The sequence below is a fragment of the Microbacterium sp. NPDC089186 genome, assembly GCF_040685115.1.
GTDB lineage: Bacteria > Actinomycetota > Actinomycetes > Actinomycetales > Microbacteriaceae > Microbacterium > Microbacterium galbum.
On record NZ_JBFBHJ010000002.1, the window covers coordinates 283344 to 341014 of the forward strand.

Below are 57671 nucleotides of genomic sequence, written 5' to 3' on the forward strand. Positions count from 1 at the left end.
CGGGGACGGATGCCACGAACCCGGTCAGCTTCAGGACGCCGGTGAGGTCGTCGACACCGCCGACGAGGGCTGCCGCGGCCGCGATGGCATTGAGCGCGCACTGTCGGGCGTATCCCTTGGCATCCATCGGGGTCACCAGACCCTCGGATTCGCCGACCTTGCCGGTCGCCGGCAGCGCGCCCTGCACCATGGGCAGCTGACCCGAGGTGTAGACGAGGTCGCCGTGGCGCTTCGCGGGGATGTACGACGCCACCGGCGGGACGACCGAAGGGACCTCGACGCCCAGAGCGGCCAACCGCTCGCTGACGCTCACTGCTGCCCCTCGAACTGACGCGCTGCCGCCTCGGCGGCACCCAGACCGGCGTTGGCGCTTCCGCCGCCGACGGGGCGCTTGAAGTAGGCGACGAGACCGCCCTCGGGGCCGGTCACCACCTGCACGAGCTCCCAGCCCTGCTTGCCCCAGTTGTTCAGGATCGCGGCGGTGTTGTGGATCAGCAGCGGCGTGGTGAGGTATTCCCACGTGGTCATGTGACGGCTCCCCGGCGGTCGCCGCGCGCGTGGATCTCGCGCGCGGAATCGGATACGTGCGCGCGCGAGCGCACGCCTTCGAGGCATCGCCCAGCAACGTCGCTTAGCATCAACCCTATGCCCGAGAACAAACGAACGGCTAGCGGTGCCCTCGGCGGCATCGTCGGCCTCGTCGGCCTGAGCGCGGTCGCCGGACTCCTCGTCACCGCCGCCGTGACGCCGGCCATCGCCGTCTCCGGCGCGGCCGCGTCGAGCGCGATCACGATCTTCGACAAGATGCCGAGCTACCTGCAGCCCGACGAGCTCATGCAGCCGACGACGCTGATGGCCGGCGACCAGGTGCTGGCGAAGTTCTTCGACCAGAACCGCTCCCCCGTCACCTTCGACCAGGTCAACCCCGTCATGTACGACGCGATCCTGTCATCGGAAGACCCCCGCTACTACCAGCACGGCGGTGTCGACCTCATCGGAACGACGCGTGCCCTGCTCAGCAACGCCTCGGGCGGCGAGACCCAGGGCGGATCCTCGATCAGCCAGCAGTACGTGAAGAACGTGCTGGTCCAGCGCTGCGAGCGCGACGCGAAGGCCGTCGAGGCGACCGACACCACGCCCGCCATGACGCGCGACGAGGCCCTGCAGAAGTGCGCTCTCGAGGCGATCCAGTCCGACGGCGCCGCGGGCTACCAGCGCAAGCTCCAGGAGATGCGCTACGCCGTGCAGCTCGAGAAGGAGTACACGAAGGACCAGATCCTTCTGGGCTACCTCAACATCGCCAACTTCGGCGGTGTCACCTACGGCATCGACGCCGCGGCCAAGCGCTACTTCAAGGTCCCGGCCTCGCAGCTGAACGTCGGGCAGGCCGCGGTGCTCGCGGGCATGGTGCAGAACCCCAACCGGTTCCGTATCGACATCCCCGAGGGCTCGATCAACGACGGCACGACCGCGTGGAACAAGGCGCCCGACGGGTCGATCGACGACGTCGACCAGGGCACCATCCAGGCGCTGTACACGCTCCGCGACAACGGCGAGATCACGCAGGAGCAGCTCGTCAACGCCGCCGACGGCTACAGCGAGACGAAGGGCCGTCAGCTCTACGTGCTCAGCCGCATGGAGGCGGACGGCAAGATCACGCACGAGCAGTACGTGCAGTTCGCGATCGAGCCGATCACCCCGCAGATCACCTCGACCGACCAGGGCTGCGTCGTCTCCGCTGCGCCCTACTTCTGCCAGTACGTCGTCGCGACGATCCTCAACGACCCCGCCTTCGGAACCGAGACCGACGATCGCGTGCGGGCTCTCCGTCAGGACGGTCTGACCATCCAGACCACCCTCGACTGGCGTGTTCAGGATGCCGCGCAGCAGGCGATGAACGACAACGCGCCCGCCATGTACGCCAACATGGACTTCGGTTCGACGGCGGTCAGCCTCGAGGCCGGCACCGGCCGCGTCCTCGCGATCGCGCAGAACACGAAGTTCACCCAGGACCCGGCCCAGGCCGAAGCCGACCCGTCGTACAACTCGATCGTGTTCGCCGGCGACAGCACCTACGGCGGCTCCGACGGCTTCAACGCCGGATCGACGTTCAAGTTGTTCACCCTGGTCGATTGGGTCGAGAAGGGGCGCTCGCTCAACGAGAACCTCAACGGTCGTCTGGGCCCCGTGCCGAACATGACGAACTCGTGCACCGGCGACTGGATCAACTTCAACAAGAAGGACATCATCCAGAACTTCGGGAACAGTCAGGGATACGTGGGTACACCGCTTCGCTTCACGCGGGACTCGCTCAACACCGGATACCTCGCGATGGCCTCCGAGCTCGACCTCTGCGACATCGCCAAGACGGCGAAGAAGCTCGGCGTCACGCGCGGCAACGGCACCGACATCGACATGGCGGTCGCGAACAACGTCATCGGCAACGACCCGGTGTCGCCTCTCGCGATGGCGGGTGCCTACGCCACGGTCGCCAACGGCGGCACGCACTGCCAGCCCAAGGTGATCGACAAGGTCACCGACAGCGACGGCGCCGAGCGGAAGGCCCCTGTGCGCGAGTGCTCGCCCGCCCTCACTTCCGACGTCGCCGCCTCGGTCGGCTACGCCCTGCAGGGTGTCATGGCCAGTGGCGGTACGGGCTCCTCGGCGAACCCGTACGACGGCACCCCCGTGCTCGGCAAGACGGGTACGCACGAGGGCTGGAACACCTGGATGATCGAGTCGTCGACCAAGGTCACCACGGCGGTCTGGGTCGGCAACTGGCGCGGTATCGAGACGCTGTTCGGAAAGTACTGGAACGGACAGCAGCTCTCCGACATGCGCTACTCGATCGCCCGGGCGACCCAGAGCGCGGCCGACGAGTTCTACGGCGGCGACCGCTTCCCCGACCCGCCCTCGAACGCCCTGCGCACGCAGCAGCGCGATCTGCCGAACGTCGTGGGTCAGTCCATCGACAGCGCTCGCTCGACGCTCGAGAACGCGGGCTTCCGCGTCTCGGTCGGCGACCCGGTGGACGCCGATTTCGGTAACGACCGTGTCGCGGCGCAGAACCCCGGCGGCGGATCCGCCCCGGCCGGTTCCGTGATCACGCTCAGCCCCGGCAACGGCCAGGGCGGAACCGTGCCCGACGTGGCCGGCCAACCGGTGAGTTCCGCCCGCGCGGCGATGCTCTCGGCGGGCTACGGCACCGTCTCCATCGGTTCGTGCTCGAAGGACGAGAAGGCGCCCGCAGAGGGACAGGTCGTCTCGACCAACCCCGCCGGCGGCTCCTCCGCGAACAAGAGCACCAACATCGCCCTCACGATCGTCGCCAAGGACTGCCCCTCGTGACCGGTCCGGTGATGAAGGCCGCCCTCGCGCCCCTCGGGGTCGCGGGGGCGGCCGCCGTCGGGGCAGCCGTGTGGGGAATGGGTGTCGAGCGGTACCTCTTCACGGTGCGCTACCACGCCCTGCGCGTGCTCCCCAAGGGTGCGGAGCCGCTCCGCATCCTGCACGTGTCCGACGCGCACATGGCGCCGTGGCAGCATCGCAAGCAGGAGTGGATGGCACGACTCGCGGAGCTCTCGCCCGATCTCGTCGTCAACACCGGCGACAACCTCGGACACCGCGACGGTCTGACCGGTATCCGCGCGGCCCTCGCCCCTCTCCGCGGTGTCGCGGGCCTTGTCGTGCACGGCTCGAACGACTTCCAGGAGCCCGCTCCTCGCAATCCGCTCCGTTACTTCCTGGGCCCCTCGGGCAACCTCCCCGCCCACAAGCACCTCGACGTCGACGCCCTCGATCAGTTCTTCACCGACGATCTCGGCTGGAGCATTCTGGATGACACCGCGGTGTCGGTCGAGGTGAAGGGCCTGCGGGTCACCGCCTTCGGCGTGAACGATGCCCACCGGAAGTGGGACAAGCCCGAGCTCATCCCGCCGGTGCTGGCAGCGCTTCCCGCCGCCGACCTCACGCTGGGGGTCATGCACGCTCCCTATCGCCGAACCCTGGACACCTTCGTCGAGTTCGGCGCCGACGTGCTGTTGGCCGGGCACACGCACGGCGGTCAGGTGAGGATCCCCTTCAGCAGCAAGGCCCTCGTCTCCAACTGCGATCTCCCCCTCGATCAGGCGCGCGGTCTGAGCGAGTGGACCGCGGCGGGGCGTACCGTCCCGCTCAACGTCAGCGCCGGCCTCGGGCACTCGATCTACGCCCCGGTGCGCTTCGCCTGCCGCCCGGAGGCGAGCCTGCTCACGCTGCTGCCGCGCTGACCTTTCCTCCCCACCCGGAGAAGGGATCGATCCGTCCACGGATCGGTCCCTTTCTCGTGCGCACGGGCGGGCGATTCCCAGACGATCGAACTCCTCGATCGAAGGGAATCCCTCATGAACCATCCGCCTCCGTCGTTTCGTCGTCTGCCGGCCGCACTCGCCCTCCTCGCGGTCCTCCTCGGCAGCCTCGCCGTCGCACCCGCCGCTCAGGCCGCCGAGCGCGGCACGGGCTTCGGCACCTGGGCGCCGCTCTCACGCACCGGCTGGCACGGATCCATGCGCGTCGGAGATGTGCACACGTACTGCATCCATCCGGGCCTGCCCGTGGCCACCGACGCGACGACCGATCACGGCACATCGAGCGACGTCAACGGTCTCTCGCCGCAGCAGCTCGCGTCGATCAACCATCTCGTGACCACCTATGGCCAGACCGACGACCCCGTGCAGGCCGCGAGCGTCGGCTGGGCCGTGAAGGCGATCGTCGACCGGCAGACCACTCTTCACTCGTGGGGGTACGAGGGAGACGACCTGCCCGGCGCCATCGACTGGATCATGCGCCGCGCCAGCCCCGAGAACAGCGGTGCGATCCAGGAGCGGACGATGCGGTACCTCGCCGAGGCCGAGGCCGTGCCCGTTCCCCGCGTCGGTGGCACCCTCGCGCTCGGGACCGACGAGGCGGACCCGACCCGTGGTTCCCTCATCGTCGACGTCGATCCAGCCGCGACGGGCACGGTGCGGCTCGAGAACGCGGTCTTCGCCGACACGGGAACCTCCGTTCACGAGAACGTCCACGGCGGTGAGGTCCACCCGATCATCGCCCCCGCCTCGTCCTCCGACGATGGGCGTCCCTACACCGTTCACGCGACGGGTTCCTTCACGGTCCCGGCGGCAGCCGTCCGCTTCTACTCCACCCCCGGTCAGCAGGAATCCGCGGGACCGGCAGATCCCGAGCGGTTCGACCTCTCGGCGGAGGATGCCACGCCGCGACCGGTGCAGTTCTCGCCACGCCTCGAGACGACCGCGCAGGTCGCGGAAGGGCGGTTCGTCGACGAGGTCACGGTGTCGTCCCCCGAGGGGGTCTGGCCTCGGCGCGGCGACGGGTCGTTCGTGCCGATCGCCGCGACGGCCGATATCTATCGCACCGGCGCCTGGCCCGCCGAAGCCGCTGAGGTTCCCGCCCATCTCACCCCCGTCTCGCACCTCAGCCTGACGACCGACCCCGCGCTGGGCGCCGGCACCTACACGGTGCGAAGCGCCGAGCTGCCCGGCCCCGGCGTGTACACCGCCGTTTGGAGGATCGATCGGGAGGCGCAGGATGCCGCCGTCTCGCCGCACCTCCTTCGGGGCTATGTCTGGGTGGAGCGTTTCGCCTCCCCCACCCAGACGGAGCAGGTCGCACCGCCCGCGCCGCCCACGGCGTCAACCGCTCCGACTCCCCCGCCCGCCGAGACCCCGCCGCTCCCCCCGTCGGCCCCGGCCCCGCTCGCCTCCCTCGCCGCCACGGGGACGCCCGCGACGGCGCTCCCCGGCGCGATAGGGGTCATGACGACGGCAGGGGGACTCGCGGCCGTCGCCTGGGCGTTCGCGCGCCGGCGTCGCACCCTGCGCCCCTGACGACAGCGGGCGGCGGTCCGCCGGGGGCGAGCCGCCGCCCGCTGTCGTCGCTCGCCGATCGCGGCGGGCGAGCGACCGGCCCGCAGAGAGCGGCGCGCCCGAAGGTCCGCGTGGTTCGGAGCATGGCCCGCGGCAGGGTAGACTTTTCAAGTTGCAACGGGGTGTGGCGCAGCTTGGTAGCGCGCGTCGTTCGGGACGACGAGGCCGCAGGTTCAAATCCTGTCACCCCGACCATCGCATCATTGAGAAGGGCTCCCGCCCAGCGGGGGCCCTTCTTCTTTCCCCGAGGAGGAGTCTGCGGGGTACCGGTGCTGCGAATCCGTCGCAGCTGGACCCTGGTCCCGTACGGAGAGGCGCGTTCACCCGCCGCCGGAGCCCCGACGCCGCCTGAGCGCAAACACCGCCGGAGCCTCCACGCCACCCGGCCGAGACGCGCCACCCGGCCGACACGCGCCATCCTCTCGATAGGCGCCGCGCTGCCGAAATGCGCGTGCCGACATTCAGCGCAGTGTTCAGATGCGGCGCAGTGTCCCCATGCGGAATTGTTCCGCAATGCAGCGCAGTCTCCATATGCAGCGCTGTACCGAAATGCAGCGCAGTCCCCACATGCAGCGCTGTACCGCAATGCAGCGCAGTCTCCACATGCAGCGCTGTTCCGAAATGCAGCGCTGTTCCGACGCGCGGCGCACTACCGACATGCGACGCACGACCCGAAGCTCCGCTCGCACGAAAAAAGCGCCCCCGGACCTTCCGAAACGGGAAGGCGCCGGGGGCGCTCACTCAGGGATGCTTAGCGCACGGAGCGACGCACCTTGCGGTAGCCGAGGGCACCGAAGCCACCCAGCATGAGGGCGAAAGCGCCCCACGCGAGGGGAGCGACGTCACCCATACCGGTGTTGGCGAGGCCGCCACCGTTGCCGCCGCCGGGGTTGCCACCGGGAGCAGGGGTGCCGCTGGGCGAGGGAGCCGGAGCGGGAGCGGCGGTGACCGAGAAGCTCACCGAAGCGGAGCTCGACACACCGTCGACCGTCTGCGTGGCGACCACGGCGTAGTCACCGGCGGCCAGAGCGTCCTTCAGCACGACCGACCACTTGCCGTCCTTGACGACCGTCTCGCCGACCTTCGCGTCGTTGATGGTCACCGTGATGTCGGCGCCCGTCAGACCCGTGCCCGAGATGGCGGTGGGAACCGCGGCGCCGCTGTACGACTCGCCGTCCTGGATGCCGGTGATCACCGGAGCCGACGGGGCGACGGTGAACTCCACCGTGGCTGCTGCCGACGTCTGGCCGTCACGCGCCTGGGTGGCGGTGACCGAGTACTGGCCGATGCCCAGGTCGGTCTCGACCGACCAGGAGCCGTCCTCGGCGACCTTGGCGGAGCCCTTGACGTCGCCGGTGAGGGTCACCGTGGCGCCGGCGAGGCCGGTGCCCGAGATCGCCGTGAGCTCGTTCTCGACCGTGGAGCCGTTGGCCGGCGTCGTGATGACCGGAGCCTCGGCCTTGACCTCGACGGAGGCGTCGACCGTGGTCGAGGTGTTGTACCCGCTGACCGAGGTGAGCGAGAAGGAGTAGGTACCGAGCTTGTCGGGAGCGGGGAAGCTCCAGTTGCCCGAACCGTCGACCGTGACCTCGAAGGAGTCACCGGAGGACGGCTTGACCTTCAGCGTGGTGCCCACCTGAGCGGTACCCGAAATGACGCCGCCGACGCCCACCGAGCCGCCGTCGGCGGGGGTGGTGAGGGCGGGAGCGTCGATCTTGAGGGCGACGGTGTAGCCGTCGGTCTGCGCGAGGCCGGCCTGGAGGTCGGCGGCCCACAGGAGGTCGCCATCCTGGCTGCCGCCGGACACGACACCCACCGCGGTGCCTCCCTGGAACACGGCTCCGCCCGAGTCGCCCTCCTGGACGATGCGGGAGTCGCTCTCGATCGCGAAGCCGTAGACCCAACGGAAGGTCTCGTCGGGCTTCGTGATCTTGGACCACCCCTGCACAGCGGTCACCGTTCCCGTGGTGAATCCAGTGGTGCGGCCGGACTTCGAGGCAGGCTGGCCGACCTGAGCCGAACCCACGGCCTTGACGTCGGTCGTTGACTTCGAGAGGTCATCGCTGGATGCCGTGGTCCAGTCGGTGATCTCGGGGTGCAGCTTGAGGGAGTCGTTGGTGATGTCGATCGTCGCGATGTCGACCGACGTCACGTCGCCCTCGGAACCTTCAGTGCTGCCGGGGCCACCGAACTGGGTGAAAGCGAGCGTCCCGAGCTCGTCCGTCACCTCCGCGGTGGAGTTGTCCCCCGCCCCACCGCCGGCGGGGTCGCCCGAGGGGAGCGTCAGGAAGCTGGACGAGAAGAGACCGTCCTCGTTGCAGTGACCGGCCGTGATGACAGCGGGCTTGCCCTGCGGGCTCCAACCCGTGAAACCGATCGAGCACAGACCACCGGGGCCCGGGTTCGCGGGATCGGTCGAGAAGTAGCCGGCGCCGGCGACGACGTCGTTCTCGGCGAGCGCCTTGATGGGGCTGTCGATGACCTTGACCTCGACGTTGGACTTCGACTGGACGAACGTCCTCGCCTCGCCCTGCAGAGCGGCCTCGTCAGCGGTCGCGTAGACGACGACATTGCCGTTCCCGTCCTTCGCGACGGCCTGGACCTGCTCGTCGCTGCTCAGCAGCTGCTTGGCCGTGGCGTCGAATTCGGGGCCCGACGTGGGCGCGACCGACTGGTCGTCACCGGCGAAGGCGACCGCGGGGGCCAGCAAGCCGGACGCGGTGAGCGCGAGAGCGGCGGACGCACCGGCCCACCCCATACGCTTCATGTTTCGTGTCATCGTCTCATCTCGTGTCGTTAGTGGAAAAACGCACCATGAGGAGGACAGGAACCAGTGACAGGGCCCCCACCCATCTCTCAGCGTCGCCGCTTACCTTACGACAACCTGAGCGTTGGATAAGAATGTTTTTCGCATTCCGTCAGAGATGAGGAGATTCTCATGATCCGCAGGTGGAAGGCCGTTTCGGCAATTGCATTCATCGGCATTGGAATGATCGCTCGGGGCGGGAGATCCGACCACCCGTTCACCGGCGACCGGTGGGTCGGCGGTGGCACCGAGCACCTCACTCTTCGTGACGGCGAGGTGCGCGGAAGCGACGGATGCAACGGCATCCTGGGCAGCTACACCGAGGACGGTGCACGACTGTCCTTCTCGCTCGGCATCGCGACGCTCAAGGCGTGCCTGGGTGTCGACACCTGGCTGCGCGGCATCCGATCGGCGGAGATCACGGGCGACACGATGATCGTCTTCAACCGGCACGGCGAGAAGATCGGCACCCTCGCGCGCGAGGAGTGACCGCCCTCCTCACCCGACGACACCCCGCGGGCAGCGCGCAGCACCCCCGGTAGAATCGGTCTCTCCCGCGCGGTATCTCGAGGATGCCGATCGACATCCGTCCGCGTGCCGCGCGCGACCATCACCTTCCCTAGGAGCCCCGTGTCCGACACCTCGCCCCGCCTCGTCGCCTTCGACCTCGATGACACCCTCGCCCCGTCGAAGTCGGCCATCGATCCGCGGATCGGCGAACTCCTGCTCGCCCTCGCCGCGCGCGTCGAGGTGGCGATCATCTCCGGCGGACAGCTGCAGCAGTTCCGCACGCAGGTCGTCGAGCGCCTGCCCGAGGCGGATCCGCAGCTGCTGGCCCGGTTCCACCTCATGCCCACCTGCGGCACGCAGTACTACCGCCTGACGCCCGACGGCATTGAGACCGTCTACGCCCATTCGCTGACCGACGACGAGAAGCAGCGCGCCCTCTCGGCCGTGCGCGAGGAGGCCGAACGCCTCGGGCTCTGGGAGGCCGAGCCGTGGGGCGACATCCTCGAAGACCGCGGTTCGCAGATCACGTTCTCCGCCCTCGGCCAGTCGGCCCCGCTCGAGGCGAAGATGGCGTGGGATCCGACGGGCGAGAAGAAGAACAGCCTGCGCGAGGCGGTGGCCGCGCGCATCCCCGACCTCGAGGTGCGCTCGGGTGGCTCGACCTCGGTGGACATCACCCACCGCGGCATCGACAAGGCCTACGGCATGGGCAAGCTCGCCGACACCACGGGCATCCCGCTCGACGACATGCTCTTCGTCGGCGACCGGCTCGACCCCGACGGCAATGACTACCCGGTGCTCGCGATGGGCGTCGACTGCCACGCAGTGCATGGCTGGGAGGACACCGCCGGCTTCCTCGAGCAGCTCATCCCCACCCTCCCGGAGAAGGACCAGTCCTGACCTGCCGAGTTCGTCCACATCCGGACGGGCGCGGCCGAACGAGAGGCGCGCGAGCCGAGAGCCGAGGGCGCTCGCACGACAGGAGCATGGACGCGCCCCCGAGCCCCCGCTCGCCTCAGAGGATCTTCCCGATCGGTTCGCGCTTTTCGGCCTGGAACCGGTCTTCGGTCCGGCCGTAGGCCCAGTACCCCGAGAGCGACACCTGCTCGCGTCGGAGCCCCCATCGGGTGAAGACGATGTCGCGAAGGGCCTTCATCGCCTCGCGTTCCCCGTGCGCGAAGACCTGGCCGCGCCCATCGAGTGGATGCCATGCCCCCACCGTCTCGGCCAGCACCGGCGTCGAACCGGCCGGGGCCTCGCCCCGGTGCACCCAGGTCACGGCCACGCCGGCGGGAACCGTGAGGGGCACATGCTCGTCGGCGCTCTGCACCTCGAGGAACGCCGCGCCGACGGCATCCGGGGCGAGGGATTCCAGCGCGGCCGCGATCGCCGGCAGTGCCGACTCATCGCCGGCGAAGAGGTGCCAGTCGGCCGACGGGTCGGGCGCGTATCCGCCCCCGGGTGACGAGACCACGAGGCGGTCGCCGGGCTGAGCGTGCGCCGCCCAGGGACCCGCGAGTCCCTCCTCACCGTGGACGACGAAGTCGATGCTCAGCTCGTCACCGTCGACCGCGCGCACGGTGTAGGTGCGCGTCACCGGCAGGTCGTCCGCGGGAAGGGTTTCCCGGAGCACCGCCAGGTCGTAGGGCGGCTCGAGGCCCAGCTCCGGCTTCGCGAACGTGATCTTCACGTATGCGTCGGTGTGGGGACTGTCGCGGAACGCCGTCAGGTCGGTTCCCCGAGCGCGCACGCGCACCAGGTGAGGGCTGAGCCGCTGCGTGGCGACGACGTGGAGCACGTGCTGCGGGCGCGGCGGGCGCGCGGGGCGATCGGTCACGAGGTTCCTCTCACGGGGTGGCCGACGCCCGCACGGCTGCGCGCACGGCGTTACCGACCGCGTCGTCGGCGGTGTCGGAGGGGCTCAGGGCCTGTGCCACCTCGGTGTAGTAATCGGTGATGTGTGCGCGCACGCGCTCTCGCGCGCTGTCGGCATCTCCGCGGGACACGGCGTCGACGATGTGCCGATGCTCCGCTCGGAGCCGGTCGGAGGTCGCCGTCCACGAGTCCAGGCGAGCGGCTCCCGCCTGCGTATAGGCCTCGATCGAGCTGCGGAGCCCTGCCATCATCGCCGACACGACGGCGTTGCCGGACGCCTCCGCCAGTGCTTGGTGGAAGCGCGCGTCCAGGGCGAGGAACTCGACGGGGTCGAGGGACTCGGCATCCATCGCCTCGAGGATGCCGGCGATCTCGGTCAAGTCGGCGTCGGAGCGCGCGAGCCGCTCGGCGACGTCGCACTCGAGCACGACGCGGGTGCGCACCACGTCGCTCAGGGGGAAGCCGTTCGCCGCCACCTGCAGGCGCAGGAAGGCCGCCAGGCCCCCGCGAGGGGTCGTGACGATCATCGCCCCGGCAGAGGGACCCGAGCCGGTCGCGGTGCGCACGACACCGAGCACCTCGAGCACCCGTACGGCTTCGCGCACGCTCGAGCGGCCGACGCCCAGCTGAGCGGCCAGTTCGCGCTCGGGCGTCAGACGGTCGCCCGGGCCGAGTCGGCCGTCGCGGAGGTCGCCCTCGATCCGCTCGAGCACGACCTGCCAGGCGCGCGGTGCACTGTCCGGCATGAGGCTCCCCCTTCGCCCGGCGCGACGATGTGGCCGGACCACATCACCCTACGCGCGCGGGATCACTCCGGGGCGGACGTCGCGTATCCGGCGGGGTTCGTCGTCTGCCAGTTCCAGTAGTCGCGGCAGGCGTCGTCGATCGTGAACCGCGTGCGCCACTTCAGCACCTCGGCGGCCTTCGCCGGGTCGCAGTAGGTCGCCGCGACATCGCCCGGGCGGCGCGCGAGGAACTTCTTGGGCAGCTCGCGGCCGACGGCCTTCTCGAACGAGGCGACGAGCTCGAGGACGCTCACCGGACGCCCCGTGCCGAGATTGAACACCTGATGCCCGGGCTGCGCCTGCTCGAGAGCGGCGACGTGCCCCTCAGCGAGGTCGACGACGTGGATGTAGTCGCGCAGGCCGGTTCCGTCGGGAGTGTCGTAGTCGTCGCCGAAGACGCCGATCTCGTCCAGGGTGCCGATCGCGACACGCGAGACGAAGGGCATGAGGTTGTTCGGGATGCCGGCCGGGTCTTCGCCGATGAGACCCGACGCGTGGGCACCCACGGGGTTGAAGTACCGCAGGACCGTGACGTTGAGCTCGGGGTTCACCCGGGCCACGTCCGCCAGCACGACCTCGTTCATGCGCTTCGACTTGCTGTAGGCGTTCGACAGGTCGATGCTCGTCGTCGACTCCTCCGTGAACGGCAGGTCGGCCGGGTCGGAGTAGACCGTGCCCGTGCTCGAGAAGACGAACGATCGGATGCCGCGGGCGATGCCGACCTTCAGCAGCGCGAACGTGGTGTCGAGGTTGTTGGAGTAGTAGGCCAGCGGCTTCTGGGTGCTCTCCCCCACGGCCTTGAACGCCGCGAGATGGATGATCGCGTCGATCGGGCCGTGTTCGTCGAAGACGGCGGTGACGACGGACTCGTCGGCGGCGTCGCCGACGACCAGGGGCGCAGGCTTGCCGGTGATGCGCTCGACCCGCTCCGCGGCGACGGCGTGCGTGCCGGACAGGTCGTCGAGGAGGACGACGTCGTGGCCGGCCTCGAGGAGGGCGACGGCCGTGTGGGTTCCGATGTAACCGGCACCGCCGGCGAGGAGGACGCGCATGCCTCCAGGCTATCGGTCGACGCCGACACCGCCGTCCGCGCCCGCGGCAAGCAGGGCTGCGCAGAGCGCCGAGACGGCACCGCGCGGACAACTCGGCGACGTCCCGCGACCGAGGTGTCAGCCTGATGCCGTCTCGCGGTCCGGATGCCGCGGAGGCGCCTCAGCGGCCGTCGAGCCGCCCGCCGGACTCCCGCAGGTAGCAGGCCGCGCACATCGACTCGTAGGTGACCTCTCCGGCGATCTGGCCCTCGTCGATCGCGACCTGGTCGCCGTCGAAGACGAAGCGGCCGCCGACGAGGCGGGCATTGAAGATCGCTTTGCGCCCGCAGCGGCAGATCGTCTTGAGCTCCTCCAGGCTGTGCGCGATCTCCATCAGGCGCGCGGATCCGGGGAACGCCTCGGTGCGGAAGTCGGTGCGGATGCCGTACGCCAGCACGGGGATGCCGTCGAGCACGGCGATGCGCAAGAGGTCGTCGACCTGGCCAGCGGTGAAGAACTGCGCCTCGTCGACCAGCAGACAGGCGACCGGGGCGTGGCCCGCCGTCGCATGGAACGTCGTACGCAGATCGTCGTCGGAACCGACGAGGAAGTCGACCGGTCGGGTGACGCCCAGGCGGCTGTCGATCTGGTCGGCGCCCTTGGTGTCGATCTCGGGCTTGGCCAGCAGCACGCGCTGGCCGCGCTCCTCGTAGTTGTACGCCGCCTGCAGCAGCGCGGTGGACTTCCCGGAGTTCATCGCGCCGTAGCGGAAGTACAGCTTCGCCACGCGGGACTCAGGGGTTGATCGCGAGGGCGCGAGCCGTGGCATCCAACTCTTTGCGAGCGGCCTCGGGGTGCGTGTTGAGCGACTCGCCGTAGCTGGGGATGAGGTCGCGCAGGCGCGGCTCCCACTGCGGCATGCGCTCGGGGAAGCAGGTCTTGATCAAGCCCAGCATGATCGACACGGCCGTCGACGCGCCCGGAGAGGCACCGAGGAGACCGGCGATCGAGTGGTCGGCCGACGTGACGACCTCGGTGCCGAATTGCAGCACCCCGCCCTTCTGCTTGTCGCGCTTCATGACCTGGGCGCGCTGACCGGCGTCGAGCAGCTCCCAGTCCTCGTCCTTGGCCGTCGGCATGAAGTCGCGGAGGCTGTCGACCTTCTTCGAGTGCGTCTTCAGCAGCTCGCTCACGAGGTACTTGATGAGACCCGGATTGTCGACGGCGACCTTGAGCATCGGACCGATGTTGTGCGGGCGCACCTGCGTGACGATGTCGAGCATCGACCCGTTCTTGAGGAACTTCGGGCTGAAAGTGGCGAACGGGCCGAACAGCAGCGACGACTCGCCGTCGATGACGCGGGTGTCGAGGTGCGGCACCGACATGGGCGGGGCGCCGACCGAAGCCTGCGAGTAGACCTTCGCGCGGTGCTTCGAGACGATGTCGGGGTTGGAGGTCTTCAGCCACTGTCCGCCGATCGGGAAGACGCCGTAGCCCTTGATCTCGGGGATGCCGGAGCGCTGCAGAAGCTTCAGCGCCCACCCGCCCGCGCCGACGAACACGAACTTCGCGTTGATCGAGCCTGGGGTTCCGCCGATCACGTGGCGGTACGAGACCTCCCAGGAGCCGTCCTTCTGCTTCTTCAGCTTCTTGACGTCGTGGTTGGTGACGACCTCGACGCCCTTCTCGCGGAGGTTCGCGAAGAGCTGTCGCGTGAGGGAGCCGAAGTCGACGTCGGTGCCGGCGGGCACGCGCGTCGCCGCGAACGGCTCGCCCTTGCGGCGCTTCTGCATGAGCAGCGGCGCCCACTGGTTGATGACGCGGGAGTCCTCGCTGTACTCGATGCCGGCGAACAGCGGCTGCTGCTTGAGGACCTCGTAGCGCTTGCGGAGGAAGGCGACGTCCTTCTCACCGCGGACGAAGGTCATGTGCGGGGTGGCGTTGATGAACGTCGACGGCTCGTCGAGCACGCCCTCGGCCACGAGCGAGGCCCACAGCTGACGGCTCTGCTGGAACTGCTCGTTGATCGCCACCGCCTTGGCGGGGTCGATCGAGCCGTCCTTGCCCTCGGGGGTGTAGTTCAGCTCGCAGAGCGCCGCGTGACCGGTGCCGGCGTTGTTCCACGCGTTGGAGCTCTCCTGCGCGACGTCGCTGAGTCGCTCCAGCACCGCGATCTTCAGATCGGGCTGGAGGTCCTTCAGCAGCGTGCCGAGGGTGGCGGACATGATGCCGCCACCGATGAGGAGAACATCGACGTTTTCAGTCACCCGTCGATTCTAGGTGCGGGCCGTGAGGTGTCTCGACATCGAGAGATCGGTCGGTTCGATGTCGAGACAACCCCGCGCCCGCGGCATCCGGATGCCGGAATCAGACGGTCGCGGCCCGCTTCTGCGCGACGATCTCGGCGATCTGCACCGCGTTCAGCGCCGCGCCCTTGCGCAGGTTGTCGTTGCTGATGAACAGCACGAGGCCCTTGCCCTCGGGGGCCGACTGATCGGCGCGGATGCGGCCGACGTAGCTGGGGTCGGTGCCCGCGGCCTGCAGCGGCGTCGGGACCTCTTCGAGCGTCACGCCGGGGGCGTCGGCGAGGAGCTCCCGCGCGCGCTCGGGCGAGAGGTCGCGGGCGAACTCCGCGTTGATGCTGAGCGAGTGGCCCGTGAAGACGGGGACGCGCACGCAGGTCCCGGCCACGCGGAGGTCGGGGAGCTCGAGGATCTTGCGGCTCTCGTTGCGCAGCTTCTTCTCCTCGTCGGTCTCGTTGAGGCCGTCGTCGACGAGGTTGCCGGCGAAGGGGATGACGTCGAAGGCGATCGGGGCGACGTACTTCTCGGGCTCGGGGAAGTCGAGCGCCGAACCGTCGCGCACGAGCCGTTCGACGTCACCCTGCGCGAGGACGCCCTCGACCTGGCCGAGGAGCTCCCGCGCGCCGGCGAGACCGGAGCCGGAGACGGCCTGGTAGGTGCTGACGATGAGACGCTCGAGCCCCGCTTCGGTGTCGAGCACCTTGAGCACCGGCATCGCGGCCATCGTCGTGCAGTTCGGGTTGGCGACGATGCCTTTGACGGCCTGATCGATCGCGTGCGGGTTGACCTCGCTCACGACGAGGGGGACCTCGGGGTCCATGCGCCACGCGCTGGAGTTGTCGATGACCAGGGCGCCCGCCTCGGCGAAGCGGGGGGCGTGGGCGCGCGAACCGGTGGCGCCGGCGGAGAAGAGCGCGACCTCGACGCCGGAGGGGTCGGCCGTGGCGACGTCCTCGACGACGACCGAGTGGCCGCCGAACTCGACCGCGGTGCCCGCCGAACGGGCCGTGGCGAACAGGCGCAGCTCGCGAATCGGGAACGACCGTTCGGCGAGGATCTCGAGCATGACGGTGCCGACCTGGCCGGTGGCGCCGACGACGGCGAGGGAGATTCCGGAATCGGAGATGCGGGTCATGCGGGTACCTCGGTGGTTCGGGTGATGGATGCCGCGGAAGCGGCGTTCGGGTCAGGGTAGCGCGCGCCGCGGTGGGACGACCGACGGCCGGGAGCCCTCGCAGGAACTTTGACGGCTACGCGTCGATGAACGGCCGGATCCCGTCGGTGAGAGCGGAGACGACCGGAAAACTCCTGCCGCACGTCCGGACGCCGAGGCGGCGTCCGGCCCGAGTCGGGGAGGGTGGCTCAGCGACCGGTGCCGGCGTGGACGGTCGCCTCGGCGTCGCCGTCGAGACCGTACGCGGTGTGCACGAGGCGCGCGGCCTCGGCGAGGTCGACGCCGCGAACGACCACCGAGATCCGGATCTCGGAGGTCGAGATCATCTCGATGTTGACGCCGGCCATGCTGAGCGCCTCGAAGAGCGTCGCCGAGACGCCCGAGTGCGTGCGCATTCCCGCACCGACGACCGAGAGCTTGCCGATCTGGTCGTCGTGCACGAGGCTCTCGAACCCGACCTCGGACTGCTCGCCGGCGAGCGCCTTGAGCGCCGTCGTGGCATCGGTCTTGGGGAGAGTGAACGAGATGTCGGTGCGGCCGGTGGCGGCAGCCGACACGTTCTGCACGATCATGTCGACGTTGGCGCCGGACTTGGCGACGATCTTGAAGATGTCGGCGGCCTTGCCGGGCACGTCGGGCACGCCGATGACGGTGATCTTCGCCTGGCTGAGATCGGTGGCGACGCCGGCGACGATGGGCTCTTCCATGGCTCCTCTTTCGGGGACGAGTGCGGAGGTCTTCGAGGCGTCGAGCACCCAGGTGCCCTCGCTCGCACTGAATGTGGAACGCGCGTGGATCAGCACGCCGTGACGGCGGGCGTACTCGACCGCGCGGATGTAGAGCACCTTGGCGCCGTTGGCCGCGAGCTCGAGCATCTCCTCGCTGCCGACCCGGCCGAGCTTGCGCGCGAGCGGGACGACGCGGGGGTCAGCGGTGAAGATGCCGTCGACGTCGCTGTAGATCTCGCACACATCCGCCTCGAGCGCCGCGGCGAGCGCGACGGCGGTCGTGTCGGAGCCGCCGCGGCCGAGCGTGGTGATGTCGCGGGTGTCGCGGTTGAAGCCCTGGAAGCCGGCGACGATGACGATCGCGCCCTCGTCGAGGGCCTCGCGCAGGCGCACCGGCGTCACGTCGACGATGCGGGCGGCCCCGTGCGTGGCATCCGTGATCATGCCCGCCTGGCTGCCGGTGAAGGAACGGGCCTCGAAGCCCATCGAGTGGATCGCCATGGCCAGCAGCGCCATCGAGATGCGCTCACCGCTGGAGAGCAGCATGTCGAGTTCGCGGGGAGCGGGGATCGGGGCGACCTGACCTGCGAGGTCGAGCAGTTCGTCGGTGGTGTCGCCCATCGCGCTGACCGCGACGACGACCTCGTGACCCGCACGACGGGTATCGACGATGCGCTTGGCGACGCGCTTGATGCTCTCGGCGTCGGCGACGGACGAACCGCCGTACTTCTGGACGATCAGAGCCATGAGAAGAACTCCTGGAGGGGTCGTGCGTCGGGATGTCACGGCGCCGGCGCTCGAGCCGCGCCCGTGGATCATCCTAGAGGCGCGTGCATAACCGCTCCGCCATGCGTCTTCGCGGGCTCCGCGAGGGCGGCGCGGATAGGATCGACGGGTTCCACCCCTCCCCCCTCCTGGAGCGATCGGATGCCGCCCACCCCCGGCCGCTGGCTGTCGTCGCTGCGACGACTCGTGCACACCGACGATGCGACGTCGCTCGACACGACGCTGCTCCCCGTCATCGACGAGGCGCTCGCCTCGCGCATCCTCGATCTCGCGATCCGCATCGGCGAGACCATGCTCGTCGTCGGAGCTCCGGCGAACGAGGTGACGCTGACCATCGTGCGCGTATGCGGCGCGTACGGACTCGACCCCGTCCACGTCGACGTCACCTACAACTCCATCACCATCGCGCACAGCCGCCCGGGCGCCTCCCACCCCACGACACTTCTGCGCGTCGTGCGAGGGTCGGTCCCCGACCACGCGAAGCTGCAGCGCCTGCAAGCACTCGTCACCGAGATCACCGGCGGCCTCGCCCTCGACGATGCGATCGCCCGTTGCCGGGCGATCCGACGGCTCCCGTTCCGCTATCGCCCCGCGATCGTGATCGCCTCCCAAGCCACCCTCGCCGCCGGGGTCGCGATCATGTTCGGGGCCAACTGGCTCGCGCTGGTGCTGTCGTTCATCGCCGCCGCACTGGCCGCGACGACGCAGTACGTCATGGCCCGTGCGCGCGTACCGTACTTCTTCGCGCAGATCGCCGGCGGGTTCGTGCTCACCGTGGTCGCCGCGCTCTCCCCTCTGCTGCAGTACACCGGCATCGAGGCGGCCGCCGCGATCAGACCGTCGGTGATCGTGGCATCCGGGATCGTGCTCATGCTCGCCGGTCTCACGGTCGTAGGAGCAGCGCAGGATGCGATCGACGGCTTCGCGCTGACCGCGACCGGGCGCATCCTCGAGCTGACGACGCAGACGCTGGGCGTGGTGCTCGGGATCCTCGCGGGCCTCGAGACGGTGCGGGTGATCGGACTGGGGATGTCACCGCCGTCGAACGCCCTCCCCCTCGGACCGGTCGTGTTCCAGTTCGTGGGCGCCGCGGTGATCGCCGTCGCCGTCGCGGTCTTCAACGGCGCGGGGGCGCGCATCATCGTCGTCAGCGCCGCGTTGAGCCTGGTCGCGTGGGCCGGTTACGTCGCCGCGACCGGACTCGGTTTCGAGGTCGCGGCCGCGAGCGGCGTGGGCGCGTTCATCGGCAGCTTCGTCGGCATCGTCGTGGCCTACCGGCTGCACGTGCCCTCGGTCGCCATCACCACCGCGGCGATCCTGCCGCTCGTGCCCGGAGCCGCGGTCTTCCGCGGTCTGCTGGGCATCGTGGAGTCGGGCGACGACCCCGCCGTGCTGATGACCGGTGTCACCACCCTCGCGGGCGCGGCGACGATCGGCATCGCCCTGGCGGTGGGCGCGTCGCTCGGCATCTACCTCGGGCAGCCGGTGCGGGCGACGTTGTCGAGCGTGACGCGGGTGCGGGCGCGGGCGCGGGGATAGAGCTCTCGCGGCGGGTTCGTCTCGGGTGGGGGCACGCTCCCGTCTGGTGCGCGTCTCACCGCGCGGAGCTCAGAGGGTGCGGCGTCCCTCGAACGCGCGCCCGAGCGTCACCTCGTCGGCGTACTCCAGGTCGCCGCCGACCGGCAGCCCCGACGCGAGTCGCGTGACACGGATCTCGAGGGTGTGCAGCAAACGGCTCAGGTAGGTCGCCGTCGCTTCGCCCTCGAGGTTGGGGTTGGTGGCGAGGATCACCTCTTGCACGGTCCCGTCGGCGAGGCGCTGCATGAGCTGCGTGACGCGCAGATCGTCGGGGCCGATGCCCGCGATCGGGCTGATGGCCCCACCGAGCACGTGGTACAGACCGCGGAACTCGCGCGTGCGTTCGATCGCCGCGACGTCTTTGGCGTCTTCGACGACGCAGATGAGGGTCGCGTTGCGACGCGGGTCGCGGCAGATCGAGCAGCGCTCCTGTTCGGAGACGTTGCCGCAGATCTCGCAGAACTTGACCTTGTCGCGGATCTCGCCGAGGAGCGTCGACAACCGCGAGACATCGAACGACGGCGACTGCAGGATGTGGAAGGCGATGCGCTGCGCCGACTTCGGGCCGATCCCGGGCAGGCGCCCGAACTCGTCGATCAGATCTTGGACGATGCCGTCGTACATCAGCTGAACCTCGTCGGGGGCTCGTAGGGTTCGTCACGCACGTAGGTGGCGCCAAGCATCTGCCGCACCACCGCTTCACCGTAGCGCTGCACACCCCCGCGGAGCGGTGCCATCCGGGGCACGACGACGGGCGGCAGCGGCGCCTCGGTCTCGTCGGCGGGCGGGATCACGTCGTCGTCGTCGACCTCGTCGGGCGCCGGGACGGACGGCGCGACCTCGCGCGGCGGCAAGACCGCACCGGAATGCGGGGCGGTCTGTGCCGGCTCGATCACGGCGTCGTCGGGTTCATCGTCGACGGCCAGAGCGGTGGGGGCACCGTCCGACGACGGGATGGGGGCGACCGCCCATTCCGTCACCGACGACGCGTAGGGCGCCGAGGTGGAGGCCGAGCGCGAACCGGATGCCGGGGGAACCGGCCCTCGCGAACTCGCCGGTCCGGACGACGGCGCGTCGGCCGGGCGCCGAGGTGATCCACCGGACCCCCCGTCGCCGTCGAGGCGGGCGAGGTACTTCACGCGCACGCCCAGGACCGCCTGGATCGCCTGACGCAGATCTTCGCTCGGGCCGCCCTCGGGGGTACGGGTCTTGAACGCCGTGAGATCCGCCGTGGTGCGGAAGGCCAGGGTGAGCACGTCGGCGTCGAACGCGGCGACGGTGGCCGTGGACACCACCAACCACGACGACCTGCTGGCGACTTCGAGCTGGCCGAGCACCTCGGGCCAGGCGTCTCGCACGTGTCCCAGTTCGATCGGGCCGACGGGGATGGCGGGCGGGGTCGGGGCGACCGGCTCGAGGGGCGTCGGGTCGTCGGCGGGGGCGTCCGCACCCGTCGTCGCGGACGACGTCGAGGGAGCGGATGCCGCACCGGCGGGCGCGGAAGGAGCGATCGGCTCCGCCGCCGCGGGGCCGTCGGAGCGTTCGCTCGAAGGGCTCGGTGTGCTCGTCGGCGTGGGGCCGGCGGGCGCAGGCTCGACGGTGGCGGGAGTCGCCTCGGTCGGGGTGCGCGCCTCGGACGGGCGAGCGGGCGGGGTCGGTGTGTCCGAGGGGGCGCTCGACGCGGCCTCGCCGGCCGGGGCCTCGCTGGTCCGCGCGTCGCCGGTCGGGGGCTCGCTGGTCGGCGTTGCGGGGCTCGGCGGTACGCCGTCCTCCGTCGGGACGGAAGCGCTCCTCGCCGAGGAAGGGCTCGACGCGACGTCTGGGCCCTGGGGCGGTGCACCCTCCGCCACAGAGCTCGATGCGCCGGGGGCCGACGTCGTCGGCCTCTCGGAGCCGGGCATCGGGGCGGTGTCGAAGGGGTGGGCGTCGCCGTCGTCGTCGAAGGGCGGCGGGGCATCGTCGTCGGTGAACGGCGGTGGCGCATCGTCGTCGGCGGGGAGCGGGGACCCGGGTCGGGCCGACGACCCGGACGCGTTCTGCGGGCCGGCGGAGCCCGGCTGAGCGATGCGCGAGGTCGTCGCCGCGGACGAGGGGGCATCCGCCTGCGATCGGGACGAGGACGCGCCGGGGTCGGCGATGCCGGGAGCGGCCACCGGCGTCGACACGGGCCGCGCGGGACCGGGGGACGCGACGGTCGGCGCGACGCCCGGTGACGCCACGGTCGGCGCCGCTGCAGGCGACCCCGTCGGCGCGGCGCCCGGTGATGCCACAGCGGGCGCCGCCGCGCCGGGCGAGGCCACGGGCGGTGCAGCGACGCCGGGGGCGGCGATGCGGGGCGCACCCGGCGACGCGATGGCGGGCGATGCGATCGACGGCGATGCGACCGGGGGCGATCCGGCCGCGGGGGCGGCGATGCGCGGCGCGCCCGGCGCCGACCCCCCGTCGCGCGGGGCGGCGACGCCGGGCGCGGCGATGTCGGCGGCGGGCGAGGCCGGGCGCCCCGTCGCGGGAGCGACGGGGGCGGAGGCTCCCGCGTGCGAGACGTCGAGATCGTGGGCGGTCGCCGGGGCGGTGCCCTGCGGGACGCCGGCGTGGGTGAGCACACGGGCCACGAGCAGCTCGAGCTGCAGACGCGGAGAGGTGGCCCCCGTCATCTCGTCGAGCGCGGCGACGACGAGGTCGGCCGTCCGCGACAAGCGGTGCACGCCGAAGGCGGTGGACTGCCGGGCCATGCGCTCGAGCTCGTCGTCGGGGACGCCGCGCAGCACGGCCGAGGCTCCCGCGCCGGTGGCGGCCACCACGATCAGGTCGCGAAGCCGTTCGAGCAGGTCGTCGACGAAGCGGCGCGGGTCTTGACCGGTCTGCACGACGCGGTCGACTGCGGCGAACGCCCCTCCCCCGTCGCCCGCGGCGAACGCGTCGACGACCTCGTCGAGGAGCTCGGAGTGGGTGTAGCCCAGCAGCGCCACGGCCCGCTCGTAACGCACGAGCACATGCCCCGCGGCATCCGCGTCGCTGCCGGCGATGAGCTGGTCGAGCAGCGACAGCGTGTCGCGCGGAGACCCTCCCCCGGCGCGCACGACGAGGGGCAGGACTCCGGCCTCGACGCCGACGCCCTCGCTCTCGCAGAGCTCCTGCACGTACTCGAGCATGGCCGCGGGCGGGACGAGACGGAACGGGTAGTGGTGGGTGCGCGAGCGGATGGTGCCGAGCACCTTCTCGGGCTCGGTGGTGGCGAAGATGAACTTCACGTGCGCCGGGGGCTCTTCGACGAGCTTGAGCAGGGCGTTGAAGCCCTGCTGGGTGACCATGTGGGCCTCGTCGAGGATGAAGATCTTGAAGCGGTCGCGGGCGGGCGCGAAGATCGCGCGCTCACGCAGATCGCGGGCGTCATCGACGCCGTTGTGGCTGGCCGCGTCGATCTCGACCACGTCGAGCGACCCGCCGCCGCCGCGGCCGAGCTCGACGCAGCTGTCGCACACGCCGCACGGGGTGTCGGTGGGGCCGGCTGCGCAGTTGAGGCAGCGGGCGAGGATGCGGGCGGACGTGGTCTTACCGCAGCCGCGCGGACCCGAGAACAGATAGGCGTGGCCCACGCGGTCGCTGCGCAGGGCGGTCATGAGCGGCTCGGTCACCTGCGACTGCCCGATCATCTCGCCGAACGCCTCGGGGCGGTATCGGCGGTACAGGGCTGTCGTCACCCCACCAGCCTACGGCGTCCCTCCGACATCGCTTCCGTGACCGGCTCCGACCGGGTCGCCGCCGCCCGAGCTCGCCGATGTCGAACCCCGCGCGAGCCCCCGACGCGCTCCCGAACAGGGGATGCCACCGGGACAGGCCGATCCCCCGGCATCCGTCCTGTTCTCGGCGGTTCCCCTGTTCTCGATGCCCCGCGCACCCCCGCAACGACGAACGCGGCGACACCCCGGGAGGGATGCCGCCGCGTTCGAGCAGGATCAGAAGCCGCCGTCGAGGCCCACCGCGATGGGCGACTCGTCGTCGCTCACGAGCGGGATCGTCGCGGTCACGATCGGCACCGACGCCGACAGCAGCGTGCCGTCCTCGCGCACGGATCCCTCGAGCTGGCGGATCGAGGGGCGCCCCGGACGCACCGGACCCTGGCCGTGCAGCGCCACGCGCACGGTCTCGCCCGGCGCCACCGTGTAGTCGACGTCGCGCACCGCGAACGCGACGGGGCCGCCCTCTCCCCCGGCCCGCAGCGTCAGCGCGGTGGCGGTGAGGGTGACGTCGAGGCGGGTGCCGTGCCAGTGCAGCACGTACGACAGCTCGGGCCAGTCGGCGGGCAGGCGCGGGTCGAAGGTCAGGCGGCCGAAGTGGTCGCGCATGCCGCCGAAACCGCTCACGAGCGCCGTCCACACGCCGCCGGCCGATGCGACGTGCACGCCGTCGGAGGCGTTGTGGTGCAGGTCGCCGAGGTCGACGAACGCGGCCTGACGGAAGTACTCCAGCGCGAGGTCCTGATAGCCCACCTCGGCGGCCAGGATCGACTGCACGACGGCCGACAGCGTGGAGTCGCCCGTGGTCAGCGGGTCGTAGTACTCGAAGTCCGCGAGCTTCTCGGCATCCGTGAAGTGGTTGCCCTGCAGGAACAGCGCGAGCACCACGTCGGCCTGCTTCAGCACCTGGTACCGGTAGATCACCAGCGGGTGGAAGTGCAGCAGCAGGGGGCGCTGGTCGGGCGGGGTGTTCTCGAGGTCCCAGATCTCGCGCTCGAGGAACACGGCGTCCTGGGGATGGATGCCGAGGGCCTCGCTGAACGGGATGTGCATGGCCTCGGCCGCCTTCTCCCAGCCCTCGGGCTCCGAGGGGTCGAGATTCATGCGGTCGGCCATGTGGGCGTAGGCGTCGGGGTCGTGCTCGGCGAGGTCGCGCACCGTGCGCGCGGCGAAGCGCAGGTTGAAGCGCGCCATGACGTTGGTGAACAGGTTGTCGTTCACGACCGTCGTGTACTCGTCGGGCCCCGTCACGCCGTGGATGTGGAACGAGTCGTGCTCGCCGTCGGCGGCGGCGTCGCTGGAGCGCCAGAAGCCGAGCGTCGACCACAGGCGCGCCGTGTCGACGGCGATGTCCACGCCCTCGCGGGCGAGGAACTCCTCATCGCCCGTCGCCCGAACGTACTTGGCGAGCGCGAAGGCGACGTCGGCGTTGATGTGGTACTGCGCGGTGCCGGCGGCGTAATACGCCGATGCCTCCTCGCCGTTGATCGTGCGCCACGGGAACAGGGCGCCCGCCTCGTTGAGCTGATGCGCGCGCTTGCGGGACGCGGGGAGCATGAGGTACCTCATGCGCAGGGCGTTGCGCGCCCACAGCGGCGACGTGTACGCGAGGAACGGCAGGACGTAGACCTCGGTGTCCCAGAAGTAGTGGCCGCTGTAGCCCGACCCCGTGACGCCCTTCGCGGGCACGCCCTGCCCGTCGGCGCGGGCGGCGGCCTGCGCCAACTGGAACAGGCACCAGCGGGTCGCCTGCTGCAGGTCGCCATGACCGCCGATGCGCACGTCGGAGCGATCCCAGAAGTCGGCGTACCAGGCGATCTGCTGCTCGACGAGGCGGTCGATGCCCGTCTCGACCGCCCGGTCGAGGGTGCGGCGGCAGCGGTCGAGGAGCTCGCCCGTGGGCACACCGCGCGAGGTGTGGTAGCTCACCAGCTTGGTGATGGTGGTCGGAACGCCGGCCCGCGCGTGCACGCGGTAGACGTTCTTCGCGATGTCGGGCTCGATGAGACGCCGCGAGGTGTACTCGTTCTGCGTGTCGACGAGGTGGTCGGCGATGACGGCGAGGGTCATGCCCGATTCGCTGACCTCGTAGCTCAGCGCCGAGCGTTCGCCGTCCTGCCAGTACTCGCGCGGCTGCAGCACGCGGTCGCTGAGCTTCTCGGTCTTACGCGGGTCGAATCCGGACTGCGTGGATGCCATCGGCGAGCCGCCGTAGATGCCCTCGCCATCCTGGCGGTTGAGCAGCTGGCTGCTGACCGTGACGGGCGCGTCGGAGTCGAGGACGGTGACGGTCAGACGCAGCACGGCGAGGTGCTTCTCGTCGAACGACACGAACCGCTCGTCTTGGATGCGCACGCGCTTACCCGAGGGCGTCACCCACAGGATGTCGCGACGGAGGATGCCCTGGCGCATGTCGAGCACGCGCTCGTACTCGCGCACGTCGGCGACGTCGAGCGAGAGCGGCTCGTCGTCGACGTAGACGCGCATGACCTTGGCATCCGGTGCGTTGATGATCGTCTGGCCGACCTCCGCGAAGCCGTACGCCTGCTCGGCGTGACGGATCGGGAAGGTCTCGTGGAAGCCGTTGATGAACGTGCCCTGCTCGAGGGCGAAGCGCCCCTCGATGGAGTTGCCGCGCAGGCCCAGGTAACCGTTGCCGACGGCGAAGAGGGTCTCGGTGACCCCCACGTCGTCGAGGGAGAACTGGGTCTCGACGAGTCGCCACTCGTCGATGGGGAAGCGATCGCGATCGATCATCGGGCGGGCCTTCCGGTGGCGGGTTCGGGTCGGCACGAGCGGGCGGCATGCCGCTCGGGCGGGTGAGGTTCGGGGGCACCGTCCGCAGACGGAGCGAGGGACGCCGCGCGCAGGCGACGGCTCAGTCTACGAACGCGGCGAGGTCGTCGACGACCACCGTCGCGCCGGCGGTGGAGAGGTCGTCGGCGCCGACGCCGCGGTCCACGCCGACCACCACGCCGTAGCCGGCCGCGACGGCCGAGCGCACGCCGCTCAGCGCGTCTTCGACCGCGACCGATCGCGCGGGATCGACGCCCAGCATGCGGGCGGCCTCGGCGAACACGTCGGGGGCGGGCTTGGATGCCAGATGGTCGCGCTCGGCGACCACGCCGTCCATCACGACGGGGAACCGGTCGCGCAGCCCCGCGGCCTCGAGCACCTCGACGGCGTTCTTCGAGCTCGAAACGACCGCGATCGGGGTGCCGGCGGCCTGGAGCACGTCGAGGAGGGCGACGGACCCCGGATAGGGTCGGATGCCCTCGCTGCGGAGGATGCGGGAGAACACCTCGTTCTTGCGGTTGCCGACGCCGCACACGGTGTCTTCGCTGGGGTCGTCCGACGGGTCGCCCCACGGCACCTCGACGTCGCGGCTGCGCAACAGGCTCGCGACCCCGTCGTAGCGCTTCTTTCCGTCGACGTATTCGAAGTAATCGCGGTCGGTGTAGGCCGGTTCGATCTTCCACGCCGCGAACAGCTCGTCGAACATCGTCTTCCACGCGCGCATGTGCACCTCGGCGGTGGGGGTGAGAACCCCGTCGAGGTCGAACAGCACGCCGTCGAACGAGGTGAGGTCGGGCAGGTCGGGGCTGTCGGTCACGGCGTGCTCCAGATCGGGGTGCGGTGGCGCGGGCGCCCGGAGCGCCGCCCCTCCAGCGTAGTGGCGGGGCGACGCGGCGAGGGGCTATCGCGCGGTGACCGAGAGGGCGCGTCCGCCGATCCACACCTGGGACGGATGCCAGTCGGCATCCCACTGCACGAGATCGGCCGCCGCCCCCTCGGCGACGTGACCGATGTCGGTGCGCACCAGCGAGCGCGCGGCGTTCTCTGTGCAGGCCGACAGGACGGCGGCGGGGTCGAGCCCCGCGGCGATCATGCGGCGCACGCCCTCATCCAGCACGATGCCGGCACCGGCGATCGTGCCGTCTCGTCGCCGGCCGAGCCCGTGGGCGTCGTTGGCGACCGGCTGACCGCCGAAGTCGCACCACCGGTCGGTCTCGAGCCCCGCGGTGACGATCGCGTCGGTGACGCCGACCGTGCGTCGAGCGGCGGAGGCGAGCACGAGCGAGACCACGCTGGGGTCGAGGTGCTGCCCGTCGATGATCGTGCCGACGAAGAAGCGATCGTCGGAGAGCACCGCGCCGGGGACCCCGGGTTCACGCGGTTTGAGGGGGCGCTGGGCGTTGAAGACGTGGGTGGTCATCGTGGCGCCGGCGTCGCCCGCCGCGTGCACCTGCGCGGCGGTGGCGTCGCTGTGCCCGACCGCGACCACGTAGCCCTCCCCGGCGAGACGGTGGACGGCTTCGAGCGCGCCGGGGAGCTCCGGGGCGAGGGTGACGGTGCGCAGCGCGGCGCGGGCCGCGGGGCGCTCGAGCAGGGTATCGAGGTGCTCGCGGGCGGGGGCGAGCATGAGGTCGGCGCGGTGCGCGCCCTTACGGGCGGGCGAAAGGAACGGGCCCTCGAGGTGCGCGCCGAGGACACGGGCGACGGGTTCGTCGGCGAACCGCTCCTTCGCCCGTCCGACGCGCTCGAGGGCGGCGACGGTGTCGGGCAGGGGCGCGGTGATGACGGTCGGCTCGATCCCGGTGACCCCGCGCGCGGCGAGCCCGGCGAGGAGAGTTCGCCACCCCGCCTCGTCGGCGGCCGCCACGTCGACTCCGAACGAGCCGTTGACCTGGAGGTCGAGCATGCCCGCCGTCACGACGCCGTCGACGACGTCGTGATCGACGCTCTCGTCCCCCGTCGCCGGGCGGATGCGGGTGATCCGCCCCGCGGCGATCTCCAGGACGACGGGGCCCACGAACGATCCCCCGATCAACGCCCGCGCGGCACGCAGGCGCATCACAGCCCCTGCCCCGCCGGCTTCCCGGCGTAGGTGGTGCGGTAGTAGTCGACGAAGGCGAGCTGGCTCGCGGCATCCTCGTCGACGACGACCGTCGCGTGGGGATGCAGCTGCAGCACCGAGGCCGGCCACCGCGCCGACACGGGTCCCTCGACCGCCTCGCGCACCGCTTGCGCCTTGCCGCGGCCGAAACCGAGCATGATCGCGTGACGGCTGTCAAGGATCGTCGCCAGCCCCTGCGTGAGGCAATGGGTGGGGACCTGATCGATGTCGCCGTCGAAGAACCGGGCATTGTCCTGCCGTGTGCGGGGGGTGAGGGTCTTCAGTCGCGTCCGACTCGCGAGGCTCGACATCGGCATGTTGAAGGCGAGGTGACCGTCGGTTCCGATCCCGAGGATCTGCAGATCGATGCCTCCCGCGTCGCGGATGCGCTGCTCGTACGCGGGACCGGCCTCCAGCGGCGGGACCTCGAGGTCGCCCGGGCCGAGGATCGCGTCGGGGGCGAAGTCGACGTGCTGCTCGAGCTCGGTGCGGATGAACTCGCGGTACCGCTCGGGGTGACCGGCGGGCAGCCCGACGTACTCGTCGAGCAGGAACGCCCGCACCCGCGCGAAGCTCAGGTCCCCGTCCCGGTGACGGCGCGCGAGCTCGCGGTACACCGGAAGGGGCGTCGAGCCCGTGGCGAGGCCGAGCACCGCCGACGCAGTGGCGTGCAGCAGGGCGGTGTAGGCGTCGGCGACGACGCGGGCGGCATCCTCGGGGGTGGGGACGACGACGACCTCCATCACCATCCCCCTCTCGCTCGGGCGCCGAGGGCGCGGCATCCGTTCGTCATCACAGCACCTCGAGGATGTCGTTCTTGAGCATCTCGGCGCGGGGGCCGAAGACGGCCTGCACGTTGTCGCCGACCTCGAGCACCCCGGCGGCGCCGAGCTGCTTCAGTCGTGCGTGGTCGACGAGTGTGCGGTCGGCGACCTCCATGCGCAGGCGGGTGATGCAGGCGTCGACGTGCTTGAGGTTGGCGCGGCCTCCGAAGGCGTCGATGAGCTGCTCGGCGGTGGACCCGGTGGGAGCCGGGGCGGGCGCAGCGGCTGCGGCAGTGTCGGTGGCGGTGGCGACGGCCGGCGCGGACGGGGCGATCGGCGTTCCGGCGGCGGGGTCGGCGTCGGCGTCGACCGCGGGGGCGTCGCTCGTCGGGGCGGACAGGTCTTCGCGGCCCGGGGTGCGCAGGTTCCACTTCTTGATGACGAGGCGGAACAGGAGGTAGTAGACGCCGAAGTAGATCACGCCCATCACCACCAACAGCCAGATGTTGTTCGCCGCCGGCGCCGTGCCGTACAGGAGCAGGTCGAACAGTCCCGCGGAGAACGAGAAACCGAGGTGGATGTCGAGCAGGTAGGCGACGGCGAGCGAGATGCCGGTGAGCACCGCGTGAACCACGTAGAGCGGGAACGCGACGAACATGAACGCGAACTCGAGCGGTTCGGTGATCCCGGTCAGGAACGCCGTGAGGCCGGCGGCGCCCAGGATGCCGATCGCGGCCTTGCGCTGCGCGGGATTGGCCAGGTGGATCATGGCGAGCGCGGCGGCGGGGAGACCGAACATCAGGACAGGGTAGAAGCCCGAGGTCAACGCACCCGCGGTGGGGTCGCCCGCGGCGAAGCGGGTGAGCTCACCGGTGACGACGCTGCCGTCGCCCTTCGTGTACGAGCCCTGCAGGAACCACACGTAGGAGTTGAGGATGTGGTGCAGCCCCACGGGGATGAGCATGCGGTTGGCGAATCCGTAGACGAAGGCGCCGATCGCGCCCGTGCCGCCGATGAAGGCCCCGAGGCCCGTCAGGCCGGTGTCGAAGATCGGATAGAAGTAGCTGAGCCCGAACCCGACGACGAGGCTCGCGAGCGAGACGACGATGGGAACGAACCGGCGCCCACCGAAGAATCCCAGGTAGGACGGCAGTTGGATGGTGTGGTACCGGTCGAACAGCCACGCCGTGAGCAGGCCGATGACGATGCCGCCGAACACGCTGTAGTTGATCTGCACCTGATCGCCCGCGGCCGTGGTCTGCCCGGCGAGCACCACCGGCGACATCGCCTTGAACACGTTCGCGAGCACGAGGTATCCGACGACGGCCGCGAGCGCCGTCGATCCGTCGGCCTTCTTCGCGAAGCCGATCGCGACACCGACCGCGAACAGCAGCGCGAGGTTGTCGAACAGCGCACCGCCGGCCGCGCTCATGGCCTGGAAGAAGGGGCCGATGACCGGCAGGTCGATCTGGCCCAGCAGGTCGGGCTGACCGAGACGGAGCAGGATGCCGGCGGCCGGCAGCACCGCGATGGGCAGCATGAGGCTCTTGCCCAGGCGCTGCATCTGCGCGAAGCCCGGGATTCCACGGCGGCGCGCGGTGGGGACGGTGGTGGCCATGACGGTTCTCTCTCGACGGTGACGGAACGGATCAGACGGACAGAAGGGGGGTACCGGGGGTGATCTCGGCGCCCTCGGCGGCGTGCAGGGACACGTCGTCGGCGGAGCGCTCGAGGACGACCACGGGGACGACGCTGGCGAGGCCCGCCGCGCGGATCGCCGGCACGTCGTAGGCGATGACCGGGGTGCCCGCCGCAACCCGATCGCCCTTGGCGGCATAGGCCGTGAAGCCCTCGCCCTGGAGCTGGACCGTGTCGAGCCCGAGGTGCACGAGCACGCCCACCCCCTCGTCGGTCACGACGACGAACGCGTGCGGGAAGACCTGCAGCAGCGTGCCCTCGACCGGCGAGACGACGTCGACGATCTCGAGAGGCGGCTCGACCGCGACGCCCGGACCCATCGCCCCCTGGGCGAACAACTGATCGGGTACGTCGGCGAGCGGCAGGACGACTCCGACGAGCGGGGACAGGATGACGGTCACGGGGACTCCTCGGGGGCGGCGGTTCGACGGTACGCACCAGCGACCGTCGCTTAGGTTGGGGAAGATCAGATCGTCTTCGCCCGCGCCGACCACGTGGCTCGTACTGGTACGTACCAGTGAAGCTACTGGTCGCCGTCGGGCGTGTCAACACCGAAAGTCGACGCCGTCATGCCCCGTCTCCGCGATGCCGACACCCCGCCCGCCGTCACCGCCGGCCCCATTCCCAAGCACGCCCAGTTGCGCGCGATCCTGCTGTCGGACATCGGCAGCACGTGGCCGGCCCACGCGGCCATCCCGTCGGAACGCGAACTGTCGACCCGCCACGGGGTGAGCAGGGCGACCGTGCGCGAGGCGCTGCGGCAACTGATCGACGAGCAGAAGCTGTACACGGTGCAGGGGAAGGGCACCTTCGTCGCCGGCGAGCGCGTGCAGTCCCAACTGCACCTCGCGTCGTTCACAGAGGACATGCGTCGACGGGGCATGGTCGCCACGACCCTCGTCCGCCGCGCCGAGAGGGCGATCCCGCCCCTCGACGTGCGCGCAGCCCTCGGCCTCGATGAGGACGAAGAAGCCTGGTCGATCGAGCGTCTGCGCCTGGCCAACGGCATCCCGATGGCCCTCGAGACCGGCTGGTACTCACCGCGTCTCGCCGACGACCTCGGCGAGCAAGACCTCGGCACGTCCCTCTACGGCCTGTTGGCCGAGAGGTACGGCGTCCGCATCGACGCCGCCGAGCAGACGGTGTGGACGGAAGCGGTCGAGGATGCCGTCGCGACGGCGCTCGCGGTGCCTCCCGGGTCGCCGGTCCTGGTGTTCCGGCGCACGTCGCGCTCCGGCGGTCGCGCGGTCGAGCACGTCACGTCGTGGTACCGCGGGGATCGCTACCAGGTGCACATGGCGCTGGCCGGAGGCTGACGACGGCCGACACGATCCGACGTCATCGTCGCGTCGACCGACTCACCGCGTCGCGGGCGAGACCTGGCGCGAGCGCCGGGTCATCGGGGCGTCCTCCTCGATCGCCTCGAGGTGCACCACCTCGCGGTTGCGGAAGTGTCCGACAGCACTGAGCACCACGCCCGACGCGGCCCAGGCGATCAGCACGAGCCAGGGGCGCGTGGCATCCGCCGCGGGGAAGTAGGCGAGATCACGCACCAGCGTGGCGGCGGCACCCGGGACGAAGAACTGGCCGACCTGGCCCCACGGCTCCGCGAGGAACTGCACGGGGACGGCCGCGGCCGAGATCGGGTTGGCGACGAGCATGGTGAGGCCGGCGCCGATCGCGATTCCGGCCGTGCGCAGCACCGCGTTCGCGCCCACGACGAACGACGCCGTCCCGAGCAGACTCACCGCCATGGCCGCCGCGAGCACGAAGGAACCGCCCGGAGCCGGAAGGATGCCGAACCATGCGTGCGTGACGAGGGTGACGGCGCCGGCCGACACCACCGTGAAGAGCGCGAGTGCGACGAGGCGACGACCCACCCCCGCCACGAGGAGGGAGATCAACACGCCTCCGGCGATGCCGCCGAGGGTCAGAGGGAAGCCGACCGCGGCGAGGGCCGAGCCGTTGGGGTCCGTGTCGACGAGCGGAACGACGTCCGTCACCGCGACCGAGACCGACCCGGGATCGCCCCCGGCGGCGGCGACCCGAGCTGCCGCCTGCTGCTGGAGAGAGCCGGCGACCTGACGCAGGATCGCCGCGACCGAGGGTGACGCCGCACTGGCGATCACCACCTCGGGTGACGGGCCCGTGATGATCGCGCCGAAGGCCTCACGGCGCTGAACGGATGCCACGGCGTCGTCGCGGGACTCCTCGGCGAGGGTCGAGAAGACGTCCGCGGCGTTCTGCTGCAGCCCCTGCTCGACCGCCGCCACGGCGGACGACTCTCCGACGACGCCGAGGGGGATCCCCTTCACAGAGGAGGTGACGGTCGGCCAGAGGAACGCCGCCACGATGAGGGCGACGACGACGGCGGACCCCACGCCGATGGCGAGGGCCGGCACCCATCGCGTGCGCTTCGAAGTGATGGGTGTGGTCGACATGGCGCCCTCCGTACCAAACAGAACAATCGCTCTTTTTATACCATGGAGAACGGGTATTCTTCTTGGATGCCCCGCCTCACGGAAGAGACCGCTCGCGCGCGGCGACTCGAGATCATGGATGCCGCCCTCCGGGCCGCGGCCGCCAAAGGACTCGCGCACACCTCGATCGCCGACATCTCCGCCGAGGCGGGCTTGTCGGTCGGTTCGATCTACTCCCACTTCGCCACCCGCTCGGAGATCATGGCGGCCGTGGCCGCGGACGTCATCCCGAGCCGCGTCGAGGAACTCCTCGCCGACAGCGGCCGCGTCCGCACCCCCGCCGAGATCGTCGCCGTCGTCTGCGCCCGCGCGGACGACGGCCCGCTGCCCCGGCGGATCCTTCTCCAGATCTGGAGCGAAGCCACGACCGACCCCGACCTCCACGCGATCTACGTATCGACCGTCGGAGCCCTCACGGACGCCTGTCGGGCCGCCGCGACCCCCTGGGCCCTCGCGAATGGGCGCTCCCTCGAGGCGGTGACACGGGGGATCGTCACCGCGATCCAGGCGCACACGCTGCGCACCGCGCTCGGGGAGGACGTGACGAGCGACCAGCTCATCGCGCAGGCGCGGGCCGCGTTCGGCGACGAGCCGACACCCGTCTGAGCACTCAGGCCGTGACCGACAGCGTCTGCCGGGCGATCTCGAGCTCCTCGTCGGTCGGTACGACGAGCACCTCGACGAGCGAGGCATCGGTGGAGATGCGACGGATGCCGCGCTCGCGCGCCGCGTTGCGCGCGGGGTCGATCTCGACGCCGGCGAAACCGAGGGTGGCCATCGCCTCCGCGCGGACCGCGGGGGCGTTCTCCCCCACCCCCGCCGTGAACGAGATGACATCGACCCCGCCGAGCTGGGCGAGGTAGGCCCCTGCGTAGGCACGCAGGCGGTGGATGTAGACGTCGAAGGCGAGCCGCGCCGCCGGGTCGCCGGCATCCCGTCGCTCCTGGATGTCGCGCATGTCGGAGACGCCGGCGATGCCGAGAAGGCCGGACCGCTTGTTCAGCAGCGTGTCGAGATCGGGGATCGACATCTCGGCGCGACGGGCGAGCTGGAGGAGCACGGCCGGGTCGAGATCGCCCGAGCGCGTTCCCATGACGAGACCCTCGAGGGGGGTGAGCCCCATCGAGGTGTCGACCGAGCGGCCACCCTCGATCGCGGCCACGGACGCACCGTTGCCGAGGTGGAAGACGATCTGCTTCAGCTCACCGAGGGGGCGCCCGACGAAGGCGGCGGCGGCCTCGCTGACGAACTTGTGGCTCGTGCCGTGGAAGCCGTAGCGACGGATGCGGTGCGCCTCGGCGACCTCGCGATCGATGGCGTAGGTGTACGCCTCGGGAGCGAGGGACTGATGGAACGCGGTGTCGAAGACCGCGACGTGCGGCACGGTCGGAAACGCCTTCTTGGCGGCGACGATGCCGGCGAGGTTCGCGGGGTTGTGGAGCGGCGCGAGCACCGACAGCTCGTCGATGTTGATCTCGACGAGGGGGGTGACCACGGTCGGCGCGAAGAACCGCGCGCCGCCGTGGACGACGCGATGGCCGACCGCGACCGGCGGGTGCTCGTCGAGCGAGGGTCCGTGCGCGGCGAAGGCCTCGAGCATGACGGCGAAGCCGGCGGTGTGGTCGGGGATCTCGCGCTCGATGGTCGAGGTCGCGTCGGTGACCGTGGGCGCCGGGCCCTCGGTCGAGGCGAGGGCCGCCGCCTTCACCGTGTGCCGCGCGACCCCGGTCGACTCCCCGATGCGCTCGACGAGGCCGCTCGCCAGGACTTCTTCGCGCGCCATGTCGAGCAGCTGGTACTTGAACGACGACGATCCGCTGTTGACGACGAGCACGACGCTCATTCGGGGCTCCCCTGGGCCTGGATCGCGGTGATCGCGATGGTGTTGACGATGTCGTCGACGAGCGCTCCGCGCGACAGGTCGTTGATGGGCTTGTTCAGCCCCTGCAGGACCGGTCCGATCGCGACGGCGCCGGCCGAACGCTGCACCGCCTTGTATGTGTTGTTGCCCGTGTTGAGGTCGGGGAAGACGAACACCGTGGCGCGTCCGGCGACCTCCGATCCCGGCATCTTGGCGCGTGCCACGGCCGCGTCGGCGGCGGCGTCGTATTGGATGGGTCCCTCGACGAGGAGCTCCGGAGCGCGCTCGCGCACCAGGGCGGTCGCCGCGCGCACCTTCTCGACGTCGGCACCGGTGCCGGACTCCCCCGTCGAGTACGACAGCATCGCCACGCGCGGGGCGATGCCGAACTGCTCGGCCGTAGCCGCCGACGACACGGCGATGTCGGCGAGCTGCTCACTGGTCGGATCGGGGATGACGGCGCAGTCGCCGTACACGAGCACGCGATCGGCGAGCGCCATGAGGAACACGCTCGACACCACCGAGACGCCCGGGGCGGTCTTGATGATCTCGAACGCCGGACGGATGGTGTGCGCCGTCGTGTGCGCAGCACCCGAGACCATGCCGTCGGCCAGGCCCAGGTGCACCATCAGGGTGCCGAAGTACGACACGTCGGTCACGGTGTCGGCGGCCTGCGCGTAGGTGACGCCCTTATGCGCCCGGAGCCGGGCGTACTCGGTGGCGAACTTGTCGACGTGCACGGCGTCGAAGGGGCTGAGCACCTCGGCATCGCGGATGTCTATACCCAGCTCGATCGCGCGCCCGCGCACCTCGATCGGCTCGCCGAGGATCGTCAGGTCGGCGATGCCGCGCGAGAGGACGGTGGCCGCCGCCCGCAGGACGCGGTCGTCGGTGCCCTCGGGCAGCACGATGCGGCGCTTGTCGGCGCGGGCCCGGTCGACGAGGCCGTACTCGAACATGAGCGGGGTGACGACGCTCGGGCGGGCGACGCCGAGCTCGCGCGTGAGCAGCTCGGTGTCGACGTGGCGCTCGAACAGTGCGAGCGCGGTGTCGTAGCGGTGCTGGGAGTCGGCGGCCAGGCGACCGCGCGTGTTCATGATGCGCACGGCGGTGTCGTACGTGCCGAGGTCGGTGGCGATGATCGGCAGCGGCGAGCCGAGGCCGTCGATGAGTCGCACGATCGAGTCGGGCAGCTCGAACCCGCCGTTGAGCACGATGCCCGCCAGCGACGGGAAAGTGCCCGACGCGTTGGCGAGCAGCGCCGCGAGCAACACCTCGGTGCGGTCGGCGGGGATCACCACGACCGCGGACTCCTTCAGTCGCGGCAGCACGTTGACCATCGACATGCCCGCCACGACCACGCCCAGCACCTCGCGCGTGAGCAGCGCCGGGTCGCCCTTGATGAGCTCGCCCTCGACCGAGCGCAGGACGCCCCGGACCGACGGCGCGATGAGGAAGCGGTCTTCCGGAAGCGCCCACACGGGAACGGTGCGGTCCTCTCCGGCGACCGGAGCGGCGTCGACGACCTGGCGAACGGATGCCACGATCTCGTCGAGGTGGTCGGCATCGGCGCGGTTGGCGATCACGGCGAAGAGCGCCGCACGCTCGTGCTGCAGCTCCGAGATGGCGAGGGAGGCGATCTGACCGACCTCCTGCGGGGTGCGTGCGACCGACAGACCGAGGGTCTCGCTGTGCCCCTGCTGCGCGCGGCCACCGAGAACGAGAAGCACCGGGGCACCGAGGTTGGCGGCGATGCGCGCGTTGTAGGCGAGCTCGGCGGGGCTGCCGACGTCGGTGTAGTCGCTGCCGATGATGACCACGGCGTCGCACTGCGCCTCGACGGCCTTGTAGCGCTCGACGATGCGCGCCAGCGCCGCATCGGCGTCGTCGCGCACGTCGTCGTAGGTGACGCCGACGCAGTCGTCGTACGCCAGGTCGACGCTGTCGTGGTCGAGCAGCATCTCGAGCACGTAGTCGCGTTCGGCCGTGGAGCGCGCGATGGGGCGGAACACCCCCGCGCGCGGCGTGACGCGGCTGAGGGCGTCGAGGACGCCCAGAGCCACGGAGGATTTGCCCGAATGACCTTCGGCCGACGTGATGTAGATGCTCTGCGTCACGCGTCCAGCCTAGAGCGGGCCCCCGACACCGCTTCGGGGTTGCTTCGGCGTCGAGTCATCAGGACGACCCGGCAGCACTATCGTTCCGAATCATGAACGATGCGCGTCCCGGCACCACCGTCCCCGACCACCGCGGTCGCACCGGCCTGCACCTGACCGGTCTCGGCCTCGACCGCAACCCGCGCGTGGTCGTCGAAGACGTCGAGCTGCTCGCTGCGGGCTGGCACGTGCTGCGCGCGACCACGTTCCGCTACCGCGGCGACGACGGCACCTGCAGCACCCAGACGCGCGAGACCTACGATCGCGGCAACGGCGCGACGGTCCTGCTCTACGACCCGGCCCGGCGGACCGTGCTGCTCACCCGGCAATTCCGCTACCCCGTGTACGTCAACGACCACCCCGACGGCATGCTGATCGAGACCGCGGCGGGGCTGCTCGACGACGATGACCCGGTGACCGCGATCCGCCGGGAAGCCGAGGAGGAGACCGGGGTGCGGGTCGACGAGGTCGAGCCGGTGTTCGACGTGTACATGAGCCCCGGATCGGTCACCGAGCGTCTGCACTTCTTCGCCGCCGCTTACGACGGCTCCGCGCGCCACGGCGATCGCGGGGGCCTCGCCGAAGAGGACGAGGAGATCGAGATCCTCGAGTACGACATCGACGACGCCCTGTCGATGATCCGCGACGGGTCGATCCAGGATGCCAAGACGATCATGCTCCTGCAGTGGGCGGTGCTGGACGGGCCGTTCTCCCCCGGCCGCTGACGCGCCGGTGCGATACGGTCGCGGGGCGCCGTCAATCTCGGCGAAATCTGGGAGGACCGGTTCTCCTGTCGACTGCGTCGGCGCTCCCGCTCCGGCACGGGCGGCCCGTTCCGCCCCGGACCGGAGGATGACGCCGCATGCTCACCGCCCTGAATCCCTTCGACGCGGCATCCGTGCTGCAGGCCTTCGGGCCCTTCGTCCTCGCCGGGATCGCCCTCCTCGTCTTCATCGAGTCGGGGGTGCTCTTCCCCTTCCTTCCGGGCGATTCCCTGCTGGTGACGGCGGCGATCCTCAGCGCCCCTCTCGGCATCGCTCCGTGGCAGGTGGCTGTCGTCGCGTCGCTCGCCGCACTCGCGGGTGATCAGGTCGGGTTCTGGCTCGGCCGACGCTTCGGCCGGCGACTGTTCCGCGACGACGCGCGCCTGCTCACGACGGCGCGTCTGGCCGAAGCCGGGGCCTTCTTCCCGCGCTGGGGCGGCCTCTCGCTCGTGGTCGGCCGGTTCGTCCCCATCGTGCGCACCTACGTGCCCCTCGTCGTAGGCGCTGCCGACATGCCCTATCGCCGGTTCCTGCTGTGGAACGCCGTCGGCGCAATCGGCTGGTCGTGCGCGATGACCCTGGTGGGGGTGCTGCTGGGCGGCATCCCGTTCATCGCTCACAACATCGACGTGCTCGTCATCGTGATCGTCGCGGTGTCGGTCCTGCCCGTGGTCATCGCGGCGGTGCGGCGACGTCGCGCGGGCGGCGGGACCGGGCGGTCGGTGGAGGGCCGCCGCTGAAGCGTCGGAGAGCGTCCACCCGTTTCCGGGCAAAGAAAAGACCCTCCGCGCACCCGGTAGAGCCTGGTTACCCTTGCTACGTTTCCGTCCTGGGGGAGTTGGCCTGGATGCCGCCACGCGGAGAGCCGAGTACAGCTTACCCGACCGGCGGGGCCGCTCTCGCCCGAGACCCCTCCCGCAGACGACGACGCGGCCGGGGTGCTTATCGCACCCCGGCCGCGTGTCGGTCGGATGTCAGCGCGACAACCGCACCGTGACGAGCTGGAACGGACGCAGCTCGAGATCCACGACGCCGCCCTGCACAGCGGTCACCGCTGCGGCGTCCACGTCACGCTCCAGCAGGTCGGTCTCGCTCACGCGGGCGACGTCGAAGCCGGCCTCGAGGCGCGCCTGCGTGCGCTCTCCCAGCGCTTCGTAGAGACGGACGACCACGTCGCCCGATCCGTCCTGGGCGAGCTTGACGGCCTCGACGACGACGCCGGGAGCATCGATCGCCACCAGGGGTGCCACGGAGTCCTCCCCGGCATCGGTCACCACCCGCTCGGGCAGGTTGGTGCGGTAGCCCTCGGCGACGGCGTCGAGCACGTCGGCCCCCACGACGATGCCCACCTCGAGGTGGTGCGCGCCCTGGTCCTGCCCCGGGTCGGGGAACATCGCCGACCGGATGATCGACAGGCGCACGAGCGAGAAGGTCCCCCCGCCGTCGCGCTCGTGGCGGCTGATGTCGTGGCCGTAGGTGGAGTCGTTGGTCACGGCGACGCCGAAGTCGGGCTCCGCGACCCGCACCCAGCGGTGCGCGGCGGTCTCGAAACGTGCCGAGTCCCACGACGTGTTCGTGTGGGTCGGGCGCACGATGTGTCCGAACTGGATCTCGGATGCCGCCCGGTCGGTGTGCACGTCGACGGGGACGCCCAGCTTGAGCAGCTTCTGCTGCTCGTGCCAGTCGACGTCGAGCGACAGCCGCACGGTGCGCGCGCCCGCGGCGAGCGCGACGCGCGTGACGATCGTGGACTCGCCGATCGAGCGCTCCACGACGACCGCGTCTGCGTCGATGCGCACGGCATCCGCGGTGTCGAGGGGTGTCGCGTGCCGGCGGTAGGTCTCGTCGATATCCCACGCGTCCCACTGGGTCGGGGTGTCGCGGAAGACCTCGAACAGCCCCGCCACCTGGCCCGCCGGCACGACCTCGCGCCCCGACACCACGTCGACGAGCGAGATGAGAAGTCCTCGGGCGTCGATCACCGCGTGGACGATGCCGTTGTCGAGCACGAAGCCCGAGCCCTCGGCGCGCGGGGTGACGTCGCGCGCACCCGGTGCGGCGGCGATGCCCAGCGCCGGCGCACCGGCGCGGGCGTGCGGCGCGGCGTTGACCAGCAGCATGCGGTCGCCCTCGCCGACGAGCGCGCGGAGGCTGTCGGCGATGATCTGCTCGAGCTCGGTGGCGATCGCTTCGTAGTTGCGCTCGGCATCCCGGTGCACCCACGCGATCGAGGTGCCGGGGAGGATGTCGTGGAACTGCTGCAGCAGCACCAGGCGCCACAGGCGCTGGAACGCGTCGGCCGGGTAGGCGGCGCCCGTCCGCACGGTCGCGGTGGCCGCCCACAGCTCCGCCTCGCGCAGCAGGTGCTCGCTGCGACGGTTGCCCTGCTTCGTGCGCAGCTGGCTGGTGTAGGTGCCCCGGTGGAACTCGAGGTACAGCTCCCCCGCCCACACGGCCGGGTCGGCGTACTCCGCCTCGGCGGTCTCGAAGAACTCCCGCGGCGTGGAGTGCTTCACGACCGGCGCGCCCTCGAGGGAGTGCGTGCGGGCGATCGTCGCGGTCATCTCACGCGTGGGCCCGCCGCCGCCGTCGCCGAAGCCGTACGGCAGGAGCGAGGTGCGGGCCCGGCCCTTGTCGGCGAAGTTGCGCTCGGCGTGGGCGAGGTCGGCCGCGGTGACCTCGGAGTTGTACTTGTCGACCGGCGGGAAGTGCGTGAAGATGCGCGATCCGTCGATGCCCTCCCAGCGGAAGGTGTGGTGCGGGATGCGATTGGTCTCGTTCCACGAGATCTTCTGCGTCAGGAACCACCGGGCGCCGGCGGCCTTCATGATCTGCGGCAGCGCGCCGCTGTAGCCGAACGAGTCGGGCAGCCACACCTCTTCGGTGTCGATGCCGAACTCCTCGAGGAAGAACGACTTGCCCTCCACGAACTGGCGGGCCATGGCCTCGCCGCCGACCATGTTGGTGTCGGATTCGACCCACATGCCACCCACCGGGACGAAGCGTCCCTCGGCGACGCGCGCCTTCAGCCGCTCCCAGAGCGCCGGGTAGTGCTCCTTCATCCACGCGAACTGCTGCGCCGATGACGACGCGAAGACGAACTCGGGGTCTTCGTCCATGAGCGACAGCACGTTGCTGAACGTGCGCGAGACCTTGCGCGCGGTCTCTCGCACCGGCCACAGCCACGCAGAGTCGATGTGGGCGTGACCGACCGCGTGCAGCACGTGGGCACTGGATGCCGCGGGCGCGGCCATCAGCGGGGCGAGGACGTCGCGGCCGGCCTGTGCCGTCCCCGCGACGTCTTCGGGATCGACCGCGTCGATCGCGGCATCCATCGCCTCGACCAGGGTCGCGCGGCGCGCGGAGGTCGCGTCGAGCTCGGCGATGAGGCCGTGGAGCAGACGGAAGTCCTGCAGCAGGTTCCACACCGCGAGGTCGCGGAGGCCGATCGACATCTCGCGGAGCACATAGAGAGGAGCCTCGCCCGCGGTCGCGGGGTCGCCGACCGGGGTGGGCTCGAAGGTGAAAAGGCTGCCGACATCGGGATTGGATGCCGCCTCGACGAGCACGTCGACACGACCGTCGGCGTCGACCGCGGCCGGGCTGGCGTTGTTGAACGGCGAGACGCCCTTGATGGGCGCTCCCTCGCGGTTCCAGACGAGCGCCTCGCACTGGAAGCCGCTCTGACCGGCGGTGAAGCCGAGGTCGATGACGAGCTCGGCGACGGTGCCCTCGGGCAGGGCGCCCGCGGCGTCACGCCACGCAGCGGGGATCTCCCCCGACACGGCGAACCAGGTGGTCCCCCACGCGCGGCCCCACGGCGTCCCGATCGCGAACGGGCGGTAGGCGGCATCCCGCGCCTCGGCGAAGGTCACGGGCTCGCCCGGGGCCTCCCATGCCTGGATGTCGAGGGGCTGGCGGGCGCGGTAGACGGCGGGGGCGAGACGCTCGCGGACGAAGCGTTCGATGCGCATCTCGATGAGCGCGGTGCGGTCGTGCATGGGATGTGTTCCTTGTCTGGGGGGACGGGTCAGCCCTTGACCGCGCCGGCGAGGGCCGACGGGCCGCCGAGTCCGCGCTGTACGAGCACGTACAGGCCGAGGACCGGGAGGGAGTAGACGATCGAATAGGCCGCGAGCTGGCCGTAGGCCACCGCTCCGAACGACCCGAAGAAGTTGAAGATGCTGACCGCGGCCGGCTGATAGTCGGGGCTGAGCAGCAGCACGAAGGGGACGAAGAAGTTCCCCCACGCCTGGATGAACGTGAAGATGAACACCACCGCGATACCGGGACGCATGAGCGGCAGGACGATCTGCACGAGTGTGCGCATCGATCCCGCGCCGTCCATCCACGCCGCGTGCTCGAGCTCGACGGGGACGCCGTCCATGAAGTTCTTCATCATCCAGATCGCGATCGGCAGGGCGCTCGCGGTGAGGAAGAGGATCGTGCCGCCGACGGAGTCGACGAGGTTCAGCTGGACGAACAGGCTGTAGACCGGCACCATGATCGCCGTGATCGGCAGACACGTTCCGAACAGCACCGCGTAGAGGAAGGGCTTTCCGACGCGCATCTTGTAGCGGGACAGCGGGTAGGCCGCGAGAGAGGCGAGCACCACGGTCGCGATCGCGGTGCCGCCCGCGAGCAGCACGCTGTTCCAGAGCGGGAGGAACAGCAGGTCGGGCTTCATCACCGCGGCGAAGTTGTCGAGGGTGATGACCTCGGGCATCTTGATCGCGAGGGTCGGCTGCGCGTCGAGGGACGCGGTGACCAGCCACACCAGCGGCACCACGAACAGGAAGCCGATGACGATCATGAGCGTGTTCGACAGCACGCTCAGCGCGCGCGTGCGCGGAGACGAGAGCGAGGCCTTCGTGCGCGTCGGGGAGGGCGCGGCCGACCGGGCGCGGCGGCCCGTGACCTCGGGGAGGGTGGTGGTGGCGCTCATGACGAGACCTCCTCGCGCAGGGCGCGGACGTAGAAGAACGAGAAGACGGCGCCGATGACGAGCATGATCGTGGCGATCGCGGTGCCGTAGCCGAGCTCGCCGAACTTCAGCCCCTGCTGGTACGCGAGGATCGGCAGCGTCGTGCTCTTGTTGCCGGGGCCGCCGCCGGTCATGACGAAGATGAGCGTGAACACCGACAGCGTCTGCAGGGTCACGATCATGGAGTTCGTGCCGATGGTGGAGCGGATCATCGGGATGGTGACGTGGATGAGGCGCTTGAAACCGCTGGCACCGTCCATCTCCGCCGCCTCGGTGATCTCGGGCGGCACATCGGCCAGCGCGGCCGAGTAGACCATCATCGAGAAGGCCGTGCCGCGCCAGATGTTGGCGAAGATCACCATGAGCACCGGCAGGGTGAACAGCCAGCTGACGGGCTCGACGCCGAAGACGGCGAGGACGGCATTCAATGTTCCGTTGTCGCGGAAGAACGCGTATGCGGCGAACGCCGCGACGATTTCGGGGAGAACCCACGCGGTGACGACGATCGTGCCGACCACGGCCGTCACGATGCGATTGCCGGAGCGCATCATCAGCGCCAGGGCCAGGCCCAGGACGTTCTGTCCGATCACGGCCGAGAAGAACACGAAGACGATCGTGTTGATCACCGCGACGGGGAAGTCGGGGGCCTTGAACAACTGGACGTAGTTGTCGAAGCCGACGAAGTCGCTGGCGACGGCCGTCGATCCCGACAGCGTCGCGTTCGTGAGCGAGCCCCACAGCGACACCAGGATGGGGCCGAGCAGGAACACGGCCAGCAGCAGGGCTGCCGGCAGGAGAGGGAGCGCCCGGGCCGACGACCGGAGGCCGCGCGTCTTCACGCGCGACCCCCGGCCGGTTCCGGTCGCCCCGGGGGTATCCAGGGCGGTCACGATCAGCCCTGCTGGGTGTTGTCTTCGCCCACGATGCCGATGACGGCCTGGTCGTAGGCGGCGGCCGCGTCGTCCACGCTCGACTGACCGGTCATGACGGCTTCCATCGCGACCTGGATCTGGTTCGAGATCTTGTCGTAGTCCTCGGTCGCCGGGCGGAAGTGGGTGGTGTCGACGAAGCTCGAGAAGGTCTCGAAGCTCGGGTTGGCGTCGAGGTACTCGCTGGACTGGGCGACGTCCGCGCGCACGGCGATCTGGCTGTTGTCGATGCCGTAGGCGGTGGCGTTGTCCTTGTTCACGGCGGTGGAGAGGAAGTCCCACGCGGCGTCGGCGTTCTTGGTGTTCTTACCGATCGCGAGGGTCCATCCCCCCGACATGCTGGTGGTGCCGGGCGCCTGGCCGTCCTGCGTCGGCATGGCGGCGATGCCGAGGGCGTCGCTCCACTCGGGCCACGCGGCGGTGCCGCCGTCGACCCACGCGGCCGACTGCCACGAGCCGTCGAGAGCGATGGCGAGCTTCGACGAGGGCAGCCAGTCGGCGGTCACGCTGGTGAAGATGTTGGGGTCGAGCGCCTGCTGCAGCGACGGTCCGAGGCCGCCCTGGTAGACGTCGCTGACGAACTGCAGCGAGTCCTTGAAGCCCTGGCTGCCGACGACCCACTTCTTGCTGTCGGTGTCGTAGAGGGTGTCCTCGGTGCCGTACATGAGCATCTCGAGCCCCTGCATGGATGCCGCCTCGCCGGCGGTCTTGCCCGAGTAGACGTTGATCGGGATGACGTCGGGGTTGGAGGCCTTGACCTTCTCGGCGGCCGAGAGGATGTCGGCCCAGGTCTTGGGCTGCCACGGCACGGAGATGCCGGCGGCCTCGAAGAGGGCCTTGTTATACCAGAGGCCGCGGGTGTCGGTGCCGAGCGAGACGCCGTAGGACTTTCCGTCGGGGCCGAGACCGGCCTGCTTCGCGCCCTCGGCGAACTGCGACCAGTCGTCCCACTTCGCGAGGTAGTCGTCGAGCGGCAGAAGGTAGCCGGCCGCAGCGTCGGACTGGATCTTGAACGTGTCTTCGTACTGCACGTCGGGAGCGGTGCTGGCCGACTTGTTCATCAGCGCGAGCTTCGTGTAGTAATCCGCACCCTCGGCCTGGATCGGGACGAGCTCGACCGTCATGCCCTCGTGCGCGGCCTCGTACTGCTTCTTGGCGTTCTCCATCAGCGTCTGCATCTGGTTGAACGTCGCCGTGGTCTGGTACGCGACTCGGATCGTCTTCGAGTCCGCCGCGTCGCCGCTGCCACCGGAGCAGCCGGCCAGAGCCACGGTCAGGGCGGTGGCGGTCAGAAGACCGGTCGCCATCGTCAGTTTCTTCATGGAAGCTCCCTTGCTCGGGTGGAGACACCGCGTCGCCAGAACCTTTTATAAATCAAATGGACTAACTCGGCAAGTCAGGGGGGCCGCAGCGGGGTAACGATCGCGACACGCCCCGCTATGAACGGTCCGGGCCGCGTCAGAGCGCGATCATCATGCGCGTCGGTCGGGCCGCGAACGCGCCGTCCAGCATCAAGCACGCGGCTCCCACGGCCGCCACATCGAGCCCGACCACCGAACGCCGCACGATGATCGGCAGCGTCGCCGTCGACGCGGGATCCGAGGCGACATGCTCCGCGACGATGTCGGCGAGCACCCCGGAAAGGCGTTCCCACGCGGGACCGCCGAGCACGACCTCGTCGACGTCGAGGAGATTGTTGGTCACCACGAGAGCCCGCGCGATCCGCTCCCCCGCCCGCCGCAGCACTCCCGCGGCCGCGTGGCGGGGATCCGCCGCATCGCGCACGAGACGGTCGAGGCCCGAGCGCGGGTCGGCGTCGATGTACCCGGCCTCGGCGATGAGCACGCGCGGTTCGATCGACACCCCCAGGCATCCTCGCGACCCGCACGCGCACAGAGGTCCGTCCGCATCCACGACCACGTGCGCGATGCCCCCGGCGTTGCCGGTCCGCCCGCGCACCGGAGCGCCCGCCACCGCGAGCCCCATGCCGACGCCGGCGCCGTAGTACAGGAACATCGCGTCGCTGAGCACGTCGGAGCGGTCGAACCACATCTCGCCGACCATCGCCGCGGTGACGTCCTTCTCGACGATGACGGGCAGCCCCGTCGCCGCACCGAGGTCTTCGCGCACGTTCACGTTGTGCCACTGCGGCAGCAGCGGCGGATCGAGAAGGCGTCCGCCACGGGCGTCGAACGGCCCGGGGGCGGCGACGCCCACCCCGAGAACGAGCTCGCGCGGCACCCCCGCACGCTCGACGATCGCGTCGACGGCCGCGCCCACGGCCGTCACCAGGGCTTCGGGAGCGACCTCGCGGAGCGCGGGGATCTCGTCGTGCGCGATGACCTCCCCCGCCATGTCGACCACGACGATCGTGTCGACGACGGGGTCGAGGTGCACCCCCACGGCGAACCGCGAGCGCGGCTCGAGCTTGAGCAGCGTCCGCGGCTTGCCGGGGCCGGAGATGACCTTGCCCGCCTCGATGATGAGACCGTCATCGGCGAGACGGCGGGTGACGTTGCTGAGCGTCTGCGCGCTCAGACCGGTGCGCGCCGAGAGCTCGACACGACTCAACCCCTCCGGCGAGCGACGGATGAGGTCGAGCACCAGCGTCTGGTTGTACTCGCCGACGGCGGGCAGATTGGAACCCGTACGCATGTTCCCCGCCCTCACTCGCCGGCCCGCGGCGCGGTCCTCGGTCTCAGGGTAGACCCGGCCTCAGGACTGCAGCGCGAGCGCTGCCGCCCCCAGCAGGGGGCCGTCGCCGTCGAGACCCGAGCCGACGATGCGGCACCGGCGCGCGTAGGCGTGCAGCGCCGCCGCCTCGGCGGCCGCGCGCACCTGGGCGACGTAGTCGGGGGCCACCTGCGAGAAGCCGCCCGCGATGGCCACGGCCTCGAGATCGCACAGTGTCGCCGCCGCTGCGATCGCCTGCCCGACGGCGATGGCCGAGCGGCTGACGGCGGCGATGGCGATCGCGTCCCCGGCCGCGTGGGCGGCGGCGAGGTCGAGCCCCGTCTCACCCTCCCACCCGTGCGCCTGCGCCCAGGCGACGGTCCCGGGGCCGGCCGCGACGGCCTCGAGGGTGGATGCCACGACCTCGTCGCCCTCGATGGTGCGCACGAACGTCTGGCCCAGGTGGCCCGCGTTGCCGCTGGCGCCGGGAACGGGCCGACCGCCCAGGATGAGTCCGCCGCCCACGCCGGTGGACACCACGATCGCCATCGCGTCGTCGCAACCCACGAGCGCTCCGCGCCAGTGCTCGGCGAGAGCGATGCAGGTGCCGTCGAGGGCGAGGCGGATCGGGCCGTCCACGAGCCCCCCGAGCACCTCGTCGATCGGGAGACCGGCGGCGAGGGGCAGGTTCAGGGGCGAGACCGAGCGGGAGGGCAGGTCGACGGGGCCGGCACTGCCCACACCGATCGCGCCGACGCGGGCGCCGTCGACGGCGGCGAGCGCCGCGGTGGCGGCCTCGCGGATGTTGCGGGCGATCTCGTCGCGGTCCGCGGCCCTCCCGGTCGGACGCCGGGTCACGCTCGCCCGCTCGACCTCGCCGGCGAGCGAGACGAGGGCGGCATCCACCTTCGTCCCGCCGATGTCGACGGCGAGCACGTGCGTGACGGCGGGCAGGGACGGGGTGGTGTGCGACATGCGCGGGCTCCTCGGGTGGACCAACGCTCCCCGATCCTAGGGGCCCGAGCATCCGCCGAGTGACGCCTGTGTGCCGCGTCGTTTCGGGCCCCCGCCCATGCCGAGCGGGTTACGATCAGGTCACGGCGGCGACGACGCGCCTCCACCCCGCGACGCAAGGGATGCCATGGACGAGACGGTCACGCCCGAGGCGGCATCACGACTCCGCCGCCCCGACACCACCGCTCGGCCCGCGGCCGACGCGCCCCTCGACGCAGAGACGTTCGCCCGTCTGACCGGGGGAATCCTGGCATCCGTGTCGCAGGTGATCGACGGCAAGCCGGAGGCGGTCCGAAGCGCCCTCATCGCCCTCCTCGCGGAGGGGCACCTGCTGATCGAAGACGTGCCCGGGGTCGGCAAGACGATGCTGGCGCGGGCCCTCGCGGCCACGATCGACGCCGACGTCCGTCGCATCCAGTTCACCCCCGACCTGCTTCCGGGCGACATCACGGGCGTGTCGGTGTTCAATCCGGTGCAGCGGCAGTTCGAGTTCACCCCCGGCGCGGTCTTCGCCCACATCGTCATCGCCGACGAGATCAACCGCTCCTCGCCGAAGACGCAGTCCTCTCTGCTCGAGGCCATGGAGGAGCGGCAGGTCACCGTCGACGGGCGCACGCACGTGCTGCCCTCCCCCTTCCTCGTGGTCGCCACGCAGAACCCGTACGAGATGGAGGGCACGTACGCCCTGCCCGAGGCGCAGCGCGATCGTTTCCTCCTGCGCATCTCGATGGGATACCCGGATGCCGCGGCCGAGGCGCTCATGCTCCGCCAGCGCGACGCGGTCAACCCGCTCGACGGGCTCACCCCCGTCGTCTCGGCCCGCCAGGTGACCGCCATGATCGCCTGGGCGCGCGGGGTGCACGTCGCCCCGGCACTCGAGGAGTACGTCGTGGCGCTCGCACAGGCGACGCGCAGTCACCCCGACATCCGGCTCGGCGCGAGCCCCCGGGCGACCCTGCAGCTCGTTCGCGCCGCCAAGGTGCGGGCGGCCCTCGACGGCCGGTCGTACGTGATCCCCGACGACATCACGGCCCTGCTGGCGCCCGTCTTCGCCCACCGCCTGATCGCCAACCGGTCCGCGGCCGGAGGCAAGGCGGGGGCTGCGGTCGTGGCTGACGCCCTCGAGCGGATCGCCGCGAGCGTGCGCGTACCCCTCGCCGCCCGACCGTGAGAGCCCGGGTGAGGCGGTTCTGGCCGTTCACGGTGCGCGGCACGGGGGCGCTGCTGCTCGCCGTGGCGGCCTTCGTGATCGCCCAGCGCGCCGGCATCCCCGAGCTGCTGTACTTCGCGACGCTCCTGGCGGCGCTGCTCGTCGCGTCGGCGGTCGCTCTGCTGCTGACCCGCGGATCGGGCGCCGTCACGCGTGTCGTCTCGCCCGAGGTGCCGGAGGTCGGGGGGCCCGCGAGCGTGACCGTTCGCGCGGGTATCCAGAGCGCACTGCCGACGGCCCCGGGCCGGTGGCGGGACGCGCTGCCGGCGGGACTGACGGGGACGGCCGAGGGGGCGTCGCCGACGATCTCGTCGAGCCTCAGCGGTACGGCCTCCACGATCGAGGTGCGCTACGACGTGACGGGGGCTGCGCGGGGGGTGCACGCCCTCGGACCGTTCGAGGTCACCACCACCGACCCGTTCGGGCTGGTGCGCCGGCGCATCGCCCTCGGCCGCACCACCGCCGTGACCGTGGCGCCGACGGTGCGCGATCTCGCGGCGCTCCCCGTCGCCGCGGGCGAAGCGGGCGGATCGCGGCAGACCACGACGCTGCAGATCGGCCAGGGCGCCGACAACCTCGTCGCCCGCCCGTACGCGCCCGGCGACTCGATGCGCCGCATCCACTGGCGGGCCACCGCGCACCGCGACACGCTCATGGTGCGTCAGGAGGAGCAGGAGGCGAGCCCCGCGGCCACGATCGTGCTCGACCGCGCCCTGTCGCGCTGGTCTCCGGTGGCCGCCCACGCCCCCGGCGGCGACGCGGCGTTCGAGACGGCCGTCTCGGCATGCGTCTCGGCGGTCGCACGGCTCGTGCACGAGGGGTACACGGTCGACGTCGTGGACAGCGACGGTCAGCTTCTGGCCGATCCGGTGGAGGGCGGCGACGACGCCGACGCCCGTGCGACCGCGGCGGCCTTCGCGAGCCTGCGTGCGCGCCCGGACGACGCGGCACGACGTGTCGTCCCCGCCACGGCGGCGGGCCTCACCGGCCTCCTGATCGTGATCACCGGGGCCTTGCAGGCAGACGACTTCGAGGCCCTCAGGGCCGTGGCCCAGCGCTCCGCCCTTCCGATGCTGCTGGTCGTGGCCGAGCGCGCGGATCTGGACTCGTTGCGCGCGGGCGGCTGGCGCGCGGCGCAGGTGCGTCCCGGTGGCGATGTGGCCGCGGCATGGGACGACGCGATCGAGCAGGGGTACGCCCGTGTCGGTCGCTGACATCACGCAGTTGCGCACCGCTCGGCGGCGGCGCGACGCCGCGCTGCTGGCGGCGGGACTGTACGTCGCGATCATCGCGGCGCTGCTGCCCGCGTTCTCGGTGATCGCCCCCGGCGCGTGGGTGGCCGGCGCGGCGGCCCTGTCCGCCGCGGTGCTCGGGGCGGGGCTGCTCGTGCGGCTCGCACACCTCCCCGCCGTGGTCGCCACCATCATCGAGGCGGCGGTCTGGATCGTGGGGCTCACGCTGCTGTTCGGTCGCTCGACCGCCCTGCTCGGCGTCATCCCCACCCCGGCGACCTTCGCGACGGTGCCGGGGCTGCTCTCGGGCGCCTCCGAGGAGATCCGCCTCGGGGTGGCCCCCGTGCCGCCCGAAGCCGGGCTGAGCTTCCTGCTCGTCGCGGCGGTCGGCGCCCTCGCCCTCGTGCTCGACCACGTCGTGCTGACGGCGCGCATGCCGCTGCTCGCGGGCGTCGGCCTGGTCGCGGTCTCGCTCATCCCCACGATCGCGATCCCTTCCGACGTCGACGTCGCCGGTTTCGTGCTGCTGGCCGCCTCGCTGCTCTTCCTGCTCCGCATCGATACGCGGGCTCGCGCCGCAGCTCCCGCGCCGCGGCGGCCCTCCGCCCGCGCGCCCGGTCGTCTGGGGGTCTCGGCGACGGCCCTCGCCGTCGCCGTGGTCGCCGTGATCGTCGCCGTGGTCGCCACCCCGCTCCTCCCCCAGCCCGGCCTGCGCTTCGCCACCGGTGGATCGGGCGGCACGGGCACGACCATCAACCCCAACCTCGAGCTCGGCAACGACCTGCGCCAACCGCGGGAGGTCGACGTGCTCACCGTGCGGACGACGGCCCCGACGGCGCCGTACCTGCGGGCCGTGACCCTCTCCCGCTTCGACGGAGCGGTCTGGTCGCCCGACAGCTCCGACACCGTGCCCGTCCCGGGCGACGGAGCGGTGTTCAGCCCGGTCGAGACCGACGCCGACATCGCCCGCGTCGACTGGACCACCGACGTCACCGTCGACGCCCTCGACAGCCCCTGGTTGCCCGTGCCCTACCCCGCCGCGACCGTCACCGGGCTCGACGGCGAGTGGCTCGGCATGCCGCAGAACCGCACGGTCGTCACGCGCGCGGGTTCCACGCGCGATCAGCAATACGAGGTGCAGGCGAGTGTGCCGCGACCGACGCTCGAGCAGATCCGCAGCCGCTCGGTGGGCGACCCCGGCCTGAGCGCCGATGTCAGCGCCCTGCCCGCCGATGTGCCTTCGGTCATCGGCGACACGGCCCGCGAGGTGACGGCCGGGACCTCGACCCCCTACGACGCCCTGCTCGCGATGCAGACGTGGTTCCGCAGCAGCGCGTTCCGGTACTCGCTCGATGCACCGGTCGACGCAGGCTTCGACGGCGCGGGACTGGACGCGGTCGCCGATTTCCTGCAGGTGCGCGCGGGATATTGCGTGCACTACGCCTCCGCGTTCGCGGTGATGGCGCGCTCGCTCGGCATGCCGTCGCGCATCGTCGTCGGATACCTGCCGGGAACGGCTTCCAGCATCCCCCAGCAGGGTGGCACCGAGTACACCGTCACCTCGAGCCAGCTGCACGCGTGGCCGGAGGTCTACTTCCAGGGCATCGGCTGGGTGCCCTTCGAACCGACGAACAGCCTCGGGGTGCCGACGAACTTCGCATCGGGATCGACCTCGAACGGCGGCGCCACGCCCACCACCCCCGAACAGGATGCCGCTGCCCCCGACGCCCAGCCGTCATCGGCGCCCTCGTCACCCGACCGCGGCGACGTGGGGGCCGTGGAAACCGGCGCCGCGGCGACGAGTGCGCGTCCGGGCGCCGCCTGGGTGCCCGTCGGGATCGTGGTGCTGGCGCTGCTCGTGGCCGCCTTCGTGCCGGCGCTGTTGCGTGTCGTCCGGCGCCGCCGACGTCTGAACGCCGCGGGCGCGGGGGATGCCGTGGCCGCGTGGACCGCGCTGCGGGAGGACGCGATGGATCTCGGCATCCCAGCCCCCGGCGCCGAATCGCCTCGCGCCTTCGCCGCGCGACTGGTCGAGGAGCACGGCGTCGCCGCCGACGACGCCGACCTGCTGCGGGAGGCCCTCGAGCGCGTCAGCTATGCCGGTGACGCGCCCGACCCCGCGCACGGACCGGCGCTGGCCGCGGCGGTCGATCGCGTCCGAGCGGGCCTGCTCGCGCGGGCGACCCCGGCCCGCCGCGCGCTCGCGCGAGTGCTGCCCCGCTCGCTCGTGGTGCGCCCGGGGGCGGTGGATGCCGAGCGCGAGAGCGCGAGCGTGGGCTGAACGCCGAAGAGCGCCACCCTCGATCTCGAGAATGACGCTCTTCGTGTGGCGGAAGTGACAGGATTTGAACCTGCGAGGCGAGTTACCCCGCCTACATGGATTCCAGCCATGCTCCTTAGGCCGCTCGGACACACTTCCAACAGGAAAGCTTACACGGCTGCCGGCGTGGCCCTGACTCACGGCGGGCCCCATCGTGGTCCCGACGGCTTCACGAGGCAGCACGCCGCGAGCATCCGGCACACAACGTCTCGCCGCGTCGTCAGCCGGATGCCGTGTCGGGTGACGCGGATGCCGCGAGCCGCGCCTCGAGCCCCGCTCGCGCCGGGGGCCACTCGTCGCGGAGGATCGAGAAGTAGAGCGTGTCGGCGACGGAGCCGTCCGGCGCGACGCGGTGCCGACGCAGGCGCCCCTCCGGCGTCGCGCCGAGCCGCTCGATGGCGCGGGCGCTGCGCTCGTTGCGCGCGTCGCATCGCATCGCCACGCGATTGACTCCCCAGGTCTCGAAGGCGTGGCCGAGGAGGAGGAGCTTGGCGGCGGGGTTGGTCTTCCCGCCTTGGAACGTGCGTCCGTACCACGTCGTCCCGATCTCGACCCGCCCCTGCGTGGGCACGTACTCGTAGAACGTGGTCGATCCGCGTACGACGCCGGTGCCGGCATCCCGCACGGTGAAGGCGAACAGCCCCGGGGTGGCGAGCTGTTGCTCGACGTGCGCGGCGTAGGCGTCGACCGAGGCCGGCCACGGCGTCGTCATGCGACTCCACAGGTCGGGGTCGGTGAGGGGCCACGCCGCGGCGGCGTCGGACGGGTCGGCGGGAGAGAGACGGATGCCGTGCCCCTCGAGCGTGATGTCGTGGGCGGTCATCGCGCCTCCAACTGCGCGATGAACTCGTCGGCAGCGGCGACCTTGCGGCGCAGGTCTTCGCGGCGCTGCTGCGCCTCGTCGCGGATGCCGGCGAATCGATCCCGCAGTGCGGTGTCGCCGGGATCGGCCTCGAGACCGTCGACGACGCTCAGCAGCTCGCCCATCTGCTCGAGCGAGTATCCGAGCGGCTTCATGCGCCGGATGAGCAGCAGGCGCGATTCGTCGTCGGCGGTGTAGAGCCGGAACCCGCCCTCGGTGCGGGCCGAGGGGCGCAGCAGGCCGATCTCGTCGTAGTGGCGGAGCGTGCGGATCGACAGCCCCGTGCGCTCGGCGAGCTCGCCGATCTGCATCGGACGCTCCTCGGTCATGGCATCCCCGATCCCGCAAACCTCACGTTACGGTAGAGTTCTTCTCGGTCGCGGTTGCGACCCCTCTATTCTTCCCCGCGCCGCCGCGGGTTCCCACCGAGCCCCCCTCAGGAGCATCGACATGACCGACGTCCTCGCGCGCCCGCGCCCCGAACCCACCGTCCTGCAGGCGCTGCGCTCCCCGCGCCTGCTCACCCGCGAGGTGCTCGCCGGTCTCGTCGTGGCGATCGCCCTCATCCCCGAGGCCATCGCATTCTCGATCATCGCCGGCGTCGACCCGCGTCTCGGACTCTTCTCGTCGTTCGTCATGGCCGTGGCCATCGCGTTCCTCGGCGGGCGTCCCGCCATGATCTCGGCGGCGACCGGAGCGATCGCGCTCGTCATCGCCCCCGTCGCCCGCGAGCACGGCGTCGACTACCTCCTCGCGACCGTGATCCTCGGCGGCATCCTGCAGGTGATCCTCGGACTCGCCGGGGTCGCGAAGCTCATGCGCTACATCCCGCGCAGCGTCATGGTCGGGTTCGTGAACGCCCTCGCCATCCTCATCTTCATCGCGCAGGTGCCGCAGCTGATCGGGGTGCCGTGGGCGGTGTACCCGATCGCCGCGGCGGGCCTGGCGATCATGTACCTGCTGCCGCGCGTGACCAAGGCAATCCCCGCTCCGCTCGTGGCGATCGTGCTGCTCACGGGTGCGGCCGTTGTCTTCGGCATCTCGGTCCCGACCGTGGGCGACCAGGGCGCCCTGCCCGAGAGCCTGCCCGCACTGCTGATCCCGAACGTGCCGTTCACGCTCGACACGCTCGGCATCATCTTCCCGTTCGCCGTGGCGATGGCCGTCGTGGGCCTGCTCGAGTCGCTCATGACGGCAGCCCTCGTCGACGACATCACCGACACCCCCTCGTCGAAGACGCGCGAATCGCTCGGCCAGGGCGCCGCGAACGTTCTGTCGGGCCTGTTCGGCGGAATGGGCGGCTGCGCGATGATCGGCCAGACGATGATCAACGTCAAAGCCTCGGGGGCGCGCACCCGGATCTCGACGTTCCTCGCCGGCGTGTTCCTGCTGCTCCTGGTGCTGGCGTTCGGCGACGTCGTCGCGATCATCCCGATGGCCGCTCTCGTGGCCGTGATGATCGTCGTGTCCATCGCCACCTTCGACTGGCACAGCATCCGCCCCTCGACCCTGCGCCGGATGCCGCTGAGCGAGACCATCGTCATGGTGCTGACCGTCGCCGTCACGGTGTGGACGCACAACCTGGCGATCGGTGTCGGAGTGGGCGTCGTCGCGGCCGCGGTGCTGTTCGCACGCCGCGTGGCTTCGCTGACGAGCGTCACCCGCTCCGTCGAGGGGGACACCGCCCGCTACGTCGTGGAGGGCGAGCTCTTCTTCGCTTCGAGCAACGACCTCACGACCCGGTTCGCGTACCACCGCGACCCCGCGCACGTCGTGATCGACCTGTCGCGCTCGCACGTGTGGGACGCCTCGACCGTCGCCGCGCTCGATGCGGTGCGCACGAAGTACGCCCACCTCGGCACGACCGTCGAGCTCGAGGGAATGAACGACACCGCGGCCCGCTTCCACGATCGCCTCAGCGGCGGCCTCGGCGCCGGGCATTGACCGGCGGTCGCACCGACCGGCGTCAGGAGCGCAGGGTCGACGAGGGCGTCTCGCCGAACTCCCCGCGGTACATGGCGGCGAAGCGGCCGAGGTTGGAGAAACCCCAGCGCGCGGCGATCGCCGCGACCGTTTCGACCGAGGGGTCGGCGCTGCGCAGTTCCGCCCGCGCGGCGTCGAGGCGCACCCGCCGCAGATACTGCATCGGCGTGCGACCGGTGGCGGCACGGAAGGCGTACTGCAGGCCGCGCGGCGACAAGCGTGCCGCCTCCGCGATGTCGGCGAGCACCACGGGTTCGGCGGCGTGCGCTTCGACGTAGGCCTTCGCCCGACGCACGGGCGCGGGCAGGGGTCGCGACGGCCGGCCGGCGGCGAGGGCGTCGGTGAAGGTCGTCGGGAAGGTCATGAGAGAGGCTTCGAGCATGAGCGTGCGCGCCTGCTGCTGGATGAGCGGGGTGCGCTCGGGCGAGCGCAACAGCACGTCGCGGGTGTACTCCCACGTGCGCGACCAATAGCGCAGACGCTGCTCGCTCACGGGGGCATGGCCCGTCGCCCGGACGCGCAAGCCCTCGTCCCCCGACAGACGACGCGCGGCGTCGTCGAACTCCGTCCGCGTGAACGAGACGCCGGTGCCCGCGATGCGACCCGTGAATGCGATCTCCAGCGGACGGTCGACCACCATGAAGGGGACCGCGGTGTCGATGCGTTCGCGGCGATAGGTCCCCACCACCCGCGGGCCGGCGATGCGGCCCACCACCACCTGATCGAGGGGGTCGGATTCGACCAGCATCGTCGACCCGATCGTGTAGTCGCAGAAGCCGAATCCCGGCTCGGACGCCGCGTGCCACGCCATCGCGGGCTGAATGGCATCCGCGCGGGCGATGCGGGCTCCCGGGACGATGGTCTGCCACAGGTGCTCCACCGTCTCGGCGTCGCGGGTCTCGATGTTCGTATGCTCCACGCAGGCTTCCTAAATCGTCCGAGAATGTGCGGCAAGACCATTGCGTCGAAGGACGCCCGCCGGTATGGGAACGCTCTCACGCGCCGCAATGCACAGATCGACGATGACGCACCCGACCGGCGACGGTCGGCGCGGATGACCCCCCATCCGCATTCACCGTATCCATCAAAATGCGGAAAATGCGCATTTCGGCGTCGTCGGCCGCGGGACGCGAGTGAACAGCCGCGAAGCGCAGCATCGCGCGGCGCACATTGACCCGTCGCCGAACCGCGGCGAGCATTCGCAGGCGGCATCTCGATGCAGCGACCCGACCGCTCCCGCTCCCCGGCGCGGTGGTCGGAGGCGTTCCGGCGCGGAGCTCGTGACTTCGCGCTGGAACGTCCGATGGTCTCCCTCCCCCTCGCCGTCGATCCCGGTGCCGTCGATGCGATCACCGTCATTCCCCCTCCGTGCGTCCGGCCGCCGTCATAATGGGTGCGGCGCCCGTTCGGCGCCCCGCCAGTCGAGGGGACCCGATGCCGTTTCGCACAGTGACCACGCTGCAGTCGTGGATCGACGATTTCCGCGCCCTCGGCTACGACGACGCGGACATCCTCCGCGTCATCCCGCAGGACAACGACGACGGCGGGGATGCCGGACTGATCGCTGCCCAGCTGCGCAGCGTATCGACCACCTTCTACGTCGCCCCCGGCTCCGAGCAGGGCGCCACCGACTGGTCAGTCACCTTCGAACCGCGCGAAGACGCCGCTCCCCTGCCGGCCGGCCGCGTGATGGCCCTCGCGGGAGAACTCGCGACCCTGGCCGCGCTGTGCTCGTTCCTCCAGGCCCGCTCGGAAGCCTTCCTCGCGGCCGCTGAATAATTCGACCCGGCGCGTCGCGTGCCGTCCGTCACCGACGCTCGGTGCGCGGGGTCCCGAGGCGACGTCGCGACGTCGCGGCAGCCGGACGCGTGACCGGATGCCCGCGTCGCACCCCGCCGTCAGCGTCGCGCGTGCGCGACGAGCTCGTCGATGACCCGGGCCACGCGATCGGCCAAGGCCGGGTCCATGCGGGTGACGGCATCCTCAATCGCCGCGTCGAACGCCCGCAGCTCCGACCACGGCGGGGCATCCAGATCGACGATGGCCGTGATGTGGTTCACGCGGCGGTCCTCGGCGTCCAGATCCCGTTTGACCGCTCCCCGCTGGACGAGACGGTCGATGAGGGTGGTGACCCCGGCCGAGGTGATGCCGAGATGGTCGCGCACGTGCGAGGGGCGCGCTCCGGGGTTGTCGCCGATGAACAGGAGCGCCCGGGCATCGAGCTCGTTCAGCGACAGGGCGCGGCGAGCCTCGGCGGCGGCGGTGCGCCGCGCCTCACCGTAGGCGAGAAGGGCACGCCCGAGCGCCGACCCGGGGAGGGGCGACAGCGGGGCTTCGGATGACTGCACGACCCATGATCGTACTCATTCCGCGGCGGCGCGCACGACCGTTGCGACCGGCCGTCGGGCGGGTCCGTCCATCGGACGCTTTCCGAAGCGAACCGGCCGCCTCGCGCGTTGCACGCCATCCGCACCGGGGCAAGGCCCGAGCCGCAGCAGTGGTTCCGGACCTAGACCGGACACCCCAACGCCACGGAAGGAGCGAACATGTCGCAATTCACCACGTCTCAGGACGAGGACTCGGGCACAGCCGCGAAGGCGGGAGCCGCCG

47 protein-coding genes, 2 tRNA genes and 1 other RNA gene (2 of these 50 cut by a window edge) are annotated in these 57671 nt (G+C 70.9%); 17 read left to right on the plus strand and 33 right to left on the minus strand.

What is annotated here, in order from left to right:
* Both AB0N82_RS07595 and AB0N82_RS07600 read right to left on the minus strand, forming a co-directional pair.
* On the minus strand, window positions 1-313 hold the 5' portion of the coding sequence (locus AB0N82_RS07595) for a RidA family protein (RefSeq protein ID WP_363390007.1). Its footprint begins 155 nt before the window's first position; only the first 313 of its 468 coding nucleotides appear in the window; it begins with the start codon at window positions 311-313; its stop codon lies off the left edge, out of view.
* Complete coding sequence (locus tag AB0N82_RS07600) at window positions 310-528, minus strand: hypothetical protein (RefSeq protein WP_108317699.1); 219 nt, start codon at window positions 526-528, stop codon at window positions 310-312. Before AB0N82_RS07600 ends, AB0N82_RS07595 begins: the two co-directional genes overlap by 4 nt.
* Before the next feature lie 117 nt (window positions 529-645).
* On the opposite strand from AB0N82_RS07600, the gene AB0N82_RS07605 reads away from it, so the two are divergent.
* The 4 genes from AB0N82_RS07605 to AB0N82_RS07620 all read left to right on the plus strand — a co-directional run bounded on the left by AB0N82_RS07605 (window position 646) and on the right by AB0N82_RS07620 (window position 6116).
* A complete protein-coding gene (locus tag AB0N82_RS07605) occupies window positions 646-3348 on the plus strand; it encodes a transglycosylase domain-containing protein (RefSeq protein WP_363390011.1) in 2703 nt (900 codons plus the stop codon).
* Window positions 3349-3359: 11 nt separating this feature from the next.
* The gene (locus AB0N82_RS07610) at window positions 3360-4268 is read left to right on the plus strand and encodes a metallophosphoesterase (protein ID WP_315995266.1); all 909 of its coding nucleotides are present in this window, start codon (window positions 3360-3362) and stop codon (window positions 4266-4268) included.
* 114 nt (window positions 4269-4382) lie between these two features.
* The gene (locus tag AB0N82_RS07615; protein WP_363390014.1) at window positions 4383-5882 is read left to right on the plus strand and encodes a hypothetical protein; all 1500 of its coding nucleotides are present in this window, start codon (window positions 4383-4385) and stop codon (window positions 5880-5882) included.
* A gap of 157 nt (window positions 5883-6039) precedes the next feature.
* Window positions 6040-6116: transfer RNA gene (locus tag AB0N82_RS07620), tRNA-Pro, on the plus strand.
* A 556-nt stretch (window positions 6117-6672) separates the two neighbouring features.
* On the opposite strand, the gene AB0N82_RS07625 is transcribed toward AB0N82_RS07620, so the two are convergent.
* Window positions 6673-8700 (minus strand): hypothetical protein, encoded by a 2028-nt coding sequence (locus AB0N82_RS07625; protein WP_363390017.1) that lies wholly within the window; start codon window positions 8698-8700, stop codon window positions 6673-6675.
* Window positions 8701-8859: 159 nt separating this feature from the next.
* On the opposite strand from AB0N82_RS07625, the gene AB0N82_RS07630 reads away from it, so the two are divergent.
* Both AB0N82_RS07630 and AB0N82_RS07635 read left to right on the plus strand, forming a co-directional pair.
* Window positions 8860-9216, plus strand: coding sequence for an META domain-containing protein (locus tag AB0N82_RS07630; protein WP_363390020.1), 357 nt, complete (start codon window positions 8860-8862; stop codon window positions 9214-9216).
* A 141-nt stretch (window positions 9217-9357) separates the two neighbouring features.
* Window positions 9358-10137 carry an HAD-IIB family hydrolase gene (locus AB0N82_RS07635; protein ID WP_315994883.1) on the plus strand — a complete coding sequence of 260 codons (780 nt, stop codon included), beginning with the start codon at window positions 9358-9360 and terminating at the stop codon, window positions 10135-10137.
* Window positions 10138-10252: 115 nt separating this feature from the next.
* Here the strand turns inward: AB0N82_RS07635 and AB0N82_RS07640 are convergent, their stop codons facing one another.
* The 7 genes from AB0N82_RS07640 to AB0N82_RS07670 form a co-directional block, all read right to left on the minus strand.
* On the minus strand, window positions 10253-11074 hold the full coding sequence (locus AB0N82_RS07640; RefSeq protein WP_363390024.1) for a siderophore-interacting protein: 822 nt from the start codon (window positions 11072-11074) through the stop codon (window positions 10253-10255).
* Between the two features lie 10 nt (window positions 11075-11084).
* Entirely contained in the window at window positions 11085-11858 is a 774-nt protein-coding gene (locus AB0N82_RS07645; RefSeq protein ID WP_363390033.1) for an FCD domain-containing protein, read from the minus strand.
* A 62-nt stretch (window positions 11859-11920) separates the two neighbouring features.
* Entirely contained in the window at window positions 11921-12949 is a 1029-nt protein-coding gene (galE, locus tag AB0N82_RS07650; RefSeq protein WP_315994886.1) for a UDP-glucose 4-epimerase GalE, read from the minus strand.
* A 160-nt stretch (window positions 12950-13109) separates the two neighbouring features.
* The gene (locus AB0N82_RS07655; protein ID WP_315994887.1) at window positions 13110-13715 is read right to left on the minus strand and encodes a thymidine kinase; all 606 of its coding nucleotides are present in this window, start codon (window positions 13713-13715) and stop codon (window positions 13110-13112) included.
* Between the two features lie 7 nt (window positions 13716-13722).
* Window positions 13723-15153 carry a malate dehydrogenase (quinone) gene (gene mqo, locus AB0N82_RS07660; protein ID WP_315995267.1) on the minus strand — a complete coding sequence of 477 codons (1431 nt, stop codon included), beginning with the start codon at window positions 15151-15153 and terminating at the stop codon, window positions 13723-13725.
* A gap of 142 nt (window positions 15154-15295) precedes the next feature.
* Window positions 15296-16366, minus strand: coding sequence for an aspartate-semialdehyde dehydrogenase (locus tag AB0N82_RS07665; protein WP_315994888.1), 1071 nt, complete (start codon window positions 16364-16366; stop codon window positions 15296-15298).
* 227 nt (window positions 16367-16593) lie between these two features.
* Window positions 16594-17880 carry an aspartate kinase gene (locus tag AB0N82_RS07670; protein ID WP_315994889.1) on the minus strand — a complete coding sequence of 429 codons (1287 nt, stop codon included), beginning with the start codon at window positions 17878-17880 and terminating at the stop codon, window positions 16594-16596.
* A 180-nt stretch (window positions 17881-18060) separates the two neighbouring features.
* Here AB0N82_RS07670 and AB0N82_RS07675 point away from each other — a divergent pair, with 180 nt between their 5' ends.
* Window positions 18061-19458 carry a threonine/serine exporter family protein gene (locus AB0N82_RS07675; protein WP_315994890.1) on the plus strand — a complete coding sequence of 466 codons (1398 nt, stop codon included), beginning with the start codon at window positions 18061-18063 and terminating at the stop codon, window positions 19456-19458.
* A 69-nt stretch (window positions 19459-19527) separates the two neighbouring features.
* On the opposite strand, the gene recR is transcribed toward AB0N82_RS07675, so the two are convergent.
* The 8 genes from recR to AB0N82_RS07715 form a co-directional block, all read right to left on the minus strand.
* Window positions 19528-20121, minus strand: a complete 594-nt coding sequence (recR, locus tag AB0N82_RS07680) for a recombination mediator RecR (protein WP_315994891.1) — start codon at window positions 20119-20121, stop codon at window positions 19528-19530.
* On the minus strand, window positions 20121-23198 hold the full coding sequence (locus AB0N82_RS07685; protein ID WP_363390044.1) for a DNA polymerase III subunit gamma and tau: 3078 nt from the start codon (window positions 23196-23198) through the stop codon (window positions 20121-20123). The genes recR and AB0N82_RS07685 overlap by 1 nt, the downstream gene beginning before the upstream one ends.
* A 255-nt stretch (window positions 23199-23453) precedes the next feature.
* A complete protein-coding gene (locus AB0N82_RS07690) occupies window positions 23454-25991 on the minus strand; it encodes a glycosyl hydrolase family 65 protein (protein WP_363390047.1) in 2538 nt (845 codons plus the stop codon).
* Between the two features lie 121 nt (window positions 25992-26112).
* Entirely contained in the window at window positions 26113-26847 is a 735-nt protein-coding gene (locus AB0N82_RS07695) for a beta-phosphoglucomutase family hydrolase (protein ID WP_363390050.1), read from the minus strand.
* Between the two features lie 84 nt (window positions 26848-26931).
* On the minus strand, window positions 26932-28089 hold the full coding sequence (locus AB0N82_RS07700; protein WP_363391181.1) for an amidohydrolase family protein: 1158 nt from the start codon (window positions 28087-28089) through the stop codon (window positions 26932-26934).
* The gene (gene nagB / locus AB0N82_RS07705; protein WP_363391184.1) at window positions 28089-28874 is read right to left on the minus strand and encodes a glucosamine-6-phosphate deaminase; all 786 of its coding nucleotides are present in this window, start codon (window positions 28872-28874) and stop codon (window positions 28089-28091) included. Before nagB ends, AB0N82_RS07700 begins: the two co-directional genes overlap by 1 nt.
* A gap of 49 nt (window positions 28875-28923) precedes the next feature.
* Window positions 28924-30513 carry a PTS transporter subunit EIIC gene (locus AB0N82_RS07710; RefSeq protein ID WP_315994896.1) on the minus strand — a complete coding sequence of 530 codons (1590 nt, stop codon included), beginning with the start codon at window positions 30511-30513 and terminating at the stop codon, window positions 28924-28926.
* Between the two features lie 31 nt (window positions 30514-30544).
* Entirely contained in the window at window positions 30545-30994 is a 450-nt protein-coding gene (locus AB0N82_RS07715; protein ID WP_363390053.1) for a PTS glucose transporter subunit IIA, read from the minus strand.
* 168 nt (window positions 30995-31162) lie between these two features.
* Here AB0N82_RS07715 and AB0N82_RS07720 point away from each other — a divergent pair, with 168 nt between their 5' ends.
* Complete coding sequence (locus AB0N82_RS07720) at window positions 31163-31909, plus strand: GntR family transcriptional regulator (protein WP_315994898.1); 747 nt, start codon at window positions 31163-31165, stop codon at window positions 31907-31909.
* Window positions 31910-31951: 42 nt separating this feature from the next.
* On the opposite strand, the gene AB0N82_RS07725 is transcribed toward AB0N82_RS07720, so the two are convergent.
* Window positions 31952-33034: a hypothetical protein gene (locus tag AB0N82_RS07725; RefSeq protein WP_363390057.1), complete on the minus strand. Its 1083-nt coding sequence runs from the start codon at window positions 33032-33034 to the stop codon at window positions 31952-31954.
* Between the two features lie 66 nt (window positions 33035-33100).
* On the opposite strand from AB0N82_RS07725, the gene AB0N82_RS07730 reads away from it, so the two are divergent.
* Entirely contained in the window at window positions 33101-33679 is a 579-nt protein-coding gene (locus AB0N82_RS07730) for a TetR/AcrR family transcriptional regulator (RefSeq protein ID WP_363390059.1), read from the plus strand.
* 4 nt (window positions 33680-33683) lie between these two features.
* On the opposite strand, the gene AB0N82_RS07735 is transcribed toward AB0N82_RS07730, so the two are convergent.
* Both AB0N82_RS07735 and pta read right to left on the minus strand, forming a co-directional pair.
* Entirely contained in the window at window positions 33684-34916 is a 1233-nt protein-coding gene (locus AB0N82_RS07735; RefSeq protein WP_363390061.1) for an acetate kinase, read from the minus strand.
* Window positions 34913-37051 (minus strand): phosphate acetyltransferase, encoded by a 2139-nt coding sequence (gene pta / locus AB0N82_RS07740; RefSeq protein WP_315994900.1) that lies wholly within the window; start codon window positions 37049-37051, stop codon window positions 34913-34915. The genes AB0N82_RS07735 and pta overlap by 4 nt, the downstream gene beginning before the upstream one ends.
* A gap of 92 nt (window positions 37052-37143) precedes the next feature.
* On the opposite strand from pta, the gene AB0N82_RS07745 reads away from it, so the two are divergent.
* Window positions 37144-37815, plus strand: a complete 672-nt coding sequence (locus AB0N82_RS07745) for an NUDIX domain-containing protein (RefSeq protein ID WP_363390065.1) — start codon at window positions 37144-37146, stop codon at window positions 37813-37815.
* Between the two features lie 137 nt (window positions 37816-37952).
* Entirely contained in the window at window positions 37953-38594 is a 642-nt protein-coding gene (locus AB0N82_RS07750) for a DedA family protein (protein WP_363390068.1), read from the plus strand.
* A 33-nt stretch (window positions 38595-38627) separates the two neighbouring features.
* On the opposite strand, the gene ffs is transcribed toward AB0N82_RS07750, so the two are convergent.
* The 7 genes from ffs to AB0N82_RS07785 all read right to left on the minus strand — a co-directional run bounded on the left by ffs (window position 38628) and on the right by AB0N82_RS07785 (window position 47415).
* Window positions 38628-38724, minus strand: an RNA gene (gene ffs / locus AB0N82_RS07755) — signal recognition particle sRNA small type.
* A gap of 104 nt (window positions 38725-38828) precedes the next feature.
* Window positions 38829-41855 (minus strand): glycoside hydrolase family 38 C-terminal domain-containing protein, encoded by a 3027-nt coding sequence (locus tag AB0N82_RS07760; protein ID WP_363390071.1) that lies wholly within the window; start codon window positions 41853-41855, stop codon window positions 38829-38831.
* A gap of 29 nt (window positions 41856-41884) precedes the next feature.
* Entirely contained in the window at window positions 41885-42667 is a 783-nt protein-coding gene (locus AB0N82_RS07765; protein ID WP_363391187.1) for a carbohydrate ABC transporter permease, read from the minus strand.
* 128 nt (window positions 42668-42795) lie between these two features.
* Entirely contained in the window at window positions 42796-43728 is a 933-nt protein-coding gene (locus AB0N82_RS07770) for a sugar ABC transporter permease (protein ID WP_363390074.1), read from the minus strand.
* Between the two features lie 2 nt (window positions 43729-43730).
* Window positions 43731-45089: an extracellular solute-binding protein gene (locus AB0N82_RS07775; RefSeq protein WP_363390077.1), complete on the minus strand. Its 1359-nt coding sequence runs from the start codon at window positions 45087-45089 to the stop codon at window positions 43731-43733.
* Window positions 45090-45225: 136 nt separating this feature from the next.
* Window positions 45226-46422 (minus strand): ROK family protein, encoded by a 1197-nt coding sequence (locus AB0N82_RS07780; RefSeq protein WP_363390080.1) that lies wholly within the window; start codon window positions 46420-46422, stop codon window positions 45226-45228.
* A 60-nt stretch (window positions 46423-46482) separates the two neighbouring features.
* Window positions 46483-47415 (minus strand): ROK family protein, encoded by a 933-nt coding sequence (locus AB0N82_RS07785; RefSeq protein WP_315994907.1) that lies wholly within the window; start codon window positions 47413-47415, stop codon window positions 46483-46485.
* A gap of 166 nt (window positions 47416-47581) precedes the next feature.
* On the opposite strand from AB0N82_RS07785, the gene AB0N82_RS07790 reads away from it, so the two are divergent.
* From AB0N82_RS07790 to AB0N82_RS07800, 3 genes are read left to right on the plus strand one after another with little or no spacing between them, the layout of a single operon-like run.
* The gene (locus tag AB0N82_RS07790; RefSeq protein ID WP_315994908.1) at window positions 47582-48625 is read left to right on the plus strand and encodes a MoxR family ATPase; all 1044 of its coding nucleotides are present in this window, start codon (window positions 47582-47584) and stop codon (window positions 48623-48625) included.
* Window positions 48626-48633: 8 nt separating this feature from the next.
* The gene (locus tag AB0N82_RS07795) at window positions 48634-49878 is read left to right on the plus strand and encodes a DUF58 domain-containing protein (RefSeq protein WP_363390084.1); all 1245 of its coding nucleotides are present in this window, start codon (window positions 48634-48636) and stop codon (window positions 49876-49878) included.
* Window positions 49865-52177 (plus strand): DUF3488 and transglutaminase-like domain-containing protein, encoded by a 2313-nt coding sequence (locus tag AB0N82_RS07800; protein ID WP_363390087.1) that lies wholly within the window; start codon window positions 49865-49867, stop codon window positions 52175-52177. Before AB0N82_RS07795 ends, AB0N82_RS07800 begins: the two co-directional genes overlap by 14 nt.
* A gap of 46 nt (window positions 52178-52223) precedes the next feature.
* Here the strand turns inward: AB0N82_RS07800 and AB0N82_RS07805 are convergent.
* The 3 genes from AB0N82_RS07805 to AB0N82_RS07815 all read right to left on the minus strand — a co-directional run bounded on the left by AB0N82_RS07805 (window position 52224) and on the right by AB0N82_RS07815 (window position 53407).
* Window positions 52224-52315: transfer RNA gene (locus AB0N82_RS07805), tRNA-Ser, on the minus strand.
* A 121-nt stretch (window positions 52316-52436) separates the two neighbouring features.
* On the minus strand, window positions 52437-53039 hold the full coding sequence (locus AB0N82_RS07810) for a GNAT family protein (protein WP_363390090.1): 603 nt from the start codon (window positions 53037-53039) through the stop codon (window positions 52437-52439).
* Window positions 53036-53407, minus strand: a complete 372-nt coding sequence (locus AB0N82_RS07815) for a MerR family transcriptional regulator (protein ID WP_363390093.1) — start codon at window positions 53405-53407, stop codon at window positions 53036-53038. The genes AB0N82_RS07810 and AB0N82_RS07815 overlap by 4 nt, the downstream gene beginning before the upstream one ends.
* 121 nt (window positions 53408-53528) lie before the next feature.
* On the opposite strand from AB0N82_RS07815, the gene AB0N82_RS07820 reads away from it, so the two are divergent.
* Window positions 53529-55022 (plus strand): SulP family inorganic anion transporter, encoded by a 1494-nt coding sequence (locus tag AB0N82_RS07820; protein WP_363390096.1) that lies wholly within the window; start codon window positions 53529-53531, stop codon window positions 55020-55022.
* A 22-nt stretch (window positions 55023-55044) separates the two neighbouring features.
* On the opposite strand, the gene AB0N82_RS07825 is transcribed toward AB0N82_RS07820, so the two are convergent.
* Window positions 55045-55980, minus strand: a complete 936-nt coding sequence (locus AB0N82_RS07825) for an AraC family transcriptional regulator (protein WP_315994918.1) — start codon at window positions 55978-55980, stop codon at window positions 55045-55047.
* Between the two features lie 515 nt (window positions 55981-56495).
* Between AB0N82_RS07825 and AB0N82_RS07830 the strand changes: the two genes are divergently transcribed.
* On the plus strand, window positions 56496-56840 hold the full coding sequence (locus AB0N82_RS07830) for a hypothetical protein (protein WP_315994919.1): 345 nt from the start codon (window positions 56496-56498) through the stop codon (window positions 56838-56840).
* A gap of 119 nt (window positions 56841-56959) precedes the next feature.
* On the opposite strand, the gene AB0N82_RS07835 is transcribed toward AB0N82_RS07830, so the two are convergent.
* Window positions 56960-57409, minus strand: a complete 450-nt coding sequence (locus AB0N82_RS07835; protein WP_363390101.1) for a helix-turn-helix domain-containing protein — start codon at window positions 57407-57409, stop codon at window positions 56960-56962.
* A 198-nt stretch (window positions 57410-57607) separates the two neighbouring features.
* On the opposite strand from AB0N82_RS07835, the gene AB0N82_RS07840 reads away from it, so the two are divergent.
* A protein-coding gene (locus AB0N82_RS07840; RefSeq protein WP_315994921.1) for a hypothetical protein crosses the window boundary here: on the plus strand, window positions 57608-57671 show its beginning. The gene runs 743 nt beyond the window's last position; only the first 64 of its 807 coding nucleotides appear in the window; the start codon lies at window positions 57608-57610; its stop codon lies beyond the right edge, outside the window.

Bases quoted from the DNA above. Each gene is read 5' to 3' on its own strand.
- recR (WP_315994891.1), bottom strand. From the start codon at position 20,121: ATGTACGACGGCATCGTCCAAGATCTGATCGACGAGTTCGGGCGCCTG.
- AB0N82_RS07665 (WP_315994888.1), bottom strand. From the start codon at position 16,366: ATGACCCGCATCTCCGATTCCGGAATCTCCCTCGCCGTCGTCGGCGCC.
- mqo (WP_315995267.1), bottom strand. From the start codon at position 15,153: ATGTCCGCCACCCTCGGCACGCTGCTGAAGGACCTCCAGCCCGATCTG.
- AB0N82_RS07700 (WP_363391181.1), bottom strand. From the start codon at position 28,089: ATGCGCCTGCGTGCCGCGCGGGCGTTGATCGGGGGATCGTTCGTGGGC.
- AB0N82_RS07670 (WP_315994889.1), bottom strand. From the start codon at position 17,880: ATGGCTCTGATCGTCCAGAAGTACGGCGGTTCGTCCGTCGCCGACGCC.
- AB0N82_RS07610 (WP_315995266.1), top strand. From the start codon at position 3,360: ATGAAGGCCGCCCTCGCGCCCCTCGGGGTCGCGGGGGCGGCCGCCGTC.
- AB0N82_RS07645 (WP_363390033.1), bottom strand. From the start codon at position 11,858: ATGCCGGACAGTGCACCGCGCGCCTGGCAGGTCGTGCTCGAGCGGATC.
- nagB (WP_363391184.1), bottom strand. From the start codon at position 28,874: ATGGAGGTCGTCGTCGTCCCCACCCCCGAGGATGCCGCCCGCGTCGTC.
- AB0N82_RS07605 (WP_363390011.1), top strand. From the start codon at position 646: ATGCCCGAGAACAAACGAACGGCTAGCGGTGCCCTCGGCGGCATCGTC.
- AB0N82_RS07820 (WP_363390096.1), top strand. From the start codon at position 53,529: ATGACCGACGTCCTCGCGCGCCCGCGCCCCGAACCCACCGTCCTGCAG.
- AB0N82_RS07725 (WP_363390057.1), bottom strand. From the start codon at position 33,034: ATGTCGACCACACCCATCACTTCGAAGCGCACGCGATGGGTGCCGGCC.
- AB0N82_RS07810 (WP_363390090.1), bottom strand. From the start codon at position 53,039: ATGACCGCCCACGACATCACGCTCGAGGGGCACGGCATCCGTCTCTCT.
- AB0N82_RS07790 (WP_315994908.1), top strand. From the start codon at position 47,582: ATGGACGAGACGGTCACGCCCGAGGCGGCATCACGACTCCGCCGCCCC.
- AB0N82_RS07815 (WP_363390093.1), bottom strand. From the start codon at position 53,407: ATGACCGAGGAGCGTCCGATGCAGATCGGCGAGCTCGCCGAGCGCACG.
- AB0N82_RS07780 (WP_363390080.1), bottom strand. From the start codon at position 46,422: ATGCGTACGGGTTCCAATCTGCCCGCCGTCGGCGAGTACAACCAGACG.
- AB0N82_RS07675 (WP_315994890.1), top strand. From the start codon at position 18,061: ATGCCGCCCACCCCCGGCCGCTGGCTGTCGTCGCTGCGACGACTCGTG.
- AB0N82_RS07625 (WP_363390017.1), bottom strand. From the start codon at position 8,700: ATGACACGAAACATGAAGCGTATGGGGTGGGCCGGTGCGTCCGCCGCT.
- AB0N82_RS07735 (WP_363390061.1), bottom strand. From the start codon at position 34,916: ATGAGCGTCGTGCTCGTCGTCAACAGCGGATCGTCGTCGTTCAAGTAC.
- AB0N82_RS07750 (WP_363390068.1), top strand. From the start codon at position 37,953: ATGCTCACCGCCCTGAATCCCTTCGACGCGGCATCCGTGCTGCAGGCC.
- galE (WP_315994886.1), bottom strand. From the start codon at position 12,949: ATGCGCGTCCTCCTCGCCGGCGGTGCCGGTTACATCGGAACCCACACG.
- AB0N82_RS07690 (WP_363390047.1), bottom strand. From the start codon at position 25,991: ATGATCGATCGCGATCGCTTCCCCATCGACGAGTGGCGACTCGTCGAG.
- AB0N82_RS07745 (WP_363390065.1), top strand. From the start codon at position 37,144: ATGAACGATGCGCGTCCCGGCACCACCGTCCCCGACCACCGCGGTCGC.
- AB0N82_RS07785 (WP_315994907.1), bottom strand. From the start codon at position 47,415: ATGTCGCACACCACCCCGTCCCTGCCCGCCGTCACGCACGTGCTCGCC.
- AB0N82_RS07710 (WP_315994896.1), bottom strand. From the start codon at position 30,513: ATGGCCACCACCGTCCCCACCGCGCGCCGCCGTGGAATCCCGGGCTTC.
- AB0N82_RS07720 (WP_315994898.1), top strand. From the start codon at position 31,163: ATGCCCCGTCTCCGCGATGCCGACACCCCGCCCGCCGTCACCGCCGGC.
- AB0N82_RS07730 (WP_363390059.1), top strand. From the start codon at position 33,101: ATGCCCCGCCTCACGGAAGAGACCGCTCGCGCGCGGCGACTCGAGATC.
- AB0N82_RS07615 (WP_363390014.1), top strand. From the start codon at position 4,383: ATGAACCATCCGCCTCCGTCGTTTCGTCGTCTGCCGGCCGCACTCGCC.
- AB0N82_RS07630 (WP_363390020.1), top strand. From the start codon at position 8,860: ATGATCCGCAGGTGGAAGGCCGTTTCGGCAATTGCATTCATCGGCATT.
- AB0N82_RS07775 (WP_363390077.1), bottom strand. From the start codon at position 45,089: ATGAAGAAACTGACGATGGCGACCGGTCTTCTGACCGCCACCGCCCTG.
- AB0N82_RS07765 (WP_363391187.1), bottom strand. From the start codon at position 42,667: ATGATCGTCATCGGCTTCCTGTTCGTGGTGCCGCTGGTGTGGCTGGTC.
- AB0N82_RS07830 (WP_315994919.1), top strand. From the start codon at position 56,496: ATGCCGTTTCGCACAGTGACCACGCTGCAGTCGTGGATCGACGATTTC.
- AB0N82_RS07600 (WP_108317699.1), bottom strand. From the start codon at position 528: ATGACCACGTGGGAATACCTCACCACGCCGCTGCTGATCCACAACACC.
- AB0N82_RS07760 (WP_363390071.1), bottom strand. From the start codon at position 41,855: ATGCACGACCGCACCGCGCTCATCGAGATGCGCATCGAACGCTTCGTC.